The organism is Hymenobacter sp. BT188, from assembly GCF_014333585.1.
Lineage (GTDB): Bacteria > Bacteroidota > Bacteroidia > Cytophagales > Hymenobacteraceae > Hymenobacter.
Genome location: NZ_JACSCW010000005.1, coordinates 114,260 through 171,506, shown reverse-complemented (window position 1 = coordinate 171,506; position 57,247 = coordinate 114,260). Strand labels below are relative to the sequence as shown.

At 55.1% G+C, this 57,247-nt stretch carries 51 protein-coding genes; 27 read left to right on the top strand and 24 right to left on the bottom strand.

Annotated features, from left to right (window positions below):
- Nucleotides 1-217: 217 nt before the first annotated feature.
- The 3 genes from H8B13_RS21310 to H8B13_RS21300 are packed head-to-tail and all read right to left on the bottom strand — an operon-like array spanning nt 218 to nt 7,289.
- On the bottom strand, nt 218-2,506 hold the full coding sequence (locus tag H8B13_RS21310; protein ID WP_261990410.1) for an ATP-binding protein: 2,289 nt from the start codon (nt 2,504-2,506) through the stop codon (nt 218-220).
- Nucleotides 2,507-2,509: 3 nt separating this feature from the next.
- Nucleotides 2,510-4,879: an ATP-binding protein gene (locus tag H8B13_RS21305; protein ID WP_261990409.1), complete on the bottom strand. Its 2,370-nt coding sequence runs from the start codon at nt 4,877-4,879 to the stop codon at nt 2,510-2,512.
- 13 nt (nt 4,880-4,892) lie between these two features.
- The gene (locus H8B13_RS21300) at nt 4,893-7,289 is read right to left on the bottom strand and encodes an ATP-binding protein (protein WP_261990408.1); all 2,397 of its coding nucleotides are present in this window, start codon (nt 7,287-7,289) and stop codon (nt 4,893-4,895) included.
- Nucleotides 7,290-8,181: 892 nt separating this feature from the next.
- On the opposite strand from H8B13_RS21300, the gene H8B13_RS15520 reads away from it, so the two are divergent.
- From H8B13_RS15520 to H8B13_RS15500, 5 genes are all read left to right on the top strand, one after another.
- Entirely contained in the window at nt 8,182-9,036 is an 855-nt protein-coding gene (locus tag H8B13_RS15520) for a prephenate dehydratase (RefSeq protein ID WP_187311737.1), read from the top strand.
- A 17-nt stretch (nt 9,037-9,053) separates the two neighbouring features.
- Nucleotides 9,054-10,235: a pyridoxal phosphate-dependent aminotransferase gene (locus H8B13_RS15515; protein ID WP_187311736.1), complete on the top strand. Its 1,182-nt coding sequence runs from the start codon at nt 9,054-9,056 to the stop codon at nt 10,233-10,235.
- A gap of 4 nt (nt 10,236-10,239) precedes the next feature.
- Nucleotides 10,240-11,082: a prephenate dehydrogenase gene (locus H8B13_RS15510; protein ID WP_187311735.1), complete on the top strand. Its 843-nt coding sequence runs from the start codon at nt 10,240-10,242 to the stop codon at nt 11,080-11,082.
- Entirely contained in the window at nt 11,082-12,182 is a 1,101-nt protein-coding gene (locus tag H8B13_RS15505) for a chorismate mutase (RefSeq protein WP_187311734.1), read from the top strand. The genes H8B13_RS15510 and H8B13_RS15505 overlap by 1 nt, the downstream gene beginning before the upstream one ends.
- A 291-nt stretch (nt 12,183-12,473) precedes the next feature.
- Nucleotides 12,474-13,925, top strand: coding sequence for a phytoene desaturase family protein (locus H8B13_RS15500; protein WP_187311733.1), 1,452 nt, complete (start codon nt 12,474-12,476; stop codon nt 13,923-13,925).
- 126 nt (nt 13,926-14,051) lie between these two features.
- Here H8B13_RS15500 and H8B13_RS15495 read toward each other — a convergent pair whose 3' ends face one another.
- A complete protein-coding gene (locus H8B13_RS15495; protein WP_187311732.1) occupies nt 14,052-14,816 on the bottom strand; it encodes a porin family protein in 765 nt (254 codons plus the stop codon).
- A gap of 286 nt (nt 14,817-15,102) precedes the next feature.
- The gene (locus H8B13_RS15490) at nt 15,103-16,353 is read right to left on the bottom strand and encodes a hypothetical protein (RefSeq protein ID WP_187311731.1); all 1,251 of its coding nucleotides are present in this window, start codon (nt 16,351-16,353) and stop codon (nt 15,103-15,105) included.
- A gap of 99 nt (nt 16,354-16,452) precedes the next feature.
- Between H8B13_RS15490 and H8B13_RS15485 the strand changes: the two genes are divergently transcribed.
- Nucleotides 16,453-17,829, top strand: coding sequence for a lysophospholipid acyltransferase family protein (locus H8B13_RS15485; RefSeq protein ID WP_187311730.1), 1,377 nt, complete (start codon nt 16,453-16,455; stop codon nt 17,827-17,829).
- A gap of 25 nt (nt 17,830-17,854) precedes the next feature.
- On the opposite strand, the gene H8B13_RS15480 is transcribed toward H8B13_RS15485, so the two are convergent.
- The 4 genes from H8B13_RS15480 to H8B13_RS15465 form a co-directional block, all read right to left on the bottom strand.
- Nucleotides 17,855-18,484: a hypothetical protein gene (locus H8B13_RS15480; protein WP_187311729.1), complete on the bottom strand. Its 630-nt coding sequence runs from the start codon at nt 18,482-18,484 to the stop codon at nt 17,855-17,857.
- Nucleotides 18,485-18,486: 2 nt separating this feature from the next.
- Nucleotides 18,487-19,314 carry a metallophosphoesterase family protein gene (locus H8B13_RS15475; protein ID WP_187311728.1) on the bottom strand — a complete coding sequence of 276 codons (828 nt, stop codon included), beginning with the start codon at nt 19,312-19,314 and terminating at the stop codon, nt 18,487-18,489.
- Between the two features lie 107 nt (nt 19,315-19,421).
- Nucleotides 19,422-21,074 (bottom strand): FAD-dependent oxidoreductase, encoded by a 1,653-nt coding sequence (locus tag H8B13_RS15470; protein ID WP_187311727.1) that lies wholly within the window; start codon nt 21,072-21,074, stop codon nt 19,422-19,424.
- 258 nt (nt 21,075-21,332) lie between these two features.
- Nucleotides 21,333-22,721: a sensor histidine kinase gene (locus H8B13_RS15465; protein ID WP_187311726.1), complete on the bottom strand. Its 1,389-nt coding sequence runs from the start codon at nt 22,719-22,721 to the stop codon at nt 21,333-21,335.
- Between the two features lie 274 nt (nt 22,722-22,995).
- On the opposite strand from H8B13_RS15465, the gene radA reads away from it, so the two are divergent.
- Entirely contained in the window at nt 22,996-24,381 is a 1,386-nt protein-coding gene (gene radA / locus H8B13_RS15460; RefSeq protein WP_187311725.1) for a DNA repair protein RadA, read from the top strand.
- Nucleotides 24,382-24,694: 313 nt separating this feature from the next.
- Entirely contained in the window at nt 24,695-26,173 is a 1,479-nt protein-coding gene (locus H8B13_RS15455; protein ID WP_187311724.1) for a TlpA family protein disulfide reductase, read from the top strand.
- A 67-nt stretch (nt 26,174-26,240) separates the two neighbouring features.
- On the opposite strand, the gene H8B13_RS15450 is transcribed toward H8B13_RS15455, so the two are convergent.
- Nucleotides 26,241-26,603, bottom strand: coding sequence for a hypothetical protein (locus H8B13_RS15450; protein ID WP_187311723.1), 363 nt, complete (start codon nt 26,601-26,603; stop codon nt 26,241-26,243).
- A 235-nt stretch (nt 26,604-26,838) separates the two neighbouring features.
- Here H8B13_RS15450 and H8B13_RS15445 point away from each other — a divergent pair, with 235 nt between their 5' ends.
- From H8B13_RS15445 to H8B13_RS15425, 5 genes are all read left to right on the top strand, one after another.
- Complete coding sequence (locus H8B13_RS15445) at nt 26,839-27,333, top strand: CHRD domain-containing protein (RefSeq protein ID WP_187311722.1); 495 nt, start codon at nt 26,839-26,841, stop codon at nt 27,331-27,333.
- A gap of 68 nt (nt 27,334-27,401) precedes the next feature.
- Nucleotides 27,402-28,253: a CHRD domain-containing protein gene (locus tag H8B13_RS15440; protein WP_187311721.1), complete on the top strand. Its 852-nt coding sequence runs from the start codon at nt 27,402-27,404 to the stop codon at nt 28,251-28,253.
- A 162-nt stretch (nt 28,254-28,415) separates the two neighbouring features.
- The gene (locus H8B13_RS15435) at nt 28,416-28,877 is read left to right on the top strand and encodes a CHRD domain-containing protein (protein ID WP_187311720.1); all 462 of its coding nucleotides are present in this window, start codon (nt 28,416-28,418) and stop codon (nt 28,875-28,877) included.
- Nucleotides 28,878-29,000: 123 nt separating this feature from the next.
- Nucleotides 29,001-30,023: an SPASM domain-containing protein gene (locus tag H8B13_RS15430; protein ID WP_187311719.1), complete on the top strand. Its 1,023-nt coding sequence runs from the start codon at nt 29,001-29,003 to the stop codon at nt 30,021-30,023.
- 169 nt (nt 30,024-30,192) lie between these two features.
- A complete protein-coding gene (locus H8B13_RS15425; protein ID WP_187311718.1) occupies nt 30,193-31,122 on the top strand; it encodes a mechanosensitive ion channel family protein in 930 nt (309 codons plus the stop codon).
- 81 nt (nt 31,123-31,203) lie between these two features.
- Here the strand turns inward: H8B13_RS15425 and H8B13_RS15420 are convergent, their stop codons facing one another.
- The 6 genes from H8B13_RS15420 to H8B13_RS15395 all read right to left on the bottom strand — a co-directional run bounded on the left by H8B13_RS15420 (nt 31,204) and on the right by H8B13_RS15395 (nt 35,513).
- On the bottom strand, nt 31,204-31,542 hold the full coding sequence (locus H8B13_RS15420) for a hypothetical protein (RefSeq protein ID WP_187311717.1): 339 nt from the start codon (nt 31,540-31,542) through the stop codon (nt 31,204-31,206).
- A 117-nt stretch (nt 31,543-31,659) separates the two neighbouring features.
- Nucleotides 31,660-31,866, bottom strand: coding sequence for a FeoB-associated Cys-rich membrane protein (locus tag H8B13_RS15415; RefSeq protein ID WP_187311716.1), 207 nt, complete (start codon nt 31,864-31,866; stop codon nt 31,660-31,662).
- Between the two features lie 50 nt (nt 31,867-31,916).
- Nucleotides 31,917-32,711, bottom strand: a complete 795-nt coding sequence (locus H8B13_RS15410) for an inositol monophosphatase family protein (RefSeq protein ID WP_187311715.1) — start codon at nt 32,709-32,711, stop codon at nt 31,917-31,919.
- A 99-nt stretch (nt 32,712-32,810) separates the two neighbouring features.
- Complete coding sequence (lnt, locus tag H8B13_RS15405; RefSeq protein ID WP_410054436.1) at nt 32,811-34,379, bottom strand: apolipoprotein N-acyltransferase; 1,569 nt, start codon at nt 34,377-34,379, stop codon at nt 32,811-32,813.
- A 118-nt stretch (nt 34,380-34,497) separates the two neighbouring features.
- Nucleotides 34,498-35,196, bottom strand: coding sequence for a 16S rRNA (cytidine(1402)-2'-O)-methyltransferase (rsmI, locus tag H8B13_RS15400; protein WP_187311713.1), 699 nt, complete (start codon nt 35,194-35,196; stop codon nt 34,498-34,500).
- Between the two features lie 68 nt (nt 35,197-35,264).
- Nucleotides 35,265-35,513 (bottom strand): 4a-hydroxytetrahydrobiopterin dehydratase, encoded by a 249-nt coding sequence (locus H8B13_RS15395; RefSeq protein ID WP_187311712.1) that lies wholly within the window; start codon nt 35,511-35,513, stop codon nt 35,265-35,267.
- A 157-nt stretch (nt 35,514-35,670) separates the two neighbouring features.
- Between H8B13_RS15395 and H8B13_RS15390 the strand changes: the two genes are divergently transcribed.
- From H8B13_RS15390 to H8B13_RS15380, 3 genes are all read left to right on the top strand, one after another.
- Nucleotides 35,671-36,213, top strand: a complete 543-nt coding sequence (locus H8B13_RS15390) for a hypothetical protein (RefSeq protein ID WP_187311711.1) — start codon at nt 35,671-35,673, stop codon at nt 36,211-36,213.
- Nucleotides 36,214-36,256: 43 nt separating this feature from the next.
- The gene (locus tag H8B13_RS15385) at nt 36,257-36,493 is read left to right on the top strand and encodes a hypothetical protein (RefSeq protein WP_187311710.1); all 237 of its coding nucleotides are present in this window, start codon (nt 36,257-36,259) and stop codon (nt 36,491-36,493) included.
- Between the two features lie 187 nt (nt 36,494-36,680).
- Nucleotides 36,681-37,379 (top strand): metallophosphoesterase family protein, encoded by a 699-nt coding sequence (locus H8B13_RS15380; protein WP_187311709.1) that lies wholly within the window; start codon nt 36,681-36,683, stop codon nt 37,377-37,379.
- A gap of 84 nt (nt 37,380-37,463) precedes the next feature.
- On the opposite strand, the gene H8B13_RS15375 is transcribed toward H8B13_RS15380, so the two are convergent.
- On the bottom strand, nt 37,464-38,267 hold the full coding sequence (locus H8B13_RS15375) for a tetratricopeptide repeat protein (RefSeq protein WP_187311708.1): 804 nt from the start codon (nt 38,265-38,267) through the stop codon (nt 37,464-37,466).
- 99 nt (nt 38,268-38,366) lie between these two features.
- On the bottom strand, nt 38,367-38,906 hold the full coding sequence (locus tag H8B13_RS15370; RefSeq protein ID WP_187311707.1) for a hypothetical protein: 540 nt from the start codon (nt 38,904-38,906) through the stop codon (nt 38,367-38,369).
- Nucleotides 38,907-39,059: 153 nt separating this feature from the next.
- On the opposite strand from H8B13_RS15370, the gene glyA reads away from it, so the two are divergent.
- The 3 genes from glyA (at nt 39,060) to rpiB (ending at nt 41,871) form a co-directional block, all read left to right on the top strand.
- Nucleotides 39,060-40,352 carry a serine hydroxymethyltransferase gene (gene glyA / locus H8B13_RS15365; protein WP_187311706.1) on the top strand — a complete coding sequence of 431 codons (1,293 nt, stop codon included), beginning with the start codon at nt 39,060-39,062 and terminating at the stop codon, nt 40,350-40,352.
- Nucleotides 40,353-40,504: 152 nt separating this feature from the next.
- Complete coding sequence (tatC, locus tag H8B13_RS15360) at nt 40,505-41,395, top strand: twin-arginine translocase subunit TatC (RefSeq protein ID WP_261990406.1); 891 nt, start codon at nt 40,505-40,507, stop codon at nt 41,393-41,395.
- 47 nt (nt 41,396-41,442) lie between these two features.
- Nucleotides 41,443-41,871 carry a ribose 5-phosphate isomerase B gene (gene rpiB / locus H8B13_RS15355; RefSeq protein ID WP_187311705.1) on the top strand — a complete coding sequence of 143 codons (429 nt, stop codon included), beginning with the start codon at nt 41,443-41,445 and terminating at the stop codon, nt 41,869-41,871.
- On the opposite strand, the gene H8B13_RS15350 is transcribed toward rpiB, so the two are convergent.
- On the bottom strand, nt 41,872-43,248 hold the full coding sequence (locus H8B13_RS15350; RefSeq protein WP_187311704.1) for a hypothetical protein: 1,377 nt from the start codon (nt 43,246-43,248) through the stop codon (nt 41,872-41,874).
- Nucleotides 43,249-43,491: 243 nt separating this feature from the next.
- On the opposite strand from H8B13_RS15350, the gene rbfA reads away from it, so the two are divergent.
- The 4 genes from rbfA to H8B13_RS15330 all read left to right on the top strand — a co-directional run bounded on the left by rbfA (nt 43,492) and on the right by H8B13_RS15330 (nt 49,389).
- The gene (gene rbfA / locus H8B13_RS15345) at nt 43,492-43,920 is read left to right on the top strand and encodes a 30S ribosome-binding factor RbfA (protein WP_187311703.1); all 429 of its coding nucleotides are present in this window, start codon (nt 43,492-43,494) and stop codon (nt 43,918-43,920) included.
- A gap of 97 nt (nt 43,921-44,017) precedes the next feature.
- Nucleotides 44,018-44,827 carry a class I SAM-dependent methyltransferase gene (locus tag H8B13_RS15340; RefSeq protein WP_133274498.1) on the top strand — a complete coding sequence of 270 codons (810 nt, stop codon included), beginning with the start codon at nt 44,018-44,020 and terminating at the stop codon, nt 44,825-44,827.
- A gap of 203 nt (nt 44,828-45,030) precedes the next feature.
- Nucleotides 45,031-46,260 (top strand): FtsX-like permease family protein, encoded by a 1,230-nt coding sequence (locus H8B13_RS15335; RefSeq protein WP_187311702.1) that lies wholly within the window; start codon nt 45,031-45,033, stop codon nt 46,258-46,260.
- Between the two features lie 171 nt (nt 46,261-46,431).
- On the top strand, nt 46,432-49,389 hold the full coding sequence (locus H8B13_RS15330) for a DEAD/DEAH box helicase (protein WP_187311970.1): 2,958 nt from the start codon (nt 46,432-46,434) through the stop codon (nt 49,387-49,389).
- A 37-nt stretch (nt 49,390-49,426) separates the two neighbouring features.
- Here the strand turns inward: H8B13_RS15330 and H8B13_RS15325 are convergent, their stop codons facing one another.
- On the bottom strand, nt 49,427-49,864 hold the full coding sequence (locus H8B13_RS15325) for a hypothetical protein (RefSeq protein WP_187311701.1): 438 nt from the start codon (nt 49,862-49,864) through the stop codon (nt 49,427-49,429).
- 416 nt (nt 49,865-50,280) lie between these two features.
- Nucleotides 50,281-51,474, bottom strand: coding sequence for a chromate efflux transporter (chrA, locus tag H8B13_RS15320; protein ID WP_187311700.1), 1,194 nt, complete (start codon nt 51,472-51,474; stop codon nt 50,281-50,283).
- Between the two features lie 260 nt (nt 51,475-51,734).
- Here chrA and H8B13_RS15315 point away from each other — a divergent pair, with 260 nt between their 5' ends.
- Nucleotides 51,735-52,343, top strand: coding sequence for a TlpA family protein disulfide reductase (locus H8B13_RS15315; RefSeq protein ID WP_187311699.1), 609 nt, complete (start codon nt 51,735-51,737; stop codon nt 52,341-52,343).
- 8 nt (nt 52,344-52,351) lie between these two features.
- Here H8B13_RS15315 and H8B13_RS15310 read toward each other — a convergent pair whose 3' ends face one another.
- Nucleotides 52,352-52,759 (bottom strand): BLUF domain-containing protein, encoded by a 408-nt coding sequence (locus H8B13_RS15310; protein WP_187311698.1) that lies wholly within the window; start codon nt 52,757-52,759, stop codon nt 52,352-52,354.
- A gap of 426 nt (nt 52,760-53,185) precedes the next feature.
- On the opposite strand from H8B13_RS15310, the gene H8B13_RS15305 reads away from it, so the two are divergent.
- Both H8B13_RS15305 and H8B13_RS15300 read left to right on the top strand, forming a co-directional pair.
- Nucleotides 53,186-53,398, top strand: coding sequence for a hypothetical protein (locus H8B13_RS15305; protein ID WP_133274492.1), 213 nt, complete (start codon nt 53,186-53,188; stop codon nt 53,396-53,398).
- 327 nt (nt 53,399-53,725) lie between these two features.
- Nucleotides 53,726-54,223 (top strand): hypothetical protein, encoded by a 498-nt coding sequence (locus H8B13_RS15300; RefSeq protein WP_187311697.1) that lies wholly within the window; start codon nt 53,726-53,728, stop codon nt 54,221-54,223.
- On the opposite strand, the gene H8B13_RS15295 is transcribed toward H8B13_RS15300, so the two are convergent.
- Nucleotides 54,213-55,082, bottom strand: a complete 870-nt coding sequence (locus tag H8B13_RS15295) for a hypothetical protein (protein ID WP_187311696.1) — start codon at nt 55,080-55,082, stop codon at nt 54,213-54,215. The genes H8B13_RS15300 and H8B13_RS15295 overlap by 11 nt on opposite strands.
- A gap of 113 nt (nt 55,083-55,195) precedes the next feature.
- On the opposite strand from H8B13_RS15295, the gene H8B13_RS15290 reads away from it, so the two are divergent.
- Entirely contained in the window at nt 55,196-56,725 is a 1,530-nt protein-coding gene (locus H8B13_RS15290; protein WP_187311695.1) for a M20/M25/M40 family metallo-hydrolase, read from the top strand.
- A 13-nt stretch (nt 56,726-56,738) separates the two neighbouring features.
- Here the strand turns inward: H8B13_RS15290 and H8B13_RS15285 are convergent, their stop codons facing one another.
- Nucleotides 56,739-57,191 (bottom strand): GNAT family N-acetyltransferase, encoded by a 453-nt coding sequence (locus H8B13_RS15285; RefSeq protein WP_187311694.1) that lies wholly within the window; start codon nt 57,189-57,191, stop codon nt 56,739-56,741.
- Nucleotides 57,192-57,247: the final 56 nt, after the last annotated feature.

Sequence of the window (57,247 nt, the reverse complement as noted above, 5' to 3'; positions counted from 1 at the left end):
GCGGGAATTGGTACGGGCTTTAAAGCCTGTTTTTCCAGTCTCCCATAATAGTCAGTAGGCTTTCGGCCGGAGCAGTTTGTAGGTTTTGGCATAGAGTAGTGTTCAGGAACTTGGCGAGGTGAGAAACTATATCAGAGCCTTTAATATAGCAGATTGGCAGATGTACCAGTAGTGAAAATAGCGGCTGCAAGCCCCCACACTTAGTTTAGAGCACAAGCTACACGGGCAGGGTGATAATAAATGTCGTGCCGCGGCCTTCCTGGCTTTCGACGCTGAGCGTGCCACCATGGCCCTGGGCAATAATGTCATAGGAGAGGGAAAGACCCAGACCCGTACCCTCCCCCGTTGGCTTGGTGGTAAAGAAGGGCTGGAAGATTTTCGCCTGGACGCTCTCGGGCATACCGGTGGCGTTGTCTTCTACCCGAATTTCCACGTGTTTCCCTCCGTGTTTTGTGCTCACCCGGAGCGTCGGCGTAAAATCCTGCTCGCTTCCCTGCTGCCGCGCATGTAGAGCGTAGAAGGCATTGCTGTAGAGGTTGAGCAACACCCGCCCCAGGTCGGCAGCTACGAGGTTTGTTAAAGGTATCTGGGGGGCAAAATCCGTGATTACCTCGACCTCAAACAATGGCGTTTTCGTGCGCTGCCCCTGGTAGGCTAGGCGCAGGTATTCCTCACACAGCGCATTGATGTTGGTCGGAATTCGCTCCCCGCTGCTGGGACGGGCGTGCTCGAGCATGCCGCGTACAATACTGCTGGCCCGTTGCCCGTGCTGGCGGATTTTGGTCAGGTTCTCCGTCACGTCTCCGGCCAGGGCGGCCACCTCCTCGCCATCGCCCCCTAGGTGGGCTTCCTGCAGCTCCAACATCAACTCCGTACTCACGTCCGAGAAGTTAGTCACGAAGTTCAAGGGGTTCTGAATCTCGTGGGCGATACCGGCTGTGAGTTCCCCCAGCGAGGCCATCTTCTCTTTCTGAATCAGTTGGGCCTGGGTCGTGCGCAGCTCCGTCAGAGCCTGGGCCGTCTCGTCGCGTTGCCGCTCGAGTTGTTCATTGGCCCGCTGCTTGAGCCGGTTGCTGCGCCAGAGTAAAAACGAGAAGCCGGCAATCAGGCTTGCCCCACCCAATACCGCCCAGAGGATGTTCCGCTGACGGCGGGCACGGGCGGCGTCCTGCTGCTGGGCTTGCCGCAAGCCCGCAATGCGGGCCGTCTGGGCACGGTCGGCTTGCTCAATCTCGTAGCGGGCCACGTGCATCGCCCCTTCCTTGGTGTCCAGCGAATCCGCTAAGGCCAAAGCGGCGACGGCATAACGCGCGGCGGGAGCGGGCTTTCCCTGCTGCTGGTAAAAGCGCGTCAACTCCCGCAGGTAGGCCAGTCGCAGCGGGGTGCTGTGGGCCTGGCGGGCTTTGCCGTAGGCGGCGAGCCAGTGGGTTTCCGCCCGGTCCTGGTCGCCCGTAGCGACGTAGTACTGCGCCCAGGCTGCGTCCAGCTCCAGCGCGGCGGCCGTCGTGACCAGCGGCAGCCGCAGCGAATCGGCCAGGTGCTGGGCCTGGGGCAGCAGCCCGCCGGCTTCGGCCACGTGGCCTAAGGCGAGCAGTGACTGGCTTTTCAGCACCAAGGCGTATGCCTTGGCGTTCAGGATGCTACGCGCCGGGGCGGGTCCTGAACCGGCGGCGAAGGTGAGCACCTGGTCGGCCGCGCGCAGGGCGGCCGGGTAGTCCCGTTGCTGGAAGTATACATAGCCCAACAAGCGAAGATAAGTGCCCCGGTTGGTCCTGCTATTCCTGGTCCGGGTTGATAAGCGCAGGTAATGCAGGGCCTTGGCGTAGTTGCCCCATTTGGCGTAGCTGCCGGCCACACTCACCAGAAGGCCGTGGTAGAAGTTCGGGGAGACCGAGCGGCCTAGTTCCGCGGCCCGCAGGTACTGGCTGGTGGCTTGGTTGTAATCGCCCCGGTAGGTGTAGGAGCCGCCCAGGGCGTGATAGCACACAGCCAGGCTAATGGTGTCCCCGCTGCGCAGGTATTGAGCGCATTTAGCTTGGTAGTAAGCCAGGCGGGCGTCTTCGCGGTTGAGGGCGCTGAAGACCTCGCGCAGGCGGGCCAGAAGCCACGGCGCCGGCCGAGACAGCTGGTCGAAGGCCGTCACGGCCGCTTGCAGGCTGTCGAGCGCGGCGGCGGCCTCCACCTGTGTCCCGGCCAGCAGCAAGCGGTAGGCGCGGTGTTCCGGGCGGCGCAGGTGCTTGGTTAGCGCCACGACCGCGGCCAAGTCGGTCCCTGCCAGTTCCGAGGCGTACAACGAGCAATCGATTAGGTGCAGCAGGGTACGCAGCCGGGCCGTATCGGAGCGATGACCGCTGAGTACTTGGCGCAGCGAATCAGCGTCGGCTTCCCAGTAGCGGTGGCGGGCCGCCGATTGCACCGTTGTTTGCGCCCTCACTGGTCCGTAACTCAGCACCAATAGCCCGAGGACGAGCCACCCCGCCACTCGGCGCAAGAAGAAAACAGTCATACGCTAGAGGAGGAAAGTGATAGTGAAGGTGGTCCCGTGCCCTTCTTGGCTGTCCACCGTGAGGGCACCACCGTGGCCCTGAGTGATAATATCGTAGCTCAGCGAGAGACCTAAGCCCGTGCCTTCCCCCGGTGGCTTAGTGGTGAAGAAAGGTTGAAAGATTTTCGCTTGCACGGCGGCAGGAATGCCGGTACCGTTGTCTTGCACGCGGATTTCCACCTGTCCATTCACCCGCTTTGTCTCGACGCGCACGGTAGGCTGATACTCTGGCTCCCCTGCTTGCTGGCGCTGGCGCACGGCATAAAAGGCATTGCTGTAGAGATTGAGCAGCACCCGGCCTACATCCGTCCCGACCATCGTCACGGGGGGCAATTCGTCCCCGTAATCTGTGTGTAGCGTCACGTTGAAGCTTTTATCGGTGGCCCGCAGCCCTTGGTAAGCCAGGCGCAGGTACTCGTCGGCCAGGGCGTTCAGGTTCGTGGGTACCCGTTCCCCTTCACTGGTACGGCTGTGTTCCAACATGCCCTTGACGATGCCCGACGCCCGACGCCCGTGGTGACTGATTTTCGTCAGGTTCTGGGCTAAATCGCCGGCTAGTTCGGTTGCTTCGGCGGCGTCATTGACGGCTAGGGCTTCCTGGAGTTCTTCGACTAACTCCGCTGATACGTCCGAGAAATTGGTCACGAAGTTCAAGGGGTTCTGAATCTCGTGCGCAATGCCGGCGGTTAGCTCCCCCAAAGAAGCCATCTTTTCCTTCTGAATCAGTTGGGCCTGGGTGGCTCGCAGCTTCGTGAGCGAAGTGTCTAGTTGGTCGCGCTGGCTTTGCAATTCCTGTTTTTGCGTGGTAACGGCCGCATTTAGCTGATTGAGCTGCTCGTTGGCCCGCTGCTTGAGGCGGTTGCTGCGCCAGAGCAAAAAGGAGAACCCAGCAATCAGTCCAGCCCCACCTAGCACAGCCCACAGAATATTTCGTTGGCGGCGAGCACGAGCCGCTTCCTGCACTTGGGCTTGCCGCAGCGAGGCAATGCGGGCCTGCTGGACGCGGTCGGCCCGCTCGAACTCATACTGGGCGACGTGAAATGCCCCCTGCTGGACTGCCAGGGAATCGGTCAGGGCCAGCGCCGCCTGGGAGTAGCGGGCGGCCGGCACTGCTTTCCCTTGCCGGGTGTAGAAGTCAGCTAGCCCGCGCAGATACGCCAGCTGCAAGGGTACGCGCTTAATCTGTCGAGCCTTCGCGTAGGCCATGCGCCAGTAGGCTTCGGCCCGCGCCGGCTCATCCCGAGTCATGTAGTAGCGTGCCCAGCTGGCATCCAGCTCCAGGGCGCCGTCGGTGTTGTACAAGGCTAGCTGGAGCGAATCGGCCAGCTGCTGCGCCCGCGCTAGCAGGGGTCTCGCCTCACTCAGACGACCGAGGTTGAGCAAGAGCGCCCCTTTTAGGGCTAAGGAGTGAGCGTAATCCCCTGGCTGGCTGGCGACGTAGCGGCGAGTTGTGTCGGTGGGGGTGGCCTCCAGGGCCAGGTTGGCGTAGCGCAGGGCGGCGGGGTAGTCGTGCAACTGACGGTAGGCCTGAGCCATACCGCGGTAGATGAAGCTGTTCGTGTCGAACCCGGCGCGCGGGGGCAGGGCCGCGAGCACGGTCAGGGACTGACGCAGAAAGTGCAGGGCCTTGGTTGGGTTGCCCCAATCCGCGTACCAGGTGCCGGCCACTTGCAACTCGTTTGCCTGCAGATAACGGCTGAAGGTGCTGGCCAGGTCGGCAGCGCGCAGCATGTAGCTGATGCCTTGGTTATAGTCCCCCTGCCGCACGTGTTGACCCCCCAGGATACGATAGCACATGTACAGGTTCTCCCGTGCGCCGCGCCGTTGGTAGAGCGCCGCCTGGGCTTGGAAGAAGGCTACGTACGTCTCCGGAAGCTCGAGTGCCCTCATCAGCGGATACAGCCCATAAAGCACTCTCGGCACGGGTCGCCCTACTCGGTCAAACGCGGCGAGGGTCGCCCGGGCCGAGTCGAGTTGTTGGGCCAGCGGCGCTTTGGCCTGGGATAAGGTTAACCAGGCATAGGACAGCCGATACGCGGCAGCCTCGGGGCGCTGGAGCCGGCGCGTGAGCTGCACCAATTCCTGACTTATCGGGATTTTCTCGGCGACCGAGGTATAGCCTCCGAGGTCGTCCAAATGCATCAAGGTCCGCAAGCGAGCCGTGTCGGCGTGTTGGGTAGTCAGCAACTGCCGCAGCGAATCCAGTTTGGCATCCCAGTAGCGTCGCGAAAAGGTTTGAGCCGCCAGCGGACCGCTGGATAAGAGCAGGAACGTTAGCACCAGGCTCAAAAGCCCAGCGTCCTGTTTCAGCCGAGGTAGCGGAAAAGTTGACATAGATACTAAAGAACTAAGCGGGTAGGGTGATAGTGAAGGCCGAGCCCCGCCCTTCCTGGCTTTCGACGGCGAGTACTCCGCCGTGGCCCTGGGCAATGATATCGTGGCTTAGGGACAGGCCTAGTCCAGTTCCTTCCCCCGTGGGCTTGGTGGTGAAAAAGGGCTGAAAAATCTTTGCCTGCACGTCGGCCGGAATGCCGAGGCCGTTGTCCTGCACCCGGATTTTTACCTGTCCGTTCACTCGCTTGGTCTCGACGCTCACCGTGGGCTGATACCCGGCGTCGCCCCGTAGCTGGCGCTTTTGCACAGCGTAGAAAGCGTTGTTAAATAAGTTGAGCAGTACCCGGCCCACGTCCGCTCCCACGATTTCCACTGGAGCCAGGTCAGCCGCAAAATCCGTGTGCAGCGTGGCATTGAAGGTCTTGTCGGTGGCCCGCTGGCCTTGATAAGCAAGGCGCAGGTATTCCTCCGTCAAACGATTTAGGTCGGTGGGTTGGCGCTCTCCGGCGCTGGTGCGCGAGTGTTCCAGCATGCCGCGCACGATGCCCGCCGCCCGCTGTCCGTGCTGGGTAATTTTGACCAAGTTCTGCTTCAGGTCGCCCAGCAGCTCGGCTTCCAGCGCCGCGTCGCGGGCGGGGCGCTGCTGCTCTTCTTCCAGTTCCTCCACCAACTCGGCCGATACTTCGGAGAAGTTATTAACGAAGTTCAACGGGTTCTGAATTTCGTGGGCAATGCCGGCCGTCAGCTCACCTAGCGAAGCCATTTTCTCCTTTTGAATCAGTTGAGCCTGGGTGGCGCGCAGCTCCGTAAGCGACTTGTCGAGCTCGTCGCGCTGGGTTTGCAGTTCGCCCTTCTGACTGGTAACGGCTGCATTCAGTTGGTTGAGTTGCTCGTTGGCCCGTTGCTTGAGCTGGTTGCTCCGCCAGAGCAAAAACGAGAACCCCGCAATCAGTCCGGCCCCACCTAGCACAGCCCACAGAATATTCCGTTGGCGCCGAGCACGGGCAGCATCCTTCTGCTGGGCTTGCCGCAGCGAGGCAATGCGAGCCGTCTGCGCCTGGGTGGCTTGCTCAATCTCGTAACGGGCCTCGTGCAATGCCTCTTCCCGCGTGTCAAGCGAGTCCCCCAACGCTAAAGCAGCGACGGCATAGCGCGCCGCCGGACCAGGTTTTCCCTGCTGCTGGTAAAAGCGGGTCAGCTCCCGCAGGTAGGTCAGGCGTAGGGGCGTTCGTTGCGCTTGCCGGGCTTTGCGGTAAGCGGCGAGCCAGCGGGTTTCCGCCCGGGCGGCATCACCCGTGGCGACGTAGTACCGCGCCCAGGTGGCATCCAACTCCAGGTTACCAGCCGGGGCGTTTAGGGGCAACTGCATCGAGTCGACCAAATGCTGAGCCGCTAGGAGCAACGGCCCAGCTTTCTGCGGCTGTTGCTGGGCTAAGAGCACGGCCCCTCTCAGCGTGAAGGTGTAAGCTTTCTTTATGGCCAAAGGAGTTATTTCTGTTCCCGTTGGACGCCGCAGGGCTTGGTTGAGGGCGCGCAGGGCAGCTGGGTAGTCCTGCCGCTGTAGATACACCTCCGCCAAAGTTTTATAGCCAAAGAAGGGGTCGCCGCCCCAGCGGCGCTGCTCGGCCACCGACTGCTGGAGGTAATGCAGAGCTTTGTCCGTATTGCCCCACTGGGCGTAGATATCTCCGACTACGGCCAGCTGACCCGCGGCGGAACGTCGATTGAAGGTGCGATACAGCGCCACATGCGGCAGATAGTGGCTGATGGCTTGGTTGTAGTCGCCTTGGTACGCGTAGTAATTCCCCAAACCGAGGTGGCAGGCGGCCATGTTTTCGGTGGCCCCACGCTGACGGTAATAGGCCAGCTTGGTCTGGTAGTAAGTGCCCTTGGCCTCGTTCTGGTTCAGCTGGTTATAGAGCGTACGCATGACACTGAGCAGATGAGGCACGGGCTGACCCAGCCGGTCGAACTCCCCTACGGCGGCTTTCAGGCTGTCAAGGGCAGCCGCCACATCCTTCGCTTGGCGGAGCCGGTTTCCGGCCGCTTGCTGGCGGTAGGCACGCTGCTCGGGCTGGTGCAGTTGAGCACTGAGCAGGGCCAGTTCCGCCGTCTCTTCTACATTGGGGTTAGTCACACTCCACACGGGGGCTATATCGGCCAGGTGCATGAGCGTGCGCAGGCGGGCCGTGTCGGCGCGTTGGGTGGTCAACAACTGGCGCAGGGAATCGACGTCGGCTTCCCAGTAGCGGTAGCGAGCCGCCGCTGACGCTGGAGTTTGCGTCGCCACCGGCCCGGGGCCGGACAGAGGGGTAGTCGGTGAGGCGGCAGGGCCGGTAGACCGCTGGGCAGCCAATGGGGTGGGCAGGGTTAGTAGCGCGCAGGCCACTAGCAAAAGAAAGTAACGCATAGCAGCAATGACCACGCAGCGAGCAACTTCTCGTGGCTGGAATAAATCCAAGTTATGATTGGGTTTTAATGGAGCAAGCTAATCATTTACTCGGCGTATACCAGCAGAATATAAGACTCATTTTTAGCGGTTTGCTACCATTGGAACAGACCTTAGACATCGTGCTAAGCTGGAGAGGAAATACCACTTTATGAACGAGCTGACATGAGGCTGTCTTTAGTCTGTTGCCTCGATATAAGGGCCATTAGTAAGTGAGCATATTTAGCGGATGCTTATTCCGCTGTGTTGTCAATTAGAATCGAGTCGCCCCACACGTCCCTCTGCACAACGGCAGGTTGGCTCACCAGCTACGGCCTCCTATTCTAGGCTTTATTGACCTGTACTAAGAGGAAGGAAATATTGCACCTCTATTAGCTAGCTTGAAATTTCAGATAGCTACTACATCGTCTCATCAGGCATGCCAACGGAGGCTTATTCATAGCATAAGCGGCTTAGATCCAACCAATAAAAGCAGAAAAATTTGGTGCAAACTTGTTTTCCTGCTCGGGTTTCCTCAGATTTGGGCAGCTAAACGGCTACTTCCTTCATGCGCACGGCTTCCAATCGGTATTATCTTACCTCGTATTTTTTCTACGCCAGCGCGTAGAACCGAGGCCGCTTGCCCCACACCAACCCAGACCAACCAAGCGCCCCGGATTCCCGAGAGGCGCTTTTTTTATCTCCTGAGTATTCTTCAATCATGCAGTCCTTCACTTCTTTTTATTACGGCTTCTATTACTTCTTCTACCGGGAGAAACAGGGAGTCTTTTATACTGCTTAATCGAAAGAAGCAACAAAAAAGGCCCCCTGTATCCCAGGGGGCCTTTTTCATAGAAAAAAATTCAAGCACCTCATGACACCAACTATCGCCATTCAGGGCTTCGCTGGCAGCTTTCACCAGCTAGCCGCTCACCAGTACTTCGGCCCCGAAACCGCTGTGACGCCCTGCGCTACCTTTGCGGAGGTGGTGCGGCAGGTAGCACGCGGCACGGCAGCGGGTGGTGTGATGGCCATTGAGAACTCTATTGCTGGTAGTATTCTACCTAACTACAACCTGCTCCAACAATCCGCGCTGCGGGTAATTGGTGAGGTGTATTTGCCTATTCGGCAGCATCTGCTGTTGTTGCCCGGCCAAACTTTGGCTGATCTGCGGGAAGTTCACTCTCACCCCATGGCCCTGCTCCAATGCGCCGACTTTCTGAACCAGCACCCCGAGTGGAAGCTTGTGGAGACGGAGGATACAGCCCTGAGTGCTCAGCGCATCCGCGAGGGTCATCTGACGGGTATAGCCGCCGTAGCTGGTAAGGCCGCCGCCGAGCTTTTCGACTTAGAGATAGGAGTGGCTGATATCCAGTCGGTACCGGAAAACTACACGCGCTTTCTTATCATCAACACGGCCGAAAATGCCCCCCAGCCAACTACGGCCAATAAAGCGTCGGTGTATTTTCACACTTCCCACATGAAGGGCTCGTTGGCACGGGTACTCAACAAAATCGCCGACCACGACCTGAATCTCTCCAAGCTTCAATCCTTTCCCCAGCCTGGGCGCGCCTGGCAGTACTTCTTCCACGCCGACCTGGAGTTCGACCACGCCGACCAATTCCACGAAGTGCTTCAAGACTTAGAGCCACTCACCGAAGATCTGCGCGTGTTGGGACTTTATCAAAGAGGAGACCAGCAATTAACCGACTCAACACACGCCAGTTAGCAACTGTAATTACCACCATGAATATCTCCACCGCCGACCGCCTCCAGCACACAGGAGAATATTATTTCTCCCAAAAGCTGCGCGAAATCGAGGCTATGAACCAGGCGGGTGCCGCCGTCATCAACCTGGGCATCGGTAGCCCCGATTTGCCGCCGCATCCTAGTGTAATTGAGGCTTTAAGCACAACAGCCGCACAGCCGAATACTCACGCTTACCAAGGCTACCAGGGCAGCCCGGCTTTGCGCCAAGCCATGGCCGAGTGGTATCAGCGTGCTTACCAGGTGGAGCTAAACCCGGCCAATGAAATCCTGCCACTGCTGGGTTCTAAGGAAGGCATTATGCATATCAGCATGACGTTTTTGCAAGCCGGCGATGAGGTACTGATTCCCAATCCGGGCTACCCCGCGTACCGTGCTGCCGCCCAGCTTAGCGGCGCCACGCCCGTCGACTACGACCTGACGGCCGCCAATAACTGGCAGCCCGACCTTGACGCCTTAGCCCAGCGCGACCTGAGCCGAGTGAAGCTCATGTGGCTCAATTATCCGCACATGCCCACCGGCGCCCCCGCCGATATAGCGTTTCTAACGCGCTTGGTGACATTTGCTCAGCAGCATAATATTCTGCTGGTGCATGACAACCCGTACAGCTTTATTCTAAACGACAACCCACAGAGTTTGCTGGCGGTGCCGGGAGCCAGAGAAGTGGCCTTGGAGCTGAATTCGCTGAGTAAATCGCACAACATGGCTGGCTGGCGCGTGGGGTTGCTGGTGGGGCGGGCCGAATGGCTGCAACAGGTGCTACGCTTCAAGAGCAACCTCGATTCGGGCATGTTTCTGCCGGTGCAACGCGGGGCTATTGTCGCGTTGGGTCTGGGAGCTGATTGGTTTGAGCAGCTCAATGCTACGTATCGCGCCCGTCGCGAGCAGGTTTTTAACTTGCTCACCACTATTGGCTGCCAATTTGATCGGCAGCAAACGGGCTTGTTTGTCTGGGGGGCAATTCCGGCTGGCTACGCTGATGGATACGCTCTCAGCGACGAACTGCTGTACCAAGCCAAAGTGTTTATCACGCCGGGGGGCATTTTTGGCAGCAATGGCAACGATTTTATTCGGGTGAGCTTATGCCAGCCTGAAAGCGTACTGACTGCCGCCCTCGAACGCATCATCACGGCGCGAGCTTCCGCGCCTATTTTCCGATAAGAATATGATAGTCAGTATAATAGGTGTCGGTTTAATTGGCGGCTCTCTGGCTCTAAGTTTAAGGGACTCTGGCCTAGCTACCCATATTATCGGCGTAGATCAAAGCTTCGAAAACCAAACGAAGGCCCTGAGCTTAAATCTGGTCGATGAGGTAGCTGACCTCACATCCAGCCTCAGCCGTGCTGACTTGATCGTACTGGCCGTGCCCATGGATGCCATGCTCACATTGCTGCCTCACGTTTTGGATTCAGTTGCTGATCACCAGGTAGTTATCGACGTAGGCTCGACTAAGCAAAAGCTACTTGGCTGCGTCGAGCAACACCCGCGCCGCGCCCGTTTCGTAGCCGTACACCCCATGGCAGGCACCGAGTATTCGGGTCCAGAAGCGGCTATACAGGGCTTGTTTCAGGGCAAAACCCTAGTCATCTGCGACGCTGAGCACAGCGACCCGGCTGCTGTAAGTCGCGTGGGGGGCATTTTTGAGCAGATAGGGATGCGGCTGGTGTACATGGGTGGGGCCGCCCACGATTTGCACACGGCTTACATCTCTCACATTTCGCATATTACCTCTTTTGCGCTGGCTCTCACCGTACTAAACAAAGAAAAAGAGGAGCAGCAAATCTTCGACCTGGCCAGCGGCGGCTTCGAGTCGACGGTGCGTCTGGCCAAAAGCTCGCCGGATATGTGGGTGCCTATTTTTCGCCAAAACCGCCTCAATGTGCTCGACGTGCTCAGTGAGCATTTGCGCCAGCTTCAGCACATGAAAGACGTGCTGGAACAAGAAGACTACCCCGCTTTTCATCAGCTCATCGAGCAAGCCAACCTCATTCGTAAAATCTTGAAATAATGGACAATACCCAAACCACCACCACCTCGGCCGCTGAGCTTACCAGCAAAAAGCCCCTGCTCATCTCCGGCCCCTGCAGCGCCGAAACTGAGGAACAACTCCTCGATACCTGCAACCAACTAGCCCAAACCGGCCGCGTCGATATGCTGCGCGCTGGCATCTGGAAGCCGCGTACTAAGCCCGGCGGCTTCGAGGGCATCGGCACGAAGGGTCTGCCCTGGCTACAAAAGGCCCGCGAGCAAACCGGCCTGCCCGTGATGGTGGAAGTGGCGACGCCCAAACACGTTGAGGACAGCTTGGCCTTCGAGATGGACGTACTCTGGATTGGTGCCCGCACGACAGTGAATCCGTTTTCGGTACAGGCCGTGGCCGATGCCCTGCGCGGCACCGACGTGCCGGTGTTCATCAAAAACCCTATTAATCCCGATGTGGAGCTGTGGGCTGGAGCGGTGGAGCGCCTGGCTAAAGCCGGCGTGAAGAAAATCGGCCTGATTCACCGCGGCTTTTCCAGCTACGGCAATACTGAATACCGCAACGCGCCGCTCTGGCAATTGCCTATTGAGATGAAGCGCCGTATGCCCGAACTGCCCCTGATCTGCGACCCCAGCCACATCTGCGGCCGCCGTGACCTGCTCGCCGATGTAGCCCAAAAAGCTATCGACCTTGACTTTGACGGCCTGATGCTGGAGTCGCACCGCGACCCAGACCAAGCCTGGAGCGACGCTGCTCAGCAAGTAACGCCTACCAACCTAGTAGCCCTCCTCGACAGCCTCATCTGGCGCCACGAAACCACCGATAAGCAGGAATTCCTGACCGTGCTGGCTAAGCTCCGCGACCAGATCAACCACATCGACGACGAGATTATGCAGCTCATTAGCAGCCGCATGGCCGTAGCTGAGAAGATTGGTACCTACAAAAAGGAGAACGACATCACCATTCTTCAGCCCAACCGCTGGAATGAAATCTTAGATCGTGGCGTACAGAAAGGTGCCAAGCTAGGCCTCACCAAAGATTTTATCCTCAAGTACTTCGACGCCATTCACCTGGAATCTATTAACCGTCAAAACCGCGTGATGAACCCGCACGATGACGTTAAGTAATGGCTGGGGGGCTTTTTCTCCAACAGGGAATATGGCTAGTCATGTATTGACAATACTGCTTTAAGAAGTAAACTAGCAAATCACAGAGTTTAACGTAAGCCCTTTTCTAAAGGCGGTCATGCAGAACGCAGTGAAGCATCTCGCGTGCAGTCGTTGGGATTACTAATCCAGCATCAGCACGCGAGATGCTTCACTGCGTTCTGCATGACCGCCTTTTGGATTGTTAACGGTTCGTTACCTTTCAGGCGCGGCCTCGTTTAACCAATTTGTACTTTATAACAGCCATTTCTAGTGGATAAGCGTGATTTCGATGCGGTAGTTGTCGGTTCAGGGCCGAATGGGCTGGCGGCAGCTATTACGCTCCAGCAAGCCGGCCTATCCGTTTTGATACTAGAAGCTAAAGATGCTATTGGAGGCGGACTGCGTTCGGCGGAGCTCACGCTGCCCGGCTTTGTGCACGACATTGGATCAGCCATTCACCCGCTAGCGGCAGAGTCACCGTTTTTCAAAACCTTGCCCCTGGCCGAACATGGCCTGAACTTCCTCACTCCGCCGGTAGCCGCCGCTCACCCCTTCGATACCGGTCGGGCTGCCACTCTGGTCGCCTCCTTAGCCGATACGGCGCACCAATTGGGTCCCGATGAAAAGGCTTACCGGCAACTGATCCAGCCCATCGTGCGCGACTGGCCAGTGCTAGCACCTGCTATTCTGGGACCGTTGCGCATCCCGAAGCATCCGCTAGCTATGGCCCGCTTCGGCCTCGACGCCGTTACTTCGGCTACGATGCTGGCCAAACGGTTTCAGACACTGGAGGCGCGAGGCTTGTGGGCCGGTATGGCCGCTCATGCCATTCAGCCCCTTACCAACGTCACTACCTCGGCCATCGGATTGGTACTGATGGCTATGGGGCATGTGCGCGGGTGGCCGCTACCGGAGGGCGGTGCCCAAGCTATAGCGCGGGCGCTGGCTTCTTATTTCGTGTCGCTGGGGGGCAAAATTGAAACGAATGCTCCCGTTAGCTCCCTCAAGCAACTGCCCTCCACCCACGCCGTACTTTTCGACGTCACGCCGCGGCAGTTGCTCAAAATTGCGGGCCATACCTTCTCGTCTCTCTACCGCTGGCAGCTGGAGCGCTACCGTTACGGTATGGGCGTGTTTAAAGTCGATTGGGCCTTGGATGGGCCGATACCATTTACCGCGCCTGAGTGCCGCCAGGCCGGCACCATACATCTGGGCAACTCATTGGAAGAAATAACTGCCTCTGAGCAGCAAACCAGCGAAGGCAAGCACCCCGAGCGGCCCTTTGTGCTTTTGGCCCAGCAAAGCCTCTTCGACCCAACCAGGGCGCCAGCGGGCAAGCATACCGCGTGGGCGTATTGCCACGTGCCCAACGGCTCACGCGTTGACATGGCCACGGCTATTGAAAACCAGGTAGAACGATTCGCTCCCGGCTTCCGCGACCGGGTACTGGCCCGCCATACCTTCAATACAAGCGAGCTAGAAGCGTTTAACAGCAACTTAGTAGGCGGCGATATCAACGGCGGCCTGCTGGATGTGACGCAGCTCTTTACTCGGCCTGTGATCCGTGCATCGCCATATCGCACTTCGGCTAAAGGCATTTATATCTGTTCGTCCTCCACGCCTCCGGGTGGCGGCGTGCATGGCATGTGTGGGCACCATGCCGCCCGGCAGGCTTTGCAGGATGTGTTTAAGCGCCAGCCAGCTTCCTTGCTTACCACTTAGCTATCAGAGGCATTTGGAGAACTCGGCTTCTGGCACAAGGAAAAAAAGGAATCTGTTGGCCACAAAAAAGCCCCCCAGAATATCCGGGGGGCTTTTTATTGGTTGTTGAAAGAATAGGGCGCGGAACTAGAAAGAAAAGTTTACTGAAGCTTTAATCACACGGTTCTGAGCGTCGAAACGGTCGTTTTTATCCAGGGAAGTAAGGCCGTAGTCGTAGCCAGCGCTCAGGCCCAGGCCGCTGTCGAACTGATAGCCCAGCCCGCCGACTACCCCAAAGTCCAACTCCCGGAATTGGTTGCGCACGTCGAAATCCTGTTTGAAGGCCGAGAAGCCTAAAGCACCGGCTTCCACCCGTACTTTATTGCTCACCAAGTACGACGCCTGCGGGCCGGCATAGATGTAGAGGCCGCGCGTGAGGTAAGCCTTGGCCAGTACAGGCACATCAATATAAGCCATGCGGGCAGTGGCCGTTACGCGAGTATTCAGGAAGTCGAACCGCTCAAAAGGAACACGGCCCGCGAGCTGGGTGCCTTTTTCGGAATAGATCAGTCCGGGCTCAATGGCGAAGTGAGAGCCCAGGGGCAGGGTTGCATACAAGCCAGCGTGGAAGCCGGGCTTCATTTCGCGCGTCACGGCGCCATTGGTCAACTCGGCCACATCAAGCACACTTTGCACGGCATCACCCGACCAATCGGCAACGTTGACGCCCGCCCGGAGGCCAAACTGTACACCCCGGCCAGGAGCAGCAATAGAAGTGGTAGTGGAATATTGCTTCGGACGGGGCGCTAAAGGCGCATTATAGGGTTGCCGAACCTGGGCCTGAACACCAAAGCCAGTAGAAAGGAGAAGAGCAAGCGCGGCCAGGCGACCGCAAAGACGCAGATTTTTCATATCCAGGAAATAGTAGAGAAGGAGAAAAGAAACGCCGCTAGTCGCTATGTGCACTTCGGAATAGCTGAGCGTTGCAAGGTATTATTGCAAAACCGTGCCAATCACTGCGTTATGCAGTGGTTGTGGTTGTAGCGTTCTGATTTATAGTCAATTAAAAATCAGAATAAGTACATGCAATCTTCTCTATACTTCTTGGACTGGTACCAAAAATTACTTTTAAAGTGATTTGAGTCTGCTGGTTTAAGTGTGCCGCCAACTCAAACAACACAGGTAATTTGCCCCCAGCCTATTCCTGAGAAGTGGATTGAAGCAGCTGATCAATCACGGCGAAAGCTGGGTTATTGGCGGGGAGGGCCTGCACCAAAAACTGACGAGCCAGCACAAGCTGATTGTGCGCCTGGGGGGCATTTTTCTGATCGAGGTACAGGTGCCCCAAGTATAAGCGCTGGTAGCCTTGCGCCAGCGGCTCCTGATTGGGCACCGCCGCCTGCTCGGTGAGAAAGGTAATCAGGTCGGGCGCCTGATTATTAGTTACATACAGATCGAGCAGCTCACGGTAGGTGCTTTCATCCTTGGGTGCCAATTGGTAAAGCTGATTGGTAAGCCGCACAATCTCCGGCTTGTTGTTGCCTTTGAGGGCAGCCAGCAGCTTGGGTTTTACTGTCGCTAGCTCGGTGGGGTCGATGGGCTCAGGGTCGGTGGAGGCCGGAGTGGTGCGGGGCTTCGAGCGGGCTGAAGTCTTGAGGGGGCGGCCTTCAGCCTTGCGCTTTATTTGCTCCTCAATATCGGCCAGCATGTAAGCGGCGTCGGATTTGAACTGCTCATCCTTGTACAGGTTGAGGGCAATGCGCACCTCATCCCGCGATTTTTCTAGCTGCTTCAGCTCAAGCAAAGAGTAAGCAAAGTGGTAATGAGCATCGGGAAAATCCTTCTTGAGTTGAATAGAACGCCGGAAAGGCGCCACCGATTGGGCAAAGTTGCCGAGGCGCTCGTGAGCATAGCCCAAAGCGTAATAAGATAGATAATCGCCGTAGCCGCGCAGGTGAGCCACCTCATAATGCCGGACCATGAGGGCAAAAAGCCGGTCCTCGCCCTTCGCCTTCTCAGCACAATCGCACTGCTGGGCGCTGTAATAATAGTCGCCCAGGGCTTTATCAAGCTTGTAATTGGTGGGGTTGCGCCGCTTGAGGTTGAGCAGAGCCGTCTCGATGGGGAACCGATATGCCGAGTCGTAGGAGCGCTGGGCGCGCATTTGCTCCAGCGTTTCTACCAAGGCCAGATCCTTCATCGAAAAAGTCTCATACTCACGGGTGGTAATGTGGTACGACAAGGCAATTTCCTGCTTGCGCATCACTATTGCCGGCCGGGTGTTTTGGCGGTCAAACTGCTGGAGCAGCACGAATGCCGAGTTGTACTTGCGCTGGGCTACCAGGTCATTAGCTTGCTTTAGGGCGGCTAATTCGGCTTTATCAGTCTGGGCCGAAGCGGCAGTCAAGGTCAGCAGGAAAGCGAGAAAAAACGAGAAGACGAGACGCATGAATAGAGCAGGAAAAATGAATGCGGCAGCAAAGCCTTGCCGAAGATACCGGGTTGAGAAATAATCCTGACTTTCGCTAACGTTTTACTGTTCCCATTTATGCTGTCGTACGCCTTACTCAAGCCCCTGATTCAACTGGGGCTGCGCGTTTTCTTCCGTCGAATTGAAGTGCCCCACCGCAAACGGCTGCAAACTCCGGGGCCGCTTATCATTGCTGCCAATCACCCGAATACACTCATGGACCCGCTGATAGTAGCCGCCAATCGGCGCGACTCAGTGGCTTTTTTGGCGAAGAGCACCTTTTTTAAGGGACCGTTTATGAAATGGCTGATGGCTCAAACCAACTCCATTCCTATCTACCGGCGCCAGGATGCGGAGGGCGAAGACGCCGCCCACGTAAGCCCGGCCGAGCTAGCCCGGCGCAACGAAGCCACATTCGGCCGCAGCTACGACTACCTCGACCAAGGCGGCACCATCATGATTTTCCCGGAAGGCACCAGCGTGACCGAGCGGCGACTGCGCCCCCTCAAAACCGGCGCCGCTCGCATCGCCCTGGGCGCGGCAGCGCGCCACGACTTCAAGCGCGAGGTGCAGATTCTGCCGGTGGGCATTAATTATTTCGACCCCAGCCGGTTTCGCTCCGATGTGCTGCTCAATGTGGCCCTACCTATTCAGGTAACCGATTTTGCGGCCCTGTACGCTCAAGATCCCATCGCAGCCGCCGATGAGCTGACTGAGGAAATTCGGCGGCGGCTGGAGGAAAACCTGGTCATAACCCGCGACGCGGCCGAAGACGAACTGGTGCAGCAAGTGGAGCGCACCTTCGGCGAACACCTCGCCCCCGACGATGACGAAACCCTTTACGATAACTTCGAGCTTAGTCGCAACTTGTCGGAGGCTATTATCTACTTCGAAAAACACGACCCGGCTCGCTTGCAGGAAGTGCGCGAGAAGCTAAACGAGTACATGCAAGAGTTGCGCGCATTGCGCCTCACAGATGAGTCGTTGGAGTCGAGCAACAAAGGCGAACGGTGGCTGCGGGGGGCAAAAACGGCGTTGAAGCTGGCGCTGGGCTTCCCCGTGTATGTGTATGGCGTAGTGAATAATTACCTGCCTTATCGGATTCCATCAATGGTGGCCCAGCGCGCCACCAAGGAAGTTGAGTTTGTGGCTCCTATCCTGATGGTGACGGGCATGGTTACCTTCAGCCTGGCCTACGCCGCCCAGATTGCCCTCGTACACTACTTTGTGCAGGATTGGCGCCTGACTACCCTCTACGCCCTGAGCTTGCCGATTACCGGGTTCTACGCTCTTTATTACTGGAATAACCTACAGGACCGTCGCCAACGCCTGCGGGTGCTACGGCTGTTTCGGCAGCAGCGCCCGGCTATAGAAAAGCTGCTGCGACAGCGCACCAGTATTATGCGGCTGCTCGCCAACGCACGGGCTGCTTATCTGGCTGGTAATGAGTTGTAAAGCTTTGGCTTGGGATTACACGCGTCTAAAAAGTGAATTTGCCCCCCACACCCAACGTCAGCACATCCGTTATTTTCAGCCCCGACAAGTTGGTAGCTAAGCTCACCACGTACAAGTCATTGGTACCCAATTCATAGTAAAGCGATACTGCCCGCTGTCGGCCCGTTGCATTAGGTTTCAATTCGCGCGTGACCCTCCCGCCTAAAAAGGCTCCGAAGCGCACCGTCGATGACCACCAATAGTAGCCTTTATAGTACTTGCTGTCGCGGGAGCGGTTGAGCGTGCGTGATGGGGTATAGTTCACTAAGCCGCCAAAAGACAGCGGGTGCATGCGCCACGCGGCATCGCGAAGTGTAATGGTGTAGGGCGTGTACGTGGTTTTGAGGGTAAAAATGCCCAGCGCTTTGTTACCCGCGTAGTGCCGGGGCACGTAGCCGGCCAGCACATCCACGTCGAGCCGCTGCCGTAACAGGCTATAGCCCATACCACCGCTCACCATGCCGATGCCGCCGGCCGTTTGCAGCACAGCGTGCTTTGGCACATACCAGCGCTGCACCGAAAGGGTTGCTGCCGAGTCAGTTGGGGCTTGGGCTGCCGCTGGCAATGCAGATAGAATCAACCCAAAAAAGCCCCCTAGAAGTAAAAAAATACGCATAGCTAAAAGGCGACTTTCTCGAGCTTAAACTGATCAGCGCCCCACACGGTCAGAATTACGTACTGACGCTTCTCAAAAGCAAAGGAGTTGATGTAGGTCACGCCATCCGCAAACGGCTCGCCGATGCTAAAGCTGTGGGCGTGACCATTGAGGTGAAAAAGCAGGCGGGGGGCTTTTGCCAGCGCCTCAGTGAAGGGTTTCACCAGCGTAGGGTCGAAATCTTCGTTGCTCGGCGGCACGTGGCAAAGCACAATTTGGCGACGTATGCCCACGGTATCAGCTAGTTGCTGCTGTAGCCAGCCTACATCGGGCACTTTCCCATTGAAGCCATACTCGCGACTATTCGTGTCGATGAGAATAAAGCGGGTGCGGTCGTAGGTAAACGTGTAGTTCAGCGGCCCGAATATCTCCTGATATGCCTGCCGGCCGTTAGCTACCTGGTCGTGGTTGCCGATAACGGTCAGATAAGGCACCTTCAAATGGCGCAAGCGGTCATTAACCCACTGCATCTCGCGGCGTAAGCCAAAATCGGAAATGTCGCCGGCTATTACGAGGGCAGAGATGCCGCGCTGACGATTTACACTTTCCACAAGCGGGCCAACTTCATCATAAAAGCGTTGGGAATCGCCGGTAAACACGAAGCGCAGCGTGTCACCGCCGGTTGGTTTTGGCTGAGCTTGCAGGCGCGCCAGGTTTTTGGCCGTCAGGTCACGGTCGGCGGCGCGTACATCGTTAGGGCTGAATTCAAACAGCTCGCAGCCCGTAAGTAGCAGGGTAGCCGCCGTCAGAAGAATAGCCTGACGAATACGGGGTATTAAAGTAAAAAACATTAATTCAACGAGTTGTAAAATATAAGAGGCTAAATAACGAGGTGTGTTATGCAACGCTAGGCGAATCAGGACAGGCGATAGTGGCTAAAACTCACCGCTTGTTACGCCTATTCATCCAGGTATTCGTGCACAAACTTAATCGCCATCGAGCCTTCGCCCACAGCCGACGCCACGCGCGCCATAGCGCCCACCCGATTGTCGCCGGCGGCGAAGATGCCCGGCACGCAGGTTTCGAGCAGATACGGCTCGCGGTTGCGCTTCCAAGCCGCCGCAAAACGTGGGTCAGTCACTAAGTCGCGGCCCGTAAGCATAAAGCCGCGCTTATCGCAGAGAATAATGTCTTGTACCCACTCGGTGCTAGGTTTGGCCCCAATAAAGACGAACATGGCCCGCGCCGGCCGCACTTCTTCCTGCCCGCGGTTTACAATGACTACTTCCTCTAGATGATCCTGCCCGCGGACTTCCTTCACCTCGGCAAAAGGCAGAATCTCAATATTTTCCGTTTGCCCAATCTGGTCAATCAGATACGCTGACATCGAAGCCGCCAACGACTCACCTCGAATCAGGATGAACACGCGGCGGGCGTACGAAGCTAGGTACATGGCAGCTTGCCCGGCCGAATTGCCGCCGCCCACGATATATACATCCTGCTGGTCGCAGGAACGGGCCTCGGTGCGAGCCGCGCCGTAGTACACGCCGGCGCCGCTCAGATGATGCTCGCCGGGCACGTTCAAGGTGCGGTAGCTTACGCCGGTGGCCAGCACCAGCGCACGAGTCCGCACTTCGCTGCCATCGGCTAGGGTCAATACTTTGTACTCGTCTTGCAGACAGAGATTAGTGACTTCCTGGGGGGCTAATAATTCGGCGCCCAGCCGAATGGCTTGTGCCCAGGCCCGGTGAGCAAGCTCGGCGCCGCTCAGGCCCGTCGGAAAACCGAGGTAGTTTTCGATGCGCGAGCTGCTGCCGGCTTGTCCGCCAGGTGAGCCTCGCTCAATGACCAGCGTTTTCAACCCCTCCGAAGCACCATATACCGCCGCCGCCAGTCCCGACGGGCCGGCTCCAATCACAACCACATCATAAAGCTCGGCGGAAGCTTTCTGCGACAAGCCTATTTTGAGGGCCACCGCCGCCCGCTCGGGGCGGGCCAGCGCAGAGCCATCTTCAAACACAATTACCGGCAAATCGGCGGGTGTGAGGCCCGTGCTTTGCAACAGCGTAGCCGCTTCAGGGTTCGTTTCAAAATCCAGCCACTGATACGCGACCATGTAGCCCGCCAGAAAGTCTTTCAATTCATGAGAAACCGGCGACCACTGGAAACCGATCAGCCTAAGTCCCTGAAAGCGCGGCTTATAATGCGCTTGCCAGGCAGCCAGCAAGTCGCGCAACGTGGGGTAGAGTAGCTCCTGCGGCGGGTCCCAGGGTTTTAGGAGATAGTAGTCGAGGTGGGCATTGTTGATGGCTCGAATAGCAGCTTCCGTATCGGCGTAGGCCGTGAGCAGCACCCGCTTGGCATCTGGAAAAATTACTCGGGCCTTTTCCAACAGCTCCACGCCTTCCATTTCGGGCATGCGCTGATCAGCCAGGAGCAGGGCCAGCGGTTCGGCGCGGGTAGCTAGCTCATTCAGAATTTCCAATGCCTCCGGCCCCGAGCTGGCCCGTAGCACCCGATAGTCGCGGCGAAACTCACTCCGCAAATCCCGGTCGATGGCGCTAAGCACCTGCGGATCATCATCCACAACAAGAAGAACTGGCTTTTTCATGGCGTTGATTCGTGCTTAGTAGACTATAGACTAATTAATAGATTAGTAGACGTCATGTTAGTAGGAGGTGCTCATGCCGAGCGGAGCGAAGCATCTGGCGTGTTTAGTGGGAGTACTAACCTCTCATCAGCACGCGAGATGCTTCGCTGTGCTCTGCATGACGTTCATATGTTACAGATTCAATCCAAAGGTACAGACGCGCTGGGGGGCTTTTTTACTTCAACTACTCTCGTACCAGCCAGAAAAAGCCCCCCGGACTTAGGTAAGCGCAGGAAGCCACACGCTAAACTCGGTGCGACCGGCCACCGAGCTTACCTCCAAGCGTCCGTTGTGACTGCGCACAATACGCTGCGCAATATCGAGTCCCAAGCCGGAGCCGGCGCCCGCTTCCTTGGTGGTAAAGAAGGGCTCAAAAATATGATTCAGCACATCGGGCGCGATGCCTGTACCATTATCGATAATGTCTATGCGCACAAATCCGCTTTGCAAATGAGTGCGCACCGTAATTTCACCTCCGGTGGCCACAGCGTCAATGGCATTGTCGAGCAGGTTCGTCCACACTTGGTTGAGGCTGCTGACTTGGCCGCGCACCAACGGAAGCTGGGGGGCAAAATCGCGCTTCAACTGGATCTTTTTGGCGCGTAGCTGGTGGCCCAGCATGGTGAGGGTGCTTTCCAGGCCGCTGTGTACATCTAAGGGCGCGCGGTCGGTGGCGCGGTCCATGTGGGAGTAGGTTTTCACGCTGGCCACCAAGGTGCTGATCCGGCCGCCGGCTTCCTGCACATCCCGAATGAGACGCTGCGTAGTGAGTTGGCCTTCCAACCAAGCAAAAGCGGCGGGCAGAGCCGCCTTGGGTAAGTCGGCGGCTACGGGGGCAAGTGTATCCTTCGTGACGCCGGCCTCCAATAGTCCGGCCGCGAGGCGGTAGCCATCGGCTACTCCTTGTTCTTCAAGCCAATCGGCCAAATCGTCTTCATAATCAGCGCACTCCAGCGCCGACATAGGCTTCTCATTGGTGGTTATTTCGGTGGCTAGCAGGGTCAAGGCTTTCAACGCTTCCGGAGTGGGGCAGTGCTGAAGCAAGTCCAAAAGCTGCGTGGGTTTGGCCAGGGTCAGCTCCTGTAAGGCCTGCGAAGCACGGGCAATGGCCGCCGCCGGATTATTCAGCTCGTGCGCCAACCCTGCCGACAGCTTGCCGAGGGCGCGCAGCTTGTCGTCGCGCTCTTGCCCGCGGGCTTCATCACGGGCGCGGTCACTCATCAGGGCCACTAAGCGCTGCGTCAGCTCCGGACTCGTCCGCTCCAACTCCGGAAACAGGTCGCGGTGCAGCACAAATACAACGGTAGGCATTGTTGCTATGCTATAGCCATTTACAACACGTAGCCGCGAATACGGCAGCACACCACTCACCTGCCCCGCACTCACTCGGAAAATAGGCTCGCGATTACCATTGCGCACGGCGAAAAACTGCAGTTCACCCTGAAGCAAGGCCATCATGTACTCGGCTGGGTCGCCGGGTTTAAAAATGACTTCGTCCGCCGCATATTCACGTCGCTCGCCGTGGGTTAGAAGCCAATCGATGGTTTCGGGGGGCAAATCGGCAAATGCCGGAACAGCGGCCAGATCAGTAGGAGCAAGACTAACCATATTATACGATAACTAAGGGAGAGTAAATCGCTATATAACAAGCCGCCAGCAGCTTGGGTTTGGGAAACTCAACTGCGGCCAGCCGGGGGACTTTTTTGCGGACTACAAACGCTTAAAGACCCAAAGCAAGATAAGCCCAATTCAATTTTAGCTGATCTGGCGCTACTAATACTTGCCACCACCGACAGCCAGAACCAGTGAGCCCCGGCAAATCTCGATCTTGCCAAACTTTTCCTTCCCGCTGAGCATTCTATACGTTCATCCGAACCGATTCATGGCCAAAATCAAGACCCTTTATTTCTGTCAAAAATGCGGTGCCCAGTCAGCCAAATGGATTGGCCGCTGCCCGTCGTGCGGGGAGTGGAACACCTACGTGGAGGAAGTAGTAGAAAAAGAAAATAACCAATCTACCGGCTCTTGGAAGCCTCCCACGGCTTCGCCCAGTGCCAAAACCAGCGCAAAGCCCCGACCCATCGGCGAGATTCACTACGAAGAGGAAGCCCGCATCGACACCCACGACGGTGAGCTAAACCGCGTGCTCGGCGGCGGCCTCGTACCCGGCTCTCTGGTCCTCATTGGCGGCGAGCCTGGCATTGGCAAAAGCACGCTTATGTTGCAGATAGCCATGAGCTTACGCCAGCTCAAGGTGCTTTATATATCGGGGGAGGAAAGCGAGCAGCAAATCAAGATGCGGGCTGAGCGCCTCGGCGACCAGCACCCCGGCTGCTACATCCTCACCGAAACCAACACCCAAAATATCTTCCGCCAGATTGACCAGCTACAACCCAATGTGGTGGTGGTCGATTCTATTCAAACCCTGCAATCTGGCTTAGTGGAGTCGGGGGCCGGATCGGTGTCGCAAGTGCGGGAATGCACAGCCGAGCTGCTTAAGTACGCGAAGGAAACCGGCGTGCCCGTGTTGCTCATCGGTCACATCACCAAAGACGGATCCATTGCCGGCCCCAAGATTCTGGAACACATGGTGGATACGGTGCTTCAGTTTGAGGGCGATCGGCACCTGAGCTACCGGATTCTGCGCACCATCAAAAACCGCTTCGGCTCTACTTCTGAACTGGGTATTTACGAGATGCAGGGAGCCGGTTTGCGCCAGGTATCCAACCCCTCGGAGATACTGCTGAGTCAGCGCACCGAAACCCTGAGCGGCATTGCCATAGGAGCTACGTTGGAAGGAAACCGGCCTTTGCTGGTAGAAGTGCAAGCCCTTGTAAGCCCCGCCACATACGGTACACCCCAGCGCAGCAGCACCGGTTTCGACTCCAAACGGCTACAAATGCTGCTGGCTGTACTCGAAAAGCGTAGCGGCTTGCGTCTAGGGCAACACGACGTCTTTCTAAACATTGCCGGCGGCCTGCGCCTCGAAGACCCGGCGCTCGATTTGGCAGTGTGTGCGGCCGTTGTTTCCTCGCTCAACGACATTCCGCTCAGCGGCGAAACCTGCTTAGCCGCCGAGGTTGGATTGAGCGGCGAAATACGGGCCGTCAGTCGGCTCGATCAGCGTTTGTCAGAGTCAGAAAAGCTCGGCTTTCAGGAAATGTACATTTCGCAGTTTAATGCTCGAGGTTTGGACTTGGGGCGCTTTGGTATTCGAGTACACCCGGTTGGGAGGCTAGACGAAGTGTTAACAGGCCTGTTTGGGTAAAAAATTTAGGCATGTTTATAGCTGGTAACAGCTATACAATAGCTCCAGCTATTCCGGTAAAATACCTTTTTGTCCCTTCTATAGTGGCTATGAGAGCTTTTACGCAGCTTACCTTCCTAAATTTCAACTGATACCCTGATAAGACGTTACGAAAAAGTAAACCGGAATATTGGACTTTATAGGTTTTTATGCCTTATCTTCGGGGTAAGAATTGTCTTATCCCTAGAATATACTGAATTGATCCGTTCAATCAGACATTAGTATTTAGCTAAGTATTCACCACGGATCCTCCGTGCTGTCGATTGCCTACTGCATGAATTCTGCTTCAAAAAAATCGCCTTTCCGCTTTCTTATTGGTCTGCTGACCGTTGCGCTGTTGGCTCCCGTCGTAGGTCGGGCGCAGGGCACCGTTGTGCTGACTGGTAAGGTGAGCAACCACAAGACCGATACCATCGCCGTTTCTTTTCGCGAGCATCCGCTTGACCCCAAGGAACATATCACGTACGCGCGCCTTGATAGCAAGGGGGAGTTTCGGTTGGCGGTGGCAGTGCCGGGCCCTACTCGTGCCGACTTGGTGTACGGCGACGACGTAGCCGACTTGTTTCTAGAGCCGGGCAACGCAATTGAAGTGCGCTTCAAAAGCAATGACCTAGCGTCCAGCATTAAGTTCAAAGGCCCTGGCTCAGCAGCCAGCAGCTATCTGGTTGAGCTAGATGAGCAGTTTATCGAGAACGATGGCTTTCAGGTGCTGCCCGATAATATCATGCTTTACGAGCCCGGCTTCCTGAGTTTTCTGGATTACCGCCGCAAGGCCGAGCAGAAGTTTCTGGACGGCTACGCGCAGGATAATCAGGTATCGGCTGCTTTCAAGGCTTATGCCCAAGCTGAGATTGACTATAGCTACGCCAACGACCGCCTCACTTTCCAAGACCTCCGCGAGCAGGTAGTAGCCACCGAAGGCCGTTTGAAAATGACGCCTGAGTACTACAGCTTCCTCAACGATGCGAAGCTTATAAACAATCCCAGTGCCTCCCAAAGCGAGCAGCACCAGGAGTTTTTGCTGAACTACATCCATTACACGGCGGTAGCTGCCAATCATCACCGCTCCGACCCCGATTTTTACTGGGTGTGCTATGACCTAGCTAAAAAGCAGCTGGACGGTCCAGTAAAGCCCTTAATTATGGGTCGTATTCTGCAGGAGTCATTTCGGTTTGGACACGTGAAGCAATCGGCGGCTATGCTGGCTGACTTCCGCAGTGTAGACCCTAAAAATGAGTTTTATCCGCTGTTGCAGCGCGATTTTGAAAGCCATAAGGCCTTCGCTATTGGTGCGCCGGCCCCCGATTTCAAGCTCGTGACGGTGAAGGGCGACACGGTATCGTTGCGCGATTTTGCTGGCAAGCTGGTCTATCTGAACTTCTGGCGCACAACCAGCGGCCTGAGCTTGCGCGACCTGCCGTATGCTCAGGATTTAGCGAAGAAGTTTGAAGGCAAGAATATCGTGTTTCTCAACATTGCCCTCGATGAGAATGATCCTGCCTGGAAGCAGCTGGTGGTGAGCAAGAAGCTGCCGGGCGTACATGTGCGGGCTGCGGGCGGCTTGCGCTCAGCGCTGGCTAGGGCCTACGCCTTGCAGGAAGTGCCTTCGTATTTTCTGCTGGCAGAAGATGGCTCTTTCCTCAATACCAAGCCTAAGCGCCTGAGCAGCCACGCAGCCATCGACGAAATAAAAGAGTCATTTGGAAAGGCCTCTACATATACCAGCGCATTGCCAGTAGGAAGCGAGAAGTAACCTGATTTAAAAGCAAAAAAGCCCCCCAAAACTAGTCTGGGGGGCTTTTTTGCTTTACAGAAAGCAGCTAAGCCGCGCGGAAGCCGGTTGCTTGCTTAATAGTGCGCTCGGCGCCGGAAGCTGGCTCGGCGTAAGTATGGTCGCTTACCTCAATGGAAAGCTTCTTGCCCAGCAATTGCTTGGTGTCAAGGTCTTTGCCACCCTCAGCATGAATGCCAACGGCCGAATAGAGAGAAAGCAAAATGGGCATGGCGGCTGGCGAAGTGTAGAAACGCTGAGTTAGGAAACCGTCTTCGTTTTCCATACGCGCCGCAAAGAATGGCACATTCTGGTGCTCGCTGGTGCCTTCCTGAATATCGGTAATCTCGACCACGTGGCGGCCATCGGGCAGAAAACCTTTCTCATGGCCTTTTTCAACTGGAATTTTCATAGTAGCAAATCAGGGTTAGATACTGATTAACGGTAGGACTAGAGTGGGGTTCCGAGAGATGGTATAAAACCGCGGCAATAGAATTATATTTCAACTCAACAATCAGAAATTCAAATACTTGTGGAAATATTACAAAGCTTTTTCTTACATTCAAATGAGTGATTTAGCTCACGCTATTTATACCTCAACAGTTATTTTCCTTGGCTCTTATCTCCCACTTTTCACTTCCCAACCTATGCTAAACAAACTTACCGGCTATTGCCTTTTGGCATTAAGTTCCGTAGCGTTTTCCGCCTGCGACCAGTTCGGCCTAGAAGACTGGCGAGGTAATGGGCAGCCCGCCCCCCGGCCCAAAATAGCGTTGACATCCAATAATATGGATGCCCGCCAAGTCGTATTAGGTCCTCCGTCACGAGCTGTGGGTACTTATTCAGGCCTCTACGATCCACAAACTAACGTACTGGTTTCTACTATCGGTTATTATAGAAGTGGTGAATTCATTACCGGGACACTATCTGAGCCAGTAACAGCAGCTCACCTACACCGCGGGGCACCCGGGACGAACGGGCCTATTGTTTTCTCCTTTCCTTCCCTCGCCCTGCCCATCGGGACTACTGTGACCCTTTCCGAGGAAGACGAGGCCTTACTGCTCAACAATGGGATGTATGTGGATGTGCATACTCAGCTTTTTCCGATGGGCGAACTCCGGGGCCCTATTAGTCGGCAATAAAACCATTTAGGTCTAGCCTAACCACATTGATACTAAGGTGATAAAAGCTCATTTCATCCTCCTTACCCATGCTAAAAAAACTCACGTCCGGCTTTCTCTTCCTGCTAAGTCTGGTTACTGTTTCCGCCTGCGACCAGTTTGACCTAGATGAGCTACGCAAAAAGGCACCTCCTAGCACCCCCGACATCTCCCTATCCGCGAGACTCACGGGTAGTCAGCTTGTGCCAGCAGGTAGTGGGGGCTTAGGCACTTTCGCGGGTACTTATAATCAGCAGACCAACATTCTGGCTTATACTGTGACATTAAACTCTGCGTTTGGGGCTGGTCCGCCAGAGGTGCTACACCTGCACCGCGGCGCGCCAGGGACTGTCGGGCCCATAGCCTATACGTTGCCTTCGACCACGAATGGAACCATCACCTTAACTGAGGCTGATGAAGCTGTGCTGCTGGATGGTAATCTGTATGTGGATGCAGAGACGCGATTTCGTGAGGGGGACCCGCTCGTTATCGTAACCCGGGGTGCTATCATGAGGCAGCCGCCCACGCCTGCTCCTGTTCCTGGTCCTCAAGTAGCTCTCACAGCTCAAGTAAGCGGTAGCCAGGTAGTGCCGCCAACTTCTTCTACTGTCACAGGCTCCTTCAATTTATTGTATAACAAGGATACCAATGTACTGACCTACTACTCGAGTAGTGTCTTTTCACCTTCAACATTTACACCCGTGCATCTACACCGGGGTACGCCGGGCACCAATGGACCCATTATAGTGGAATTACCTCTTCTTTTTGGTTTCTTGCCCCGAGGCGAGGCAACCATTCCGGAAGCAGACGAAGCGTTATTGCTCTCTAGTGGCACTTATATAGATTTGCATAGCGCTGAGTTTCCGAATGGGGAAGTTAGGGGAGCAATCGTTCCGTTATAGGACGAACTGCGTTTTGGCAGGAAATACAAGAAAGCCAAATTGTTATGAACCAGATGCGGAGCTTTGTCGTAAGTTCTGCTAACATGTTTTCTGGTTCAATTTTCCGCGCCAGCGGGCTCCACTTTCCTTCTTTCCTATAACCCACCTTTTACTACCTAACCAATGCTAAAAAAACTCACTTCCGGTATCCTCCTGGCCTTTAGCCTGGTGGCGTTTTCGTCCTGCGACCAAGTAAACTTGGATGATCTGCGTAAGATCATTAAGCCTGCTCCAAACCCAAATGTAGTTTTGACAGCTGTGATAAACGGTAGTCAGGAAGTGCCACCGACTCCATCGGCTGCTACGGGCACTTTTTCGGGCGTGTATAACAAGGATACCAACGTACTGACCTACACGGTAACGTATACGGGCCTGACACCGCAAGCGGGACACTTGCATCGCGGTATGCCGGGTGTGAATGGTCCAGTGGTTCACCCACTTCCACAACTCACCTCCCCTATCACAGCAACAGCTACTTTCACCGAAGCGGATGAAGCTTTATTGCTGAACAACGGGTTTTATGTGAATCTGCATACTCCTGCTTTTCCGGGCGGAGAAATCCGGGGTGACATTAAGGTAAAATAACACAGCCCCATTTCATGAAAAGCCCCCCATACGACATGCATGGGGGGCTTTTTTGTGCCTTAGAGGTGCTGGCTAAACTTTAGGGGCATTATTGTTCAGGCATTACCGACCTTTGCCCGCACCATGGCCTCCACGCTCACCGACGCGCTCAATCTGCTTTCCAAAACCACGCCGCGCCGGGCGCTCAATACTGCGCAGGTAGTGGGAAGCTACGCCCTGAGCAAACTAACCGGCAAGGCGCGTCACTGGGGGCTGCCTATGGCCTTGTCGTTTGAACCGACCACTAGCTGCAACCTGCGTTGCCCAGAGTGCCCGAGCGGGCTCCGCTCCTTTACCCGGCCCACCGGCATGCTGCCCGACGAGCTATTCAAGCGTACGATCGACGAAGTAGCGGCGCGGCTCTGGTATCTGATTTTCTATTTTCAGGGCGAGCCCTACCTGCACCCTCATTTTCTGGAATTGGTAAAATACGCCGCGGATAAGGGCATTTATACCGCTACCAGCACCAACGCTCACTACCTCAACGACCAAAACGCTCGGCGTACCGTGGAGTCGGGCCTAGACAGGTTGATTATCTCGCTGGATGGCACAACTCAGGAAACCTACCAACAATACCGCGTGGGGGGCAAGATTGACAAGGTATTGGAGGGGACGCGCAATGTGCTGCGCTGGCGCAAAGAGCTAAAATCGAGCACACCGCGTGTGGTGTTTCAGTTTTTGGTAGTGCAGCCCAACGAGCACCAGATTGAGGATGCCAAGCGGCTGGCGAAGGAAATGGGCGTAGACGATGTGTGGTTTAAAACCGCTCAGATTTACGATTACCAGAATGGCTCGCCCCTCATCCCGACCATCGACTACTACTCGCGCTACGAGAACAACCAGAACGGCACCTGGAGTATCAAAAACCGCCTGCTCAACCATTGCTGGAAGATGTGGCACTCCTGTGTAATCACCTGGGACGGGCTAGTGGTGCCCTGCTGCTTCGATAAAGACGCCGAGTATCGCCTTGGTGACTTATCTCAGCAAACTTTCCGCGGCTTGTGGCAGGGCCCAAAATACCGGCAGTTTCGCGCCTCCCTGCTCAAAGGCCGCGACCAGATTGAGATGTGCCGCAACTGCACCGAAGGTACCCGAGTGTGGGGCTAAGGATGCTTTTCTGTTGCCTACAAAGCTGATTCTGCGGGGCCGAAATAGCAGCTCTGAATGAACGCGTGTTAGATGTCGGTAGAACCTCTATCCTGTTGAGCGCGTTGTTACTAGTGCAGCAGCCCGCGCCTACGGGCTTTTCGTATGTTGCACTTCTGCATTTCCTTCTATGGTCTTACAAGCAGTATTTGCCTTGACTTCTGATTTTTCAAATACGCTTAACCTCGTCACCGATAAGCTCGTTGCCTGGGCCGAGCAGTTTGTGATAATGCTGCCCAACTTGGTGGTTGCCATTTTGCTGCTGACGGTGACCATATTTGCCGCGCGGCTAGTAAAACGCGTAGCGACCCGCTTTCTGCCGCGCGTATCGCACAGCGTCACAATCAACAGCCTGATTTCGACGCTGATGTATTTTGTGGTGTTGCTGTTCGGGCTGTTTTTCGTGCTGTCGGTTCTCAACCTTGACAAGACCGTAACCTCCCTGCTGGCTGGTGTGGGTATCATCGGTCTGGCCTTGGGTTTTGCCTTTCAGGACATTGCGGCCAACTTTATCAGCGGCATCATCATCGCCATTCAGCGACCTTTCAATGTGGGCGACATGATTAAGACCAACGACTACTTTGGCGTGATTGAGCGCATCCGGCTGCGCACCGTGGATTTGCGCCAGCCCACCGGCGAAATGGTGCTGGTGCCTAACCGCAAAGTGTTCGAGAATGCGCTGATCAACTACTCCGTCAACACCATGCGCCGCGTCGATCTGGACTGCGGTGTGGCCTATGATTCTGACCTAGAGCAGGTGCGGGAAGTGGTATTAGAAGCCGTGCAGCAGGTGCCTCACCTTGTGCGCGAGCGGGCTCCAGAAGTCATGTTTACGGAGTTTGCCGACAGCGCCATCACGTTTCAGCTCCGCTTCTGGATTCCTTACAAGCGGCAAGTCGACTTCGTAGGGGCTAAAAGTGCGGCTATTATGAGCATTAAAAAAGCCTTCGACGAGGTCGGCATCAGCATTCCCTTCCCCATCCGAACACTTCATGTGCCTGGCGGATCTGTTTTGCCTATTGCCCTGCAAAACGAAGAAGTGGATACCAACAAGAGCTGATAATCAGCGTGAATAAAATCCTTAACCTAAAAAAGCCCCCCAGCACGTTGCTGGGGGGCTTTTTTAGATTCTTGTCAATTCTTATTTGTGGTCCTTCTTGAGGTTTTTGCCTAAGTCTTCTACCAGCTTAAGAAACTCTAGGCTATCAGAGTCGCCGGCTGGGCCGTAGGCGGAGGAAATTGTGCCACGCGTACCATCGGAGCACTCCAAGGCGTAAAGAATAGACATATCATCGGGGTCGCTTTCACCTTCGAAGCGGTAAAAATCCACGATGGTTACGTCTTCGGGTCCGTAGCTGATGGTTTCGGAGCTAAATGGGCGCAGGCGGCCGTCAGCAACCCGAAAATCTTCGGTAAAACCGTCTTTGGCCAGCTTTTGCTCTACCATAATAAGGGAGCGTTCTTCTTCTTTATCTTGCATGATCAGGGGGCGTTTGGGAGTGGAACGGTGCGGCAGAGTAGGGGATAAAAAACAACCCCGTGCCGACTATACGCAGTCGGCACGGGGCGAGGTTGTCTGAATCGACAATAGTGAATGTTATTTATTTAAAGCCGGCCCGGCTTTTTGCGCTGCCGCTTCAATGGTGCGCTGCAGCCGGTCGACATCAATGGTGCCGCAGGCCCCGCCGCAGCCCTTGGCGCAGCCCGTGGTGCTTGGGGAGAAAAATGCCCCCCAGAATATCCGGCCCACATAGATAGTGGCCGCCAGAAACAAAACGACGATGAGGAAATATTGGAACAGCATAGTGCCCACAAAACTACGCAATCCGGAAAAAAGTTTGGCCCCTGGCCCGACTACTTCCAATAATCGCCAATCGTTTGCTGCATCTGGCGGTGTATCTGGCCATTGGTAGCTAACACTTCTCGACCAAAAATGGGGTCGCCATTAGTAAGAAACTGAGTGACATGGCCACCAGCCTCGCGCACCAGCAGCACACCAGCCGCTACGTCGTAGGAGTTGATGTTGAACTCAAAATAGCCATCAAAGCGCCCGGCAGCAACATAGGCCAGATCCAGCGCCGCTGAGCCTACGCGGCGGATACCGTGCGTCGACTGCATAAAGGCGCCCATAATTTTCAGGTACGCATCGAGCCTATCGAACTTGTAATAAGGGAAGCCCGTGGCCAGCAGCGACTCGTGCAAATTGGCCGCTGCCGATACATGAATCGGCTTTTCGTTGCAGAAAGCACCGCCGCCCAGCGCTGCCCGGAAGCACTCATCCTGGTTGATTTCATACACCACGCCCACCACCAGCTCATTGCGGTGCATCAGTGCCACGCTCACGCAGTACGCAGGCTGTCCGTGTATAAAGTTGGTAGTCCCATCAAGCGGGTCGATGATCCAGTTATACTCTTCGGTTCTTGCCTTGGCTTCGGTACCTTCTTCCGTAATAAAACCAGCTTCAGGCAGGAGCGCATGGAGTTCTTCCACCAGCTGCTTTTCGCTTTGCTGATCGACGTACGAAACCATATCATGCAAGCCTTTATGCTCTACTGTAGCTAGGTCGAAGCTGGCTGCCTCCTGGCGAATAAACTGCCCGGCCCGGCGCGCTATGTCAGCTACCTGCAGGCTTAGTGAGTTGAAATCCATAAGTTATATTTTTCGTCATCAGAGGAATACAGGACCTTCCCACGCCAAAACAAGACGATGTTTTGTTCGTCGTTCACGCGTGGGAAGGTCCTGCGTTTCTCAAGAGGACAATTGAGTTTTTTTAACACCAGTAAACCGGCGCATCAATGTAAAGCCCAGCAGTAATCCTGCCAGCACTTGCATCATCGGGCCAATCAGCTCGCCGTGGCGCACGTAAAACGTTAGCTCTGAGTTGAGTTGAACGGTGGCCCGGCTGGCGGCGGGCACCCACCAATCTGTCTGAGTCGTGATTTCGCCCTTCTGATTTATAAAAGCCGAAATGCCCGTATTGGCCGACCGTGCAATCGCCCGCCGGGTTTCGATGGCGCGCAGGGTGGCATATTGCAGGTGCTGCTCGTGGCCGGGCGAGTCGCTCCACCAGCCGTCATTTGTAATGATGCCCAGCAGCGTCGCCCCATTCTTTACATATTCCGCCACAAAGTCGCCGTACACCGATTCGTAGCATATGAGTGGGCCCACCCGCAGCGCGGAGTCGGCAGGAGAGCGGAATACAGTGCGCTCCTCTTGGCTGCCATAGCTACCCACCGTGCCGCCTAAGTCAATATTGGCAATGATTTTGGTGAGGAGTGGTGGCACCTTTTCTACGCCTGGCACTAACCTAGATTTGTGGTAAAAAGTAGCTGGAGTGCTCGCAGTTGGCAGAAAAGCGGCCGTATTAAACACATCGTAGAAGCCCGTATCATCGCGGAAGCGGGCCGTGACGGAAGCCGTTTCCTTGCTCGGATACGCCACCAAACTGGTAATGCCCGTGATAAGCTCCAGATTAGGATGTTGGGCCAACATGGCCCGTACGCGCTGGGTGCTAGGGTTCGCATCAAACTGATTTTCCCACTGCGCCTGGTCCAGTGAGGTTTCGGGCCAGAGCACAAGACGCGTTTTGGGCGTTAGGTTTTCAGTAGTCAGGCTAATCAACCGGGTAACCTGCGCCTCAAAGGGAATGAAGTTTTCCGCCCCCTGAAACTTCTCCTGATAGGGGTCTATGTTCGGCTGAATAACCAGAACCTCGACTGGGGGGCCTTTTTCCTGATAGTTGTAGCCGATAAGCTTGGAAAGCCCGATGGGCAGCAAGGCAGCTAACAACGGAATCATAATCAGGCGCTGCACCTGCACGCGGCTTAATTCTGGGGCACCGGGCCTACTGGCTACCGCATATTTTTGCAGGGACATAAAGGCCAGAATATTCACCACCCAAATCCAGACGGAGCCGCCCAAAAAGCCGGTGTATTCATACCATTGCACCCAACTGTTGGCTTGCGCAAAGCCGTTGCCGAGGGTGAGCCAGGGCCAGGTGAGGTCCCAATGCAGGTGCAACTGCTCAAAGGCAATCCAATAAACAGGCAGCGAAAGATAGCCTAGCGTGGGCCCCGCCAGTTTTTTGGTGTGGTAAAAAGCCATGGTAGGCAGACACATCAGCAATGCATTCAGCACCACGGCCGCGATGCCGCCGCCCAAGGTGCTATAGCTCACCCACCAGGTGGTAAAGGCATTCCAGAGCACCAACGTCAGATAAGTGTAGCGAAACACCTTCCAGCCGCTGGCGCCGCGCCGCGTAAGCAGCTGTTCCATCCGCAGATACGGCACCCAGCCTACGAGCAGCAGCAGCGACATGCTGGCGGGGTGTACGGGCCAGCCGGCCCACAAAAGCCCAGCGCTGAGTAGCGCCAACAGCGAGGGTTGCCAATAAGCCCACCCTGATCTAGGGCGCGGGGCCGTGGCAACGGCTGGACTAGTCTTTACTTCCTTGAACGACAACAACGATTTCTCCTTTAATGGATGAACGGCCCGCAAAGTTGGCTGCCAGCGCGGGCAGCGTGCCATTTACGGTTTCCTCAAATAACTTAGTTAATTCCCGGCTCACCGACGCCTGTCGCTCGGGGCCAAATACCTCGGCCAACTGCTCCAGCGTCTTCACAATACGATGCGGCGATTCGTAAAATATCAACGTGCGGGTTTCGGTGGCCAGTTCCCGCAGGCGGGTTTGGCGGCCTTTCTTCACGGGCAAAAACCCTTCAAACACAAACCGTTCGGCCCCAAACCCCGACTTAAGCAATGCTGGCACAAAGGCAGTAGCCCCCGGCAAGCATTCTACTTTCAGGCCCCGGCTCAGACACTCGCGCACCAGCAAAAAGCCCGGGTCGGAGATGCCCGGTGTGCCGGCATCCGACACCAGCGCCATGCGTTCGCCTTTTTCCAGGCGCTCAATGAGGCGGGCCACGGTTTGGTGCTCATTGTGCAAATGATAGCTGAGCAGCGGTTTTTTCAAACCCAAATGCTGCATGAGGCGGCCGCTGTTACGGGTATCTTCAGCCAGCACAGTGTCTACCTCGCCCAAGATGCGAATAGCCCGCAGGGTGATATCCTCCAGGTTGCCGATGGGGGTGGGCACGAGGTATAGAACAGTGGTCTTAGGGGATTCGTCGGGCATAGTGGCACAAAGGTAGGCTGATGCGAGGAGGTGCTAAACAGGAAAGCAAAAACGCAGCAAGTAGCCCCTCAGCTAGCGCCGTGCTCGGCGGCCAGCCGGTCGATGGCTTCGGCCAGTCGGTGGTCGCGTTTGGTAACGGTGTTGCCCGCATCGTGAGTGTAGAGGCGAAACTCGACGGTGTCGTACACATTGGACCACCACGGATGATGATTCTGGCGCTCTGCTTCGGCGGCCACGGCTGTCATAAAAGCAAAAGCCGTTTTGAAATCGGAGAAGCGGAAGCTGTGGGAGAGAGCGTTATCGTGTTCGGTCCACATGGGGGCTTTTTTAGTTGAGGAATTAGACAATAAAGCGCTCGGCACGAACGCTTTTTACTTGTGGTAAGCCACGCTCTTTCTATTCAACTTAAACCAAATTTCGCAAACCAGAGTACACTTCAAGGTAATCCACCCACGACTTTAAACGACGCTTTCTATGGCTATTGATCCTAATAATCGTCCCGTCCGCGTCATCAACGACGACACTACCGATCAGGAGTTAGCTGCTGGACATATCATTCCCGACGCCGATCCACCCAAAAACGAAGCTGCCCGCGGCGGTTTTGGTAACCGAGACGGTAAAGAAGGTTTTGGTACGGATAGCGGCAGCGGCAATACGTCGATTTCCGTGAACGAAGATGCGGATAAAGTAGGCCATCCCGCCGATAATATGTTGACCGTGGGAGAAGGCGCTAATGAAATTGCTGATCAGGACATTCCCGACCCTGATATGCTCGACGACGATGACGCCGAACCAAGGAAACGCCCCAATCCTTCCGAAGCTAACGCTACAAAGGCGCAACGTACTCTGCACGGTGCCGGCGAGAGCGATGTCGATGGCATCCGGGCTACGCTGACTGCCAGCGACCACGACGTATCGACTGTGCGCGACAGTGCCCCCGGCGAAGCTACGCCCGAAACCAACGCTGACCTTAACGACCCCAACGCCCAGGAATCAGGCATTTTGCGGGGCGAATAACGCTTGTAGTTCCAGTATTTCACCACTTTAACCTGTTGAAATCATGCCGTACAAAAGCAATAATACCAACCAGCAGTCCAAGGAAAACAAAGGCAATCCGGCTACCGGAGGCAAAGCCAAAGGCGACCCAAACAGCGCACCGATCAACGAAGACGAGTTGACGGAACGCTTGGCCGATGAGTACACCAACGACGGTGAGGCCGATATTCCGCCCCACATGACCAACAACCCGAACCGCAACTACGACAAGCCAAGCATAGATAAGCCAGCTTATAGCTAATTGAAGCCCAGGTAATTGTCTTGTTCATATAAAGAGCACTTCTTCCGTTGGGGGAAGTGCTCTTTGATTTATCAGCTACTGGTCTATCTACCCAAAAAAGCCCCCCAGCGTCTTTTGCATGAAAAATTCCGTAGGCTTTTGTGTAAAGATATTACTGTCGATTAACGCCCTAACACTCTAAACGCTAATGGCTCGCTACGCTACCACCGATTTGCACGGCTGCCTGCACACCTTCCGCCACGCGGTAGAAACGAAGTTGCGGCTGCGCGCCACGGATGAGCTGTACGTGCTGGGCGACTATGTAAACAAAGGCCCTGACAGTCGTGGCGTGCTCGATTACTTAATGCAGCTACAAAAAGCTGGTTTTCAAGTGTGTTGCCTGCGAGGCAACCATGATCAGGATCTGCTTGATGCCGCTCACGGCCGGGACTCTGTTACCTGGGCCTCGGCCGATGACCGGGCGTTGACGCTACAAAGCTTTGGAGTGAAAGAGGCGGCTCACATCCCTGAATCTTACCTGCGCTGGCTCGATGCGTTGCCCTACCAACTGGATATTCAGGGCTTTACGCTCGTTCACGCTGGCTTTGATTTTCGTTTGCCCCCCCAGCAAATGCGCCAGGATTGGAACACGATGCTTAATATCAAGCAGTTCGTTTTTGATGCGTCGCGGCTACAAGGGCGGCGCTTGTTGCATGGCCACGTTCCTACGCCCACGGCCGAAGTTCAGCGGCAAGTAGATGCTCGCCAAGGAGCAATTGGCCTCGATACGGGCTGCGTTTACCGCCACAATCCGGAGCTGGCTCACTTAGCCGTGCTGGACCTAGATTCGTTTCAACTTCAGCTTTATCCTAATCAGGAAGAACCGTATCCGATAGCTCGCCGCTGAGCACATCAAGATTTGGGAAAGGAGTTGTTGAAAGACTTACCTGCTCATAAAAAAGCCCCCCAGCGTCTTGACTGGGGGGCTTTTTTATTGGTCTTGGAGTACGTTGTCGTGCAGCACGAGCTGGGCATCTTCCCGGTACGGATTGTTGGGGTCGTCGGCTACCTGCCGCAAAATAGCACGAGCCTCTACCGGGTGCTTACTACGCCAATGCACCATCCCCAGGTGATAAAGCGCCTTACCAGCCAGCGGAGAGTTTGACTGCTGACTTACGCGGCGCAGGTAAGAGCGCGCGGCAGTTGGCCGGTCTTGCTGAAGCAGAAAAATGCCATTGTAGTAGAGCAGTGTATCCTGCCCCACCTGATCGGGGGAGAGGCGCTGCAAAATCCGGAGCGCGTCGGGGTATCGGCCCGCTTGGTATTGGTGCATGGCCTCGGCTAATAAAGGCCTGCGGGCAATGCTCGGGTCATCTTCCGATAAGCCCATATCTGGCTGATAATAGCGGCTCCAGGCAGCAGGCGCGTCCGATTCGCTAGGACGCAGCATCAACCACGTACCGATGCCGACCAGAATCACGCCCATAATGGCTAGCAGCCAACGCCGACGGGTCCGCCGCCGAATGGTGGCCGGGCTGCGCTGTACTCGGGTCAGGGCTTGTTGACGTTGGTCTAAGCTTTGGTCCAGCGCCTGAAGTTGTTCCTGCAATATCTCATGGCCAGCCGCCCAGCGCAGATCGGCCGTTAACTGCTCGTAAGCCTGGTGCGCCTTCAGCAATTCAGGGTCTTCGAGCATGCGCTCCTCAAAGGCTTCCTGCTCGGCCGCTGATAGCTGACCGTCAGCGAAGCGCTCCATATCTTCCAAATACGGGCGTAAGTCGAAGGACGACGTCATAGAAGAGGTGGAACTTTGAACCAAGGCAGCGCGGGAAGCTAAAGAAGCATGAGGAATGAGACGTGAAGGCCGCTAAACAAGAAAGGGGCCAGCATCCGGCTAGGTATCGGTAGAGGGTAGCGTATGGCAGTCAGCGTCGGGGGTTTGCAACGCTACTTCATACAGCTTGCGCAGGTAAGTAGATTTCTGAATACGAGCCACTACAGCATTAGGGTAGCCCATTTTGCCGGCTACTTTCTCGAAGTTATAACCCCGAAAATAAAAGTAAGAAAGTACTTGCCGACAATCGGCGCCCAGCGCGTGAAACGCCCGCAGCAGATGCTGACGTCGGTTGGCTTCGGCCTGGGGCAAACGCTGAACGGAGGAATCATCGAGGCGCTCCCGGGCCATGTCATAAATGAAAGCGCGCAGGTCGGGAGGCATTTTGGTCAAGCGGCCATCGGTAGCGCGGTCGTAAAACTCCAGCAATACGGCCCGCAGCGTGGCGTGAGCGGTAGCTGGTTCCTGCTTATAATGCCACTTCGCCCAGCGCGCAAAATGGTCGCGGTTCTGCTCGTAGAAAGTAATCAAAGATCTCTGATTGCCCACACGAAGCTGGGCCAGAAGTTCGGCGAGGGGCGATACCATAGAAATGCTCACGTAGCGTATGGCAAGTAACGAGGAACAAACGACATGCGGAAGAAGTATCCCGAGTTTGCCGGCAGCTTATTAGTAAATTGCTGGTACCTGCTGCTGAACATTGCCACGAGCTGTGTATTTATTGCTAAATGATTCACCCCTACCTTTGAGGCTATGGAAACGACCACAACTACTCTCGCCCCCGATACCGTGCTGTTTGACCTTATTCGTAAGGAAAAAGAGCGCCAAACCCACGGTCTTGAACTCATTGCCTCTGAAAATTACGTCTCGGAGCAGGTGATGCGGGCGCAAGGGTCTATCCTCACCAATAAATATGCCGAAGGCTTGCCCGGCAAGCGCTATTATGGCGGCTGCGAAATTGTAGACCAAGTAGAGCAGCTGGCCATCGACCGCGCAAAGGAGCTGTTTGGCGTAGAATGGGTGAATGTGCAGCCGCACTCCGGTGCCCAAGCTAACGCTGCTGTGATGCTCGCCATCCTTAATCCCGGCGACAAAATTCTGGGTTTTGACCTAAGCCACGGGGGGCATTTAACGCACGGCTCGCCCGTCAATTTCTCGGGTAAGCTATATAAGCCATCTTTTTACGGCGTGGAGCCCGAAACAGGTCTTATCGATTGGGAGAAGGTAAAGGAAACCGCCCGCCGCGAACAGCCCAAGCTTATTATCTGCGGAGCCTCTGCCTACTCCCGTGATTGGGATTATAAAGCTCTGCGCGAAGCTGCTGATGAAGTGGGCGCTTTGCTGCTAGCTGATATTTCGCACCCCAGTGGCCTGATTGCCAAAGGGTTGTTAAATAATCCGTTTGAGTATTGCCACATTGTGACAACTACTACCCACAAAACGCTGCGCGGACCGCGTGGGGGGCTTATTTTGCTGGGTAAGGACTTCGAGAATCCGTTTGGCCTGAAAACGCCGAAAGGAGAACTGCGCATGATGTCGGCGCTGCTCGACTCCGGCGTATTCCCCGGCACGCAAGGCGGACCATTAGAGCATGTGATTGGTGCTAAAGCAGTTGCCTTCGGTGAAGCCCTCACCGAGACGTATGCCGACTATACACGTCAGGTTATCCGTAATGCTAATGCCTTGGCTACAGCATTTACGGAACGCGGCTATCAAATTATTTCGGGCGGCACAGATAACCATTTGATGCTAATCGACTTGCGTAGCAAAGGCCTCACCGGCAAGCTGGCCGAGAACACCCTTATCAAAGCTGATATCACCATCAATAAAAACATGGTGCCCTTCGATGATAAGTCGCCTTTCGTGACTTCAGGTATGCGTATCGGCTCAGCGGCCGTTACGACGCGCGGCCTCGTTGAAACGGATATGACGCGCATTGTGGAACTGATCGACGATGTGCTCATGCACCACGATGACGAAGCACACCTTAGTCGAGTACGCGGGCAGGTAAATGAGTGGATGCAGGCTTTTCCGCTGTTTGCCTAGGCAAAAAATATAGCGTGGACATACGAACTGGATGCGGGAAAAGCGTTAAAAAAGCCCCCCGCTACCATCGTTTTTGGCTGGCTGCGACCTAGGCAGCCAAAAACTTCGTACGTCTGGCGCAGGCACTTAACTACGCAGGTGCTACCTACTTCATGTTATTAACTCAAGTATCAGTGGATCAAACTAGCATCCAAGCCGAAAACCGGCCGGGCGAGCCCCAGGAGATGTCTTTCATCGATCATCTGGAGGCCCTGCGCTGGCATATCATTCGCGCCGCCATTGCGGTCTTAGTGTTTACGCTGGGGGCTTTTTTGGCAAAAGACTTTCTCTTTCACGACCTGATTCTGGGCCCTTCACGTCCCGATTTCTGGACGTACCGCATGTTTTGTGAGTTTGGAAAGCTAATCCATGCCCCCGACCTCTGCGTGGACCCTATTACGTTTGATATTCAGAACCGTCAGATGAGCGGGCAGCTGACCATGCACATCAGTAGCTCATTTATTGTGGGTCTGGCGATGGGTTTCCCTTATACCTTCTGGGAAATATGGCGCTTTGTGAAGCCGGGCTTATATCCACACGAGCAGGCGAACTCGCGCGGCGCAGTATTCTTCGTCTCGATTCTCTTTATTCTGGGCTTGTTGTTTGGCTACTATATTGCTGCGCCGTTGAGCATCAACTTCTTAGCGTCTTATCAGCTTGACCCCAGCATTGAGAATCAGATTGACTTGCAGAGTTATCTGAGCACGCTTACTACAATGTCGCTGTCCTGCGCTTTTGTATTTGAGCTGCCGATGATCGTGTTTTTCTTGGCAAAAGCCGGTCTGATTACGCCCGAAATCATGCGCCTGTACCGCAAGCATGCGATTGTCGTCATTCTCATCGTGTCTGCCATCATCACGCCTCCCGATGTATCGTCCCAGCTCATCGTTACCATCCCGATTTTGCTGCTGTACGAGGTAAGTATCAATATTGCCCGCATCGTACGCCGCAATAGCCTGCAAAAGCTCAACGCGGATTTGGTGGCTAACAACGGCCAGAGCTAAGCACTCTATTTAGCTCTATCATTCACAAACTGTAGCACAGCACCGAGATGAAAATTGCCATTGGCTCTGACCACGCCGGATTTGAGTACAAGCAAATGCTAGCCAAGTGGTTGCGCGATGCCGGCCACGAGGTGCAGGACTTTGGTACCCATTCGCCTGACTCCGTGGATTATCCTGATTTTGTGCATCCGTTAGCCTCCGCTATCACGGCTGATGAGTTCAAGCAGGGAATTCTAGTTTGCGGTAGTGCCAACGGTGTGTGCATTACCGCCAATAAGCACCGAGGCATACGAGCGGCCATTGCCTGGGAGCCTGAACTAGCCTCCTTGGCCCGTCAACACAACGATGCCAATATTCTGTGTGTGCCGGCCCGCTTTATAAGTGAAGAGGCCGCCCGCGAAATCACCGACAAGTTTCTTAACACCGAATTTGAAGGTGGTCGCCACCAAACGCGCGTCAATAAGATTGACTGCTAGCTACTTGAGCCGGTACACGCGTGGCGTGCTGGTTGGCTGATAGCGTCCAAAAATGGCGGGCAGCTTATAGCGCAGCTCTGGCAGCAAACCTACCTCATCAATGAGGTAAGTGGGCGGCTGGGGGGCAAAATTTTGCGACAACCGGAAGATGGCAGCATACTCGTTGAGGTGGCCGAAATCAGCTTGCGCTAGTCGCCAGTCGAGGTAAGGCGAGGCCAAACTATTCTGCACATACGGGCGCCGGTCGGGGCCGAGCACTAGAAGGCGCTGCCCTTGTACGGCCGTATAGGCGGGATGGGGCTGCACCGCATAACGGCTTTCAGCTGGAATCTTTACTAACTCTTCTATGCCCAGCGTAGCTCGATACCGGATTATCAGAATGCCTCCCAACACGATCAGCAACAGCACATCGGGTACCCAAGGGCGGGGGGCTTTTTGCCAGAGAAAGAGGCCAAAATAGGTGAGAGGCGGCAAAGCCAGCACCAGCGTGCCGGGCGCTACACCGCCCCCGACTGCCATCATCAGGCCCGAAGCCAGTAGCCAAACCAGCATCAGCTGCCGGAATTTTACCTGAAATACTAGCCCCAGCGACGTGGTGAAGGCACGCCCCAACGCAAGCAGCAGAATAATTCCGGGCAGAATCAACAGCCGTAGCTGCACCCACAAGGGTAGGCCATCCGTGCCAGCAACTAGGCCTTGCAGCGTAGGCCGCAGATGAAATTGAACGAAGCCAGGCAGGCTTTCTGTGTATAGGAAAAAAGTAGCGACAACGATATACGGAAAGAAAAACCCGCATAGCAACAACAAAAAGCTGCGGAAGGAGTTGGCCGCGAATATGATGACGGCGAATAACCCAACCAGCAGAAACAGCGCCAGCGGCAAATAGCACAAGGCCGCCAGTCCAGTCAGAAAGCCAGCTCGAAAAAGGCGGCGGTTGTCGTAGCCCTCGCGGGTGGTAGGCAATAAAGCGCTTAGCGCCGTCACAATAAATGTGTGACCCAGCAGCAGCGGCGAAAGTGTATCGAGCTCGGCGGTAACGCTGGCTACGAGCAAGTAGGTCAGGGCCGCTACATACCCCCGTTCGGGGTGAACATCGGCGCGATTGAGCACTAAGTTGAGCCGCAACGCCTGGAATAGAAGCAGCGCCAGCGCTAGGATGCGATAAAGCCACAGCGGCCGACTAGCAATTAAGTCAAGAACTGCAAAAACAACAGCCGACAAAGGTGCCGTGCTATCGTAGAGGTCATGATAGAGAAGCGCGCCCGCGTGCATCCGCTCCCCAATCAGCAAAGCCCGCAGCTCGGCAGCGGTAAGCGGCACGCCCAGCCAGAGTAACGGCAGCCTAATGGCCAGCACCAGCACTAGCAGCGTGATCAAACGGGTAGAAAGCGGCCTTTTAAAAAAACGCAGCAAGGAGAAGTGTGTGCAAAAGGTTTAGTTAAAAGGCCAGTCGAAAGTGCTGAACACAATACTTAATCAGGTTTTGCTGCGTAAAGCTAAAACGAAAGCGCGTGGAAGGCTCCATGTGAGCCCGTTGGCTTTGATTATCACCCCCTGGTTGGAAGTCTGCTTACGGAGTGTGAACTACTGATTGCCTAAATCTTACCTTTGTCGGCTATTATGGAAAGTAAACGTCAGCAAAAATTCGCCAGCTTGTTGCAACAGGATCTGGCCGCCGTCTTTCAACGCGACCTGCCTCACCTGTTCCCAGGTTTGCCCCCCGGCATCAGCACCGTGCGCGTATCCCCCGATTTGGGCGTGGCCCGCGTATATCTGAGCCTGCTGTTGGTGAAGGACAGCGAGGCTGTGTTGCGCGATATCCGTGACAATAGCAAAGCCATTCGCCAAGCCTTAGCTAAGCGAATCCGCAAGCAAGTACGTGTTATACCGGAGTTGAATTTCTTTCTTGATGACAGCGCATCGTACGCTGCCCGGATGGATGAGGTAATCAACACCCTGCATATTCCGCCCGCGCCGGCGCCCGACGACGAAACGGATACGCCCACCGAGGGCAAGCGCCCCAAGCTATTTGCCGACGAAGACGAGTAATGTTGGGTAGGCAAGCGGGAAGCAGTACGCTTCATCAAAAAAGCCCCCCAGAATACTATAGAACGGCAATTTACCATTCACAACAGGTAACAGAACTTTGTATTACGATCCGATTAAAAAGTCGCTGGGAGAGGTGTTTAACCGCACGCCCTGGCTGCGCCGCCTCTTCTATTATCTGCTTGATTTGCTGCTGCTGCGCACCTGGCACGTGCACCGCGAGCTGCGCCAGTGGTCCAAAGGCCGCACCGATGAAGCTCTGAATATCCTCGATGCAGGCTCCGGCTATGGTCAGTATACCTACTGGCTTTCCGGGCTGAGCAAAAAATGGCAGATTCTGGCCGTCGATGTGAAAGATGAGCAGATTGCCGATTCAAACCGCTTTTTTCGCCAAATCGGGCGCCGGAACGTGCAGTTTGCCGTGCAGGACTTGGTGCTGTATCAGGAGCCGAATACGTTCGACTTAGCGTTGTCGGTGGATGTGATGGAGCATATTCTGGAAGATGTGGAGGTGTTTACGAACATTCATGCGTCGCTCAAAGACGGTGGTATGTTGCTGATTTCCACGCCCTCCGATCAAGGCGGCTCCGACGTACACGGCGACGACGAAACCAGCTTTATCGAGGAGCACGTACGCGACGGCTACAACATCCACGAGATTCAGCAGAAGCTGCGCACCGCCGGCTTCGACCGCATTGAGGCACAGTATAGCTACGGCGAGCCCGGCCAGATTTCGTGGCGCCTCAGCATGAAGTACCCCATTCTGATGCTGGGCGCTTCCAAGTGGTTCTTTGTGCTGCTGCCATTCTATTATCTAATCACGTTTCCGTTCTGCTTGCTTCTAAACTGGATCGACGCCAACTCCAAACATGATTCTGGGACAGGTCTAATCGTAAAAGCCTGGAAATAGCCCCCCAGCGCATCAGCTTTCCGCGAAGCGGCGTATCTTGCCTTGCTACTTTTCACCAGATGCTTGAGTCAGTTGACGAGCGCATGGAGAGAGAAGCTTCATCTAACAACCACGAGGAGCGTCCGTGCCACCTCAAAGATTTCATGCGTCGCGCCAGTTAACTCCGTGATAAGCTCCGCTTTTATTCCCCGTTTGCGCCCCGCATGAACGTTTCGTTGCTCATAGCCCGGCGTTACTTTTCGTCTAAGAAAAAGCGCAACATCATCAGCATCATCTCCAACATCTCCATGATTGGAGTGGCGGTGGGTACCATGTCGTTGATTATTGTGCTTTCCGTGTTCAATGGGCTCGAAGACCTGGTACGCACGCTCTACGGCAAATCTGACCCCGATCTGCTGATCACGGCGGTGGAAGGAAAGTCATTTGAGGTAAACAACACGCTGCTCAACCGCCTGCGCACCGCGCCCGGCGTGAGTCTGGTGACCGAAGTAATTGAGGACAATGCCCTGCTACAGTACCACGACCGACAGATGGTGGTGAAGATGAAAGGGGTAACCGGTAATTATTTCGCTCAAACCAATATCGATTCATCCATTGTGGAGGGCGACCACCGTCTGCGCCGCGGCGGCGAGGCGTATGCTCTCATCGGGGCCGGGGTGCAGCACGAGCTAAGCATTGCCCTCGACAACCGCTTCTCGCCTCTGCGCCTGTTGTATCCGCGCAATACGGGCAAGCGCACGCTGTCGATGAACCCCGAAAACGCCTTTTCCGAACAGTCTATTTTGGCGGGGGGCGTTTTTCTGATTGAGCAGCAGATTGACAATAGTTACGTATTCGTGCCGCTCGATTTTGCCGAGGAGCTGCTGCAGTATGGCAACCGGCGCACGGCGCTGGAAGTACGCGTGGCCGAAGACCACCCAGTAGAGGAAACCCAGGCCGATATTCAACGCCTGATTGGACCCAAGTTTAAGGTGCTGAACTCCGATGAGCAGCACGTAAGCTTGCTCAAAGCCATCAAAGTAGAGAAGATGTTCGTGTTTATCACCTTCGCCTTCATTCTGCTCATTGCCTCGCTCAATATCTTTTTCTCGTTGTCTATGCTTGTCATCGATAAGCGCAAAGACATTGCAATTCTGATGGCGATGGGTGCTACCAACCGCACTGTGCGTAATGTTTTCTTGCTGGAAGGCGCTATTGTAGCCTTTGTTGGAGCCATTGTCGGGCTTGTGCTAGGCATGACGATTTGCTGGCTTCAGCAAACTTTCGGGCTGGTATCCATGGGAATGGCTACTAGCGTTGTCGATTCTTACCCAGTGAAAATGCAATCCTCCGACATTGTACTGACGAGTATTGCCATTATTATAATTACCATCTCGGTCTCCATTCGACCTGCGCTGAATGCCTCGCGCCTCGATGTACGCGAAAATCTGTAACGCCGGAGCCCATATCGGAGTATGCATTCTATAAACCCGTCGTAGTACTATAACCGACGGAACTGTAGTCTGTGCTCATCATAATTAGTGACAGATTATACTTTGCTTTTCGCGAGAAAAGTTAATATTTGATGTTTGTCATTGATTTCTACGCCGTTGCCGGCGCTGATTATGAAGGTTTCTACGTCGCAGCCGTTTCAAATTGTTTATTCGCTGCTCGAACACGAATACTTAGGGTATTTATTTGAATCCTACGTAGTGCAGCGCAACCCGCGCGGACAATTAACCCTTCAGCATCAGACAGTTTCGGTTAAAAATGCTCCCGAATTTGCTGCCGGCCTTGACCCTATCGATTTCGAACTAATTGCTCTCACCGATCAGATTCAGCAGGATTGCGTCATTAAAGAGTTCTGGCCCAAAAAGACGACCCCCGCTGATTTCTTCTTCAAAATCTATGACCCTGAAAAGGGAGACAAAAGCTTACAGGAGCAAATAGCCCGCTACGTGCAGGAGCGCATGGGGCAGATTCTGGCGCGTCTGGGGGGCAAATGTGTCTTCATTATGGGCAAAGACGGTGAGCCCACCTGGCGCGAAATAAGTATGGCCGATGAGCCCGCGTCAGTGCTTTTCCACTTCCGCCGTAACGAGGATAATACCCACTATTTCCCCACTATCCAGTACAAGGGGCAAAAGCTGGATTTTCAGTTTAAGAATGCCGTAGTCGTAAGCGCGCAGCCCGCGTGGCTGATGGTTAGCGATGTACTCTACAGCTTCCGCAATGATGTGGATGGCAAGAAGCTGCAACCCTTTCTGAATAAGAAGTTTATCGTTATTCCACGTCAGGTAGAGGACAGCTACTTCCAACGCTTCGTGGCCCCGCTGGTCGAGTCCTTCGATGTGCACGCCCGCGGCTTTGATATTCGCTCGGAGCGCTACGTAGCCCGGCCCCAACTTACGTTCTCTGATGTGCCTGGCGTGTTGGTCGTAACGGAGGAAGCATCACGCGCTGGCGCTCGCAATGGAAATCTGCCCCCCAGCGCCAATACTACCGTCTCTTCCGGCCACATTCACTTCGATCTTTCCTTCCGCTACGGCGACCACACCGTGCCCAATAGCTTCGATAAGCGGGTGAGCGTAAAGCTGGAAAAAACCGCCGACAGCTACATTTTTCATCGCCTCATTCGCAACATCGACCACGAGGAGGCTATGATTAAGGAACTTGCTGACCGTGCGCTGGAAGTGCGCAACGGTCGGGCCGTGCTTGAAAAAGCCACTGCTTTTCGCTGGCTCCATAGCCACGCCGAAGATCTGTCGCGCCTTGGCTTCACGGTGCAGCAAAGCACCACTTCAGGCAAAGACTACTTCATCGGCGCCATTACGGTGGAAGTAGGCATCACTGAGTCCAACGACTGGTTTGATGTGCACGGCACGGTGCGCTTCGGAGAGTTCGAAATTCCCTTTGTAAAGCTGCGCTCCTATATTCTGGGGCGGCGCCACGAGTACCGCCTGCCCAATGGCCAGATTGCCATCATTCCGGAAGAGTGGTTTTCACAGTACCTGGAGCTGTTCGCGTTTTCGGAAGAAACTGATAATACGCTTACGCTGCGCAAACATCATCTGGCCTTGGTCTCGGACTTGCAAAATGGCAACCTGGCCACCGTTACCATGTCGCGGAAGCTGGAGAAGCTGCGGGGCTTTGAAACTGTAGAAGAACAGGCTATGCCGACTGGGTTCAAGGGCAAATTGCGACCTTATCAGAAGGCTGGCTACGATTGGCTGCACTTCGTGAAAGACTATGGCTTCGGTGGCTGCCTGGCCGATGACATGGGCCTTGGCAAAACCATTCAAACCCTGGCTTTGCTGCTTCAGCGCAAAGAAAGCGGCGATAGTTCTGGCTCGGCTTCGCTGCTTGTGATGCCTACCTCGTTGGTTTTCAACTGGATGAGCGAAGCCTTTAAGTTTGCGCCCAGTTTGCGCCTTCTTATCTACACGGGCACCTACCGCGACAAAAACGTAGAGCAGTTCTCAGATTATGATGTGGTGCTGACCAGCTATGGTATCGTGCGCCTCGACGCGGAGCTACTCAAAACCTACAAGTTTGACTACGTCATTCTGGATGAGTCGCAGGCTATTAAAAACCCTTCATCTACTACATCCCAGGCTGTCCGTGGGCTGCACTCGCGCCACCGCCTCATTCTGACTGGTACGCCGGTAGAGAACAGTACGATGGATTTGTGGTCGCAGATGTCATTTATCAACCCCGGTTTGCTGGGCTCGCAGGCATTTTTCCGCAAGGAATTTCTTAAGCCCATTGAAAAAGGCAAGGACGAAACTCGCACCCGGAAGCTCCATGCGCTTATCAAACCCTTTATTCTGCGTCGTCATAAAGCCCAGGTAGCTAAAGAGTTGCCTGAGAAGATAGAGCATATAAGCTACTGCTCCATGACGGATGAGCAGGCGCAGTGCTACGAAGAAACTAAGAGCTTCTACCGCAATAAGATTCTGCGCAATATTGAGGAGCACGGTACGGCCAGCACGCAGTTTATGCTGCTTCAAGGCTTAACAAAGCTGCGGCAAATTGCCAATCATCCGCGCATGGCTGACGAAACCTACGAAGCGGAATCGGGCAAACTGCGTGAAGTAGTGCGCATGATTCGCAGCGTGGTAGCAGAGGGACACAAGGTGTTGGTATTTAGTCAGTTTGTGAAGCATCTCGATATTGTGCGGGCTTCGCTCGATGAAAAGCAAATTGAGTACGCCTACCTCGATGGCAACACGCGTGATCGGCATAAGGAAGTTGCTCGTTTCCAGGAAACCGAGGATTTGCGGGTTTTTCTTATCTCGCTTAAAGCCGGTGGAGTAGGCCTCAATCTTACCGCTGCTGACTACGTATTTATCCTCGATCCGTGGTGGAATCCGGCCGTGGAAGCACAGGCTGTTGACCGCGCCCACCGCATAGGCCAGCAGCGAACGGTGTTTACCTACAAGTTTATCTCGAAGAACACCGTAGAAGAGAAGATTCTGGCTTTACAAAATAAGAAAATCCAGCTCGTTACGGACTTGATTTCAACTGACGAGACCATTATTAAGAGCCTGACGAAAGAGGATATTGAGGAGTTGTTGGGGTAGGTGGACTAGTGCAATCGGTTATTTTGTCCACCACGTGTTACTGTTTGGCGGCATTCCAGGCTTGTTGCGGCTGATCGGTAGTTACGCCACTAAAATCTCCTCGTAGGGCTTTAAGTGCATATTTCTCCGCGTCAATTTCCCGGCGGGTTCGGTAGCCTAGCTTGCGAAAAATGGGTAGCGGCGGGCACCAACCCTGGATTGCGTGCCAGAGTAAAAACGATGCGACAACCCCGGGTAATGCAATCCAGCGCCGATCAACGGTACGGCTGGCAGCAAAGCCTAGCAACGACAGCGTGGAAGCATTCGCCATTAGTGTGCGGTCGATGTCCCACTCTTGATCTAGCTCCTGTATTCGTTTTTCCAAAGCGGCCGGTCCGGCTTGCGCACAAGCCCGCACCCGTGCGGCTGCGTCACGATCTAGTTCGGCGTTAATTTTATTAGAGGTACTGCGGCGGCTAGGGTCGTGGCTGGACATAAAGTGGGAGCGTCGAAGTGAAATAGCGTGTTCCGTTCTACGACCCCACTTTTAATCTGTTGCTAAAAGCTAATTGTTTGATACTTAGGCTGCCGCTTCATGTGGTCTGATAGCCTAAAAAGCCCCTCACCGCAATAGCGAGCACAAAAAATAGATTCTTATTCTCAGCGCGCCAGCTATAAGTTAGAAAAGGAATTCCGACCCGCTCGCAAGCCGCACATGTGATGCTGGTTAAGGCCAATTAGCAACCCTGCCATATACTAGCTCTGGTGACGTAACTCAAGCAAGAGACAAAAAAGCCGGAAGTGAAGAGCATTGAAAGTCTCGTAGCTTTTTCGTTTGGAGATGAGCACCAGTGATTATTCTTCGTTATATACATCTAGGTTAGTAACATTCAGTTTAATACTCAGCGTGTTTTATCCTGCCAAAGGCAACACGTGTAAGCCGTAGCCAACTACTGCCCCTCCCAGCACCAGCCACGCCGAGTTGACCTTATACCGCAATAGAAGCACAGCGCTGACCACAACAAGCACTATAGTAGGTGCATCCACAATCGCCGTACGGGCGAGCGTGAATGAAACGGCGGCCATAAGAGCCCAAGAAGCGGCATTAAGCCCGTCGAGGAAGGCACCAGCTAAGGGCGACTGTCGCAAACGCTTCAAAAGCGGAATACTTAAGCCAACAAAAAAGAAGGCGGGCAGAAAAATGCCCCCCGTGGCCACTAATGCTCCTGCCCAGCCCAACAGCACGTAGCCCACGAAGGTAGCCGTCGTGAATACCGGCCCCGGCGTGACCTGTCCGACCACTACTGAGTCGAGCAGTTGCGCCTGAGTAAGCCAGTGAAAGCGTTGCACTAAGTCGGCATCGAGGAAGGCCAACAGCACGTAGCCGCTACCGTAAAGCACCGAGCCAATTTTGACGAACACCAAAAAAAGCGGTCCCAAGCCCAGTGGAGCGCTACCGGCTGCTTCATTTGGCCTTAATCCAAAAACCGCCGGCATCAAAGCCAGTGCCGCCACGGTGCCCACCAACAGCAGTAGCGCTGGAGGCACCTTTTTGGTTTCCAGCGTTGGCCAGCGCAGGGCACCCATCGCTACACCGGCACCAAACAGGAGTAGCAACTCGTTTACGCCCCATAGCGCCAATGCCAGTCCAACAACGGCCAGCAGCTGCAATGTTTTGGTTTTGAGCGCCGAACGCCCCAGGCTCCAGAGTGCCTGCACGACCACCGCCACAATAACCGGCTTCACGCCATAAAGCACGCCGCTCATGGCTGGTAAGGTGCCGAAGCGCACGTAGGCCCAGGCAAAAGCCATAACAATGAGCATTGCCGGCAGAATAAAGCAGGTGCCCGCCACCAGCAGTCCTGCCCAGCCGCGCCGCTCGTAGCCAATGTGGATAGCCAGTTCAGTGGAGTTGGGGCCGGGAATGAGGTTGGCCGCGCTAAGCAAATCCAGAAACCGCTCCTGGGTAAGCCAGCCCCGCCGACGCACGACTTCTTCCTCCATCATGGCAATATGCGCCGCGGGTCCGCCAAAGGCAGTAGCGCCCAAGCGTAGAAACAGCAGCGCCAACTCGCCGAGCGAGTTAGTCGTGTCTGTCCTATCCATGGACTCCCAGCTGCAAGCGCTCACAGAATATATCGTTGAGCAGCACGACTATGCAGATACGAGTGTTGCTAGTAGCGTGGAAGCGTTGAAACATGCATTGCAATAACGTAAATCTAAGAGGAGAGGCACAATTACTCTGAATACTGAGCCGCTGGTGGTGACGGTAAGCTAACTTTCTGTTCTGGCTAAGTCTCAGCCCGTTCGGGCATAATGCGGCAGCTTTTGGCTTTCCTCGCTGTTTTCTTCTTAACTATCCGTCTATGAATCGTAAAAACCTGCTGCAATGGCTTCCTTTCGCCGTTCTGGCCCTCGTTCTGCTCACCGACCTGCGGCCGATTATATTGGGAGGCATGCAGCGCGGGTTGCTGGCTACCGGGCTATGGAAACCTGATCTGCCGACGTTAACTAATGGTGCGCCAAAAGATAAAATAACGCCCGCAGGCGGCGCGGCTTATCCCCATAATCTGCCTCTGGTCGCGCTGGGGGGCAAAAATGTCAATTTGAGTGAGCTGAAAGGGAAGGTAGTATTTGTGAATATGTGGGCGAGTTGGTGCCCGCCCTGCGTGGCCGAAATGCCGGGCATACACGCTTTATATGAGAAAGTAGATAAGACAAAAGTCGCTTTTGTAATGATTTCATTCGATGAAAAACCGGCAAAGGCGCAGGCGTTGCTCAAGCGGCGTAGCTATACTTTCCCCGTATATTTTCCTACGGGTCCGCTGCCGGCACCCTTCAATTCCAGCGCTATTCCTTCTACCGTCATTCTTGGCCCCGATGGACAGGTAGCCGCCCGCCACGACGGAATGGCGGAGTACGATACCCCGGAGTTTAAAGCAGCGCTGGAAAACTTGTTTATTCCTAATGGCTGAGCATGGCACTACAGCCGAGGACTATGCGCTACAAAGGGCTCCAGGCGGACGCGCAACGACCGGGGCGCGGACTGCTCAGTCTCTTCGGGCAGGCATTTTACTAATTCGGCAAACTGTGACGCCGCCAGCAAGTGCCCGGCCATACCCCAGTGCGGATACTCGCGCCGCGGCCTTCGAGAGCGCGTAACTACGGTTACCTGCCGGTGCCGGGTATCAGCTTGAATGCGGGCGAATAAGTTCTCTACCTCCGTTTCCGCTCCTTCCAATATTTGAGCGAAGTGCTCACCATCATAAAATAAAACCCCTGTAATATGATGGATAGAATTGAAGTTGCGGGCTTGCGTAACCAAGGACTGCATAGCCTCTGCGCTCAAGGGCGCTACAGCTCGGCTGACATAGATTAGTTGATAGAACATAGCGGCCCGCGCACAACAGGGCTTCGCCGCTAACCACGGCTGGGGTTGCGTTTGGGTAAGAGAAGATACACAATTAGCTGCACTTTTTTCTCTTACAAAGGCACCGGGAAAACCGCCACTGACAGGAAGTTGAACAGCTGCCGGCGATAAATAAGAAAAAAACCCGGACCTTGTATAATACGTTGACTTGTTGCAGGGAGCAAATTTGCCCCCCACGATCAGGCAAACGAAGCACATTACTATCTGAGCCGCAACCTATAGTTGATGGTGTTCAACCGGTGTATGGGTAGTGATGACAACGTAGAGTGTGCCCTTATACAGATCACAAATCGGGTTGTACGCCCTCAGAAGCGCTATTATTCGTAGAAATAAAAATTTAAATTAACCAGACTGACCCTTTTTGGCCAGTCTTGACGTTAGCTGTTTATGTCCACTTCAGTTAAGCGCCCACGGGCGCGCAAACCCATCGAAACTACTGGCCCCGCAATGTCGCATGCCGATCATCTGCTTTCTCTGCACACTCGTGAGCAAGGCAAAACGGTGATGTACAAGCAAGACGCTTGGGGCCACGTTGAAACGCGCTTCGTGCGCACTCAAAACGTGCCCGTTTGGGAAGCTAAAGGCTTCACAGTCCGTTAGTAATTAAATTCCCCTTCCCACTTCGCTTCCTGATTCTATAGCTGATCAATAGCTGAACCAGCAAAGCATTGTCTGATAGCCTGCACTCCCAAAGTGCGGGCTTTGTCACGTTAAGCATTGAGAGCTTTGTTTATCGTAGGACAGAAAATATACGTTGGGGGGCTTTTCTACTTGCCACGGTAGCGCAACTACATGTTGCAGGAGCGCACTTAGCAGGAGCAAATTCGGCTAAAATGTAGGCTTAGCCGGCGCCGACGCCTTTCGGCCCAATTTCTGTTTCTTGAGTTGCGGCAGCGACGGTCGGTGCTACGTCTTCTGATTCCTCTTGTGATTATCCGCAGCATTCCCCATTTCTGTTTGCAATACGACCAAGTGCTAAGTGTACTGCGCTTGGAATGGATAAGTGGCCCCGACATGAGCGAACTCCATACGAGCTCACAGCACTTGCTGGGTCTGATCCGCACCTTGAGCGTGCGCCATCTGCTACTCGATATGAATACAGTACCCGACTTATCCCTAGCCGACCAGGTGTGGCTCGGCGACCATTGGATGCCCGAGCTGGTGACGCTGACGCTCGAGCGGCTGGTGCTGGTAATCGACAGCTTTCGGGTTCATAATCAGCTGGCTATCGACGCCCTACACGATCTGGTGCAGCCGGGTATCCGCTTCGACGCGCAGTACTTTCCCGACTCTATATCGGCTATGGACTGGCTCACTGATGGATCGGGACGCTTGCCCACGTTGGCCGCCGAATGGGACGCTCGGCATGGCAATGCTCCTCAATTGGTCCGCTCAAGCTGGCTGCCGCTTACGGTCACTCACTGACCACCACGGCCATCTGATTATTGGCCGCATTAATGGCCAACCGACTGGCTTTATTCAGGCCCGAAGTCGTTCCAGTCATCTTCACTGGCTTCCAGCCATCGCGGTGCCCAGGCCGGCAGGCGTAAATCTGCTGCCCGTTGCTCATCAGCATCAGACCATTTTTTGTCCAGGCCAAATCTTCGGACCCCTCTAGCGCCGGACCAAGAATGCTGATAGCCCTAGTGTTAGTATCAAACCGCTTGATTAGCCACTTGCCGTCCGGCGTTTTCTCCAGGAAGCTGAGGGCGGCCTGATTAGGTATTTGTTTCAGCGAGCGGCCAATGTTACGGGCAATGATAGTGTCGCTGTTGGTTGCCAGGTTGAGGTAGTGCAACTCACTGCTGGGCGTTGCCAGCGCGTATACCAGCAGGCGCGATTGGTCAATCCAGGCATGATACCCAACTTTCAACTTGTCTATTAAAACAGTAGGTGGCCCGCCCGCCAGGGGGTATTTACCTAAGTCCTGCTGCCCATTGTCGCGCTGAATAATGCAGGAGAGAGACTGTTGGTCGGCCGTGAGCAGGGGCGAATATTCCCGCTCATGCGTAGCCGTAATCTGCTGCGTTTGGGCCGTTTTATAGTTGTAAGATTTAAGATCGGTACGGCTGCTGTCCGTGCTGGAGGAGTAGTAGAGCAGCGGCAGCGTAGGGTGGAAAAAAGGCTGGTTATCGTAGCCTTTGTGCGGCGTAATGTTGCGCGGATTGGACAGCACTACCGTGTTGCCTTTCACCGACAAGTCGACCAGATAAATGTCGGTATCTACCTGCGCCGAGGCCAGGAAAGGAAAAAGGCCGCAGAAAAGAAGTAGTAGTCGGTTCATAGGAGAATGGGCTAAGAAAAGTGAAAGTAAGGCTAGTTCATGACATATGGTTTTTTGCTTGTCGCCTCTTACCTTGTTCGCGGCTGTGCCCACTTTGTGCCCAGCTAGTTGCTATGAAAAAACAATACACGGCGAGTCTGATTTTGCTCCTGACTTTGGTAGGATTTGCGGGCCCCGATTCGGGGGTGCAAAAGGTGCGGCGGTACCGCCAGACTCACGAATTACCATTGCTGACAGAGTATATGCAGTTTCTGACCATTCCAAATGTGGCCGCGGATAGCGCTAATCTGCGCCAGACGGCCGGTTTCATTTTGAGCATGATGCAGAAGCGGGGCATCAAAGGACAGTTATTGCAAGCGAAGGCCCCAGGAGTGCCGCCCGCCGTGTATGGCGAGGTGCGTACGCCCGGCGCAAAGCGTACTATTATATTTTATGCGCACTACGATGGTCAGCCGGTTAATGCGGCGCAGTGGGCCAGCGGGTTAAGTCCTTTCAAACCCCAGCTAACCAGCGCCGCTTTGACTCATGGGGGGCAATTTATTCCGATGATGCAGACTGGCGAAACGTCAAAGCCGGACTGGCGCCTCTATGCCCGCAGCAGCTCCGACGACAAAGCCGGTGTGATGGCCATCTTAGCAGGCTACGAAGCTTTGGTGCAAAGCAAGCAGCGGCCCGGCGTCAACATCAAATTCTTTTTTGAAGGCGAAGAAGAGAAAGGCTCACCGCACCTGAGCGAGATTGTGGAAGGCAACCGCGCCCTGCTCGCCTCCGACCTCTGGATTATCTGCGACGGGCCCGTGCATCAGTCGGGGCAGAAGCAGGTGGTGTTCGGCGCCCGCGGCGACGTGAATGTGGGCCTCACCGTGTACGGCCCGAAGCGGCCTCTGCACAGCGGGCACTACGGCAACTGGGCACCAAATCCAGCGTTGCTTATGGCCCAGCTGCTGGCTTCTATGAAGGATAGCACCGGCCGCGTGACCATTGCTGGCTTTTACGACGACGTAACTCCGCTTACCGCCAAGGAGCAACAAGTCCTGAGCCGCGTGCCCAACCTCGACGCGCAGATACAGCAGGAGCTAGGTTTTGCTCGGGCCAATGGTGGGGGGCAAAGTTTGAATGAATTAATCAATCAGCCTTCCCTAAATATAAATGGAATGCGCAGTGCCAATGTAGGCGCGCAGGCGGCCAACGTGATTCCTACAACCGCCGAGGCTACTCTGGATCTGCGCCTCGTGCTTGGCAATGACTGGGAGCGGCAGGTAGCCAAAGTGGTGAGCCACATTCGACGCCAGGGCTTTTTCGTAACAACCCAGGAGCCCACCGATGCCGAGCGCGCCCGCTATCCGCGCATTGTGCGCCTCACACCTCACACGGGCTACAATGCCGAGCGCACTTCCATGGATTTGCCTCTGGCTCAGGAAGTAGTGGCCGCCGTGCAGCGCACAAGCACACAGCCAGTAGTACAGGTGCCTACTTCCGGTGGCAGCCTCCCGCTGCACGTGTTCAAGAAAATAAACGCGACCACGCTCACCGTGCCCGTTGCGAACTACGATAACAATCAGCACGCCGAAAACGAGAATATTCGGTTGGGTAACCTCTGGGATGGAATGGAAACCATGGCTGCGATTATGCAGCTGAAGTAGCGTGATTTCGTAACTACATCAGCCCTTTCTGCATGCACACGCTGTTTTCAACGCCCACATATTGCCCATAATTGGGGATGCGTTGGTAGCCGCTTCTTTCATAAAGGCGGATGGCTTCGGGCTGCTTCATTCCAGTTTCCAACACGCAGCCTTTATAGTGTAGTTCGCGTGCCCACTGCTCCAGTTCCGCCAGAATAGCCGCCGCAACGCCTTGGCCGCGCCAGGCTGGCTGTACATACATGCGCTTGATTTCCACTAGCTCGCCGCTAAACTCCTTGAACGCCACGCATCCAATCGGATCTTCCTGCTGATATACGACTACTACGTGCTTAATAGAGTCAACCTTGTTGAACTGGGAATAAAAGGCATGGTCGGCGCCGTCGCGCTCCCCCAAATCGTGGTCGAGCAGTTGCACTAGCGCCCGAAAGTCGGGGTTATCAGAGGTGGTCCGAATTAGGTGTAGCATAGGAGCAAATTACTATACATTGACCGAGTTAACAGCGTATGCGATAGTTGTAACCT

Bases quoted from the DNA above. Each gene is read 5' to 3' on its own strand.
- H8B13_RS21310 (WP_261990410.1), bottom strand. From the start codon at position 2,506: ATGACTGTTTTCTTCTTGCGCCGAGTGGCGGGGTGGCTCGTCCTCGGG.
- H8B13_RS21305 (WP_261990409.1), bottom strand. From the start codon at position 4,879: ATGTCAACTTTTCCGCTACCTCGGCTGAAACAGGACGCTGGGCTTTTG.
- H8B13_RS21300 (WP_261990408.1), bottom strand. From the start codon at position 7,289: ATGCGTTACTTTCTTTTGCTAGTGGCCTGCGCGCTACTAACCCTGCCC.
- H8B13_RS15520 (WP_187311737.1), top strand. From the start codon at position 8,182: ATGACACCAACTATCGCCATTCAGGGCTTCGCTGGCAGCTTTCACCAG.
- H8B13_RS15515 (WP_187311736.1), top strand. From the start codon at position 9,054: ATGAATATCTCCACCGCCGACCGCCTCCAGCACACAGGAGAATATTAT.
- H8B13_RS15510 (WP_187311735.1), top strand. From the start codon at position 10,240: ATGATAGTCAGTATAATAGGTGTCGGTTTAATTGGCGGCTCTCTGGCT.
- H8B13_RS15505 (WP_187311734.1), top strand. From the start codon at position 11,082: ATGGACAATACCCAAACCACCACCACCTCGGCCGCTGAGCTTACCAGC.
- H8B13_RS15495 (WP_187311732.1), bottom strand. From the start codon at position 14,816: ATGAAAAATCTGCGTCTTTGCGGTCGCCTGGCCGCGCTTGCTCTTCTC.
- H8B13_RS15490 (WP_187311731.1), bottom strand. From the start codon at position 16,353: ATGCGTCTCGTCTTCTCGTTTTTTCTCGCTTTCCTGCTGACCTTGACT.
- H8B13_RS15485 (WP_187311730.1), top strand. From the start codon at position 16,453: ATGCTGTCGTACGCCTTACTCAAGCCCCTGATTCAACTGGGGCTGCGC.
- H8B13_RS15480 (WP_187311729.1), bottom strand. From the start codon at position 18,484: ATGCGTATTTTTTTACTTCTAGGGGGCTTTTTTGGGTTGATTCTATCT.
- H8B13_RS15475 (WP_187311728.1), bottom strand. From the start codon at position 19,314: ATGTTTTTTACTTTAATACCCCGTATTCGTCAGGCTATTCTTCTGACG.
- H8B13_RS15470 (WP_187311727.1), bottom strand. From the start codon at position 21,074: ATGAAAAAGCCAGTTCTTCTTGTTGTGGATGATGATCCGCAGGTGCTT.
- H8B13_RS15465 (WP_187311726.1), bottom strand. From the start codon at position 22,721: ATGGTTAGTCTTGCTCCTACTGATCTGGCCGCTGTTCCGGCATTTGCC.
- radA (WP_187311725.1), top strand. From the start codon at position 22,996: ATGGCCAAAATCAAGACCCTTTATTTCTGTCAAAAATGCGGTGCCCAG.
- H8B13_RS15455 (WP_187311724.1), top strand. From the start codon at position 24,695: ATGAATTCTGCTTCAAAAAAATCGCCTTTCCGCTTTCTTATTGGTCTG.
- H8B13_RS15450 (WP_187311723.1), bottom strand. From the start codon at position 26,603: ATGAAAATTCCAGTTGAAAAAGGCCATGAGAAAGGTTTTCTGCCCGAT.
- H8B13_RS15445 (WP_187311722.1), top strand. From the start codon at position 26,839: ATGCTAAACAAACTTACCGGCTATTGCCTTTTGGCATTAAGTTCCGTA.
- H8B13_RS15440 (WP_187311721.1), top strand. From the start codon at position 27,402: ATGCTAAAAAAACTCACGTCCGGCTTTCTCTTCCTGCTAAGTCTGGTT.
- H8B13_RS15435 (WP_187311720.1), top strand. From the start codon at position 28,416: ATGCTAAAAAAACTCACTTCCGGTATCCTCCTGGCCTTTAGCCTGGTG.
- H8B13_RS15430 (WP_187311719.1), top strand. From the start codon at position 29,001: ATGGCCTCCACGCTCACCGACGCGCTCAATCTGCTTTCCAAAACCACG.
- H8B13_RS15425 (WP_187311718.1), top strand. From the start codon at position 30,193: ATGGTCTTACAAGCAGTATTTGCCTTGACTTCTGATTTTTCAAATACG.
- H8B13_RS15420 (WP_187311717.1), bottom strand. From the start codon at position 31,542: ATGCAAGATAAAGAAGAAGAACGCTCCCTTATTATGGTAGAGCAAAAG.
- H8B13_RS15415 (WP_187311716.1), bottom strand. From the start codon at position 31,866: ATGCTGTTCCAATATTTCCTCATCGTCGTTTTGTTTCTGGCGGCCACT.
- H8B13_RS15410 (WP_187311715.1), bottom strand. From the start codon at position 32,711: ATGGATTTCAACTCACTAAGCCTGCAGGTAGCTGACATAGCGCGCCGG.
- lnt (WP_410054436.1), bottom strand. From the start codon at position 34,379: ATGTCGCTGCTGCTGCTCGTAGGCTGGGTGCCGTATCTGCGGATGGAA.
- rsmI (WP_187311713.1), bottom strand. From the start codon at position 35,196: ATGCCCGACGAATCCCCTAAGACCACTGTTCTATACCTCGTGCCCACC.
- H8B13_RS15395 (WP_187311712.1), bottom strand. From the start codon at position 35,513: ATGTGGACCGAACACGATAACGCTCTCTCCCACAGCTTCCGCTTCTCC.
- H8B13_RS15390 (WP_187311711.1), top strand. From the start codon at position 35,671: ATGGCTATTGATCCTAATAATCGTCCCGTCCGCGTCATCAACGACGAC.
- H8B13_RS15385 (WP_187311710.1), top strand. From the start codon at position 36,257: ATGCCGTACAAAAGCAATAATACCAACCAGCAGTCCAAGGAAAACAAA.
- H8B13_RS15380 (WP_187311709.1), top strand. From the start codon at position 36,681: ATGGCTCGCTACGCTACCACCGATTTGCACGGCTGCCTGCACACCTTC.
- H8B13_RS15375 (WP_187311708.1), bottom strand. From the start codon at position 38,267: ATGACGTCGTCCTTCGACTTACGCCCGTATTTGGAAGATATGGAGCGC.
- glyA (WP_187311706.1), top strand. From the start codon at position 39,060: ATGGAAACGACCACAACTACTCTCGCCCCCGATACCGTGCTGTTTGAC.
- tatC (WP_261990406.1), top strand. From the start codon at position 40,505: ATGTTATTAACTCAAGTATCAGTGGATCAAACTAGCATCCAAGCCGAA.
- rpiB (WP_187311705.1), top strand. From the start codon at position 41,443: ATGAAAATTGCCATTGGCTCTGACCACGCCGGATTTGAGTACAAGCAA.
- rbfA (WP_187311703.1), top strand. From the start codon at position 43,492: ATGGAAAGTAAACGTCAGCAAAAATTCGCCAGCTTGTTGCAACAGGAT.
- H8B13_RS15335 (WP_187311702.1), top strand. From the start codon at position 45,031: ATGAACGTTTCGTTGCTCATAGCCCGGCGTTACTTTTCGTCTAAGAAA.
- H8B13_RS15330 (WP_187311970.1), top strand. From the start codon at position 46,432: ATGAAGGTTTCTACGTCGCAGCCGTTTCAAATTGTTTATTCGCTGCTC.
- H8B13_RS15325 (WP_187311701.1), bottom strand. From the start codon at position 49,864: ATGTCCAGCCACGACCCTAGCCGCCGCAGTACCTCTAATAAAATTAAC.
- chrA (WP_187311700.1), bottom strand. From the start codon at position 51,474: ATGGATAGGACAGACACGACTAACTCGCTCGGCGAGTTGGCGCTGCTG.
- H8B13_RS15315 (WP_187311699.1), top strand. From the start codon at position 51,735: ATGAATCGTAAAAACCTGCTGCAATGGCTTCCTTTCGCCGTTCTGGCC.
- H8B13_RS15310 (WP_187311698.1), bottom strand. From the start codon at position 52,759: ATGTTCTATCAACTAATCTATGTCAGCCGAGCTGTAGCGCCCTTGAGC.
- H8B13_RS15305 (WP_133274492.1), top strand. From the start codon at position 53,186: ATGTCCACTTCAGTTAAGCGCCCACGGGCGCGCAAACCCATCGAAACT.
- H8B13_RS15295 (WP_187311696.1), bottom strand. From the start codon at position 55,082: ATGAACCGACTACTACTTCTTTTCTGCGGCCTTTTTCCTTTCCTGGCC.
- H8B13_RS15290 (WP_187311695.1), top strand. From the start codon at position 55,196: ATGAAAAAACAATACACGGCGAGTCTGATTTTGCTCCTGACTTTGGTA.
- H8B13_RS15285 (WP_187311694.1), bottom strand. From the start codon at position 57,191: ATGCTACACCTAATTCGGACCACCTCTGATAACCCCGACTTTCGGGCG.